The sequence below is a fragment of the Streptomyces sp. NPDC005195 genome, from assembly GCF_040608315.1.
Lineage (GTDB): Bacteria > Actinomycetota > Actinomycetes > Streptomycetales > Streptomycetaceae > Streptomyces > Streptomyces kaempferi.
Genome location: NZ_JBEXHZ010000013.1, coordinates 53,654 through 109,750 on the forward strand (window position 1 = coordinate 53,654; position 56,097 = coordinate 109,750).

The window sequence follows — 56,097 nt, forward strand, 5'->3', positions numbered from 1 at the left end:
GACCAGGGCCAGCATGTCGTTGGCGTAGTAGTCGGCGAAGACGTCGGGAGCGTGCAGGGCCGTCTTGTCCAGGGCGCTCCACACCCGGTCGTTGGCGCCGGGCCGCGCGAAGTGGTCGCCGCGGGCCGTACCGCTCGCCCGCTCCCGCTCGATCAGCGACCGGAACACGTCCGACGCCCGGTCCACCAGGTCCAGGTCCGCGAACGCGCCCCGGAGCACCACGATGCCGGGCCCGTCCAGCAGCGCGCGCACCCACTCGGTCCGCACGGCCGTCGGGTCGGCCGCCCGGACACGGTCGCTGTCGTAGAGCGGGACGTTCCGCTCGACTTCGGCGGCGTGCGGGTAGTCGCGCGGATCGGTGCGTTCGGCCACCAGTGCGCGGAAGGCGTCGAGGTCGCAGTCCGCGTCCCCGCTCAGCCACACCCGTGGTCCCGCGTCCTGGGAAGCCATGCAGGGTCCTTTCGCCGCGCGGCCGTTTCCGTCAGTCTTATGAACCCGAGCCCATCATTCAATGAGCAGAAACCCATCAAAAACCCATCAGCGACCACGGGGAACAGAGAACAGGGAACAGCCATGGGACACCCCTATACGATCCGTGAGATCGCCCGTCAGGCCGGTCTGAGCGAGGCGACGGTCGACCGGGTCCTCAACCACCGGGGCGGCGTCCGCGACAGCACGGCCCGGGAGGTGCGGCAGGCCATCGAGGACCTGGACCGCCAGCGCACCCAGGTCCGTATCGGCGGCCGCACCTTCATGATCGACATCGTGATGCAGACCCCGGAGCGGTTCTCCTCCGCGGTGCGCGACGCCCTGGAGGCCGAACTGCCGTCCCTGCACCCGGCGATCGTGCGCTCACGCTTCCACTTCCGGGAGACGGACCCCGCGGCGGAGCTGGTGAAGGACCTCGACAGGATCGCCGCGCGCGGCTCGCAGGGGGTGATCCTCAAGGCGCCCGACGTGCCCGAGGTCACCACCGCGGTCGGACGCCTGGTGGCGGCCGGCATCCCCGTGGTCACGCTCGTGACGGACCTGCCCAGCAGCCCGCGCAGGGCGTACGTCGGCATCGACAACCGGGCCGCCGGAGCGACCGCCGCCTACCTGATCCGGCAGTGGCTCGGCGACGGTCCCGGCCATGTGCTCGTCACCATCAGCCGGGGCTCCTTCCGCAACGAGGAGGAGCGCGAGATGGGCTTCCGCAGCGAGATGCGCGCCGCGCGGCCGGAACGCCGGCTGGTCGAGGTCACCGACAGCGACGGGCTCGACTCCACCCAGCGGGAGCTCGTCCGCGAGGCCCTGCAGCGGGATCCGGAGATCAACGCCGTCTACTCCATCGGCGGCGGGAACACCGCGACCATCGAGGCCTTCGACGCGCTCGGCAGGGACCTGCTGGCCTTCGTCGCCCACGACCTGGACCACGACAACACCAGGCTCCTGGGGGAGCGGCGGCTGTCCGCGGTGCTCCACCACGACCTGCGCCAGGACATGCGCCGCGCCTGCCAGACCATCATGCGGGCCCACCAGGCCCTCCCGGACGAGGGCCCGCCCCTCCCGTCGGCGATCCAGGTGGTCACGCCGTTCAACATGCCGCCGGGATGAGGTGCCCGCGGGGACCCGATGGCGTGCCCGCCCGGCGGCAGTCCGTCCCCGCCCGGTGATCCCCCGCCCGGCGGCAGTCCGTCGGCGCGGGCGGGCTGCTCGTACGGCGGGCTACTCGTACGGCGGGCTACTCGTTCGGTACGGCGGGCTGCTCGTTCGGTACGGCGGGCTGTTCGTTCGGTACCGGCGGTTCCCCCGCGGGACCCAGCGGCTGTCCCGTCGGCCCGCTCTCCCGGCCGGAAGTCGCGTCGCCCAGCGGTGTGCCGGCCCAGGACACGGCCGTCCAGCCGTCCGCCGGGGAACCCTCCAGGATCACCACGTCCGTGTTGTCCAGCCGGTGGCCGGTGGCGAAGGACACCTCGACGTTGTGCGCGCGTGCCGCCGTCCACACCCGGATCGCGGCGCCGTGACTGACCATCGCGACGGCACCGGCACCGGCCCCGCTTGCCGCGGCCTCCGCGACCACCGTGTCGAACCGGTCCAGCGCCTCCGCGCCGCTCTCCCCGCCCGGCATCCGCAGCGTGGTGTCCCCGGACGCCCAGGCGAACGCCGTCGTGAGGTACACCCGCGCCTCCTCGGTGTCCCCGCGCAGCATCTCCAGGTCCCCGGCGGACAGCTCGCGGATGCCCTCCCGGACACGTACCTCCAGCCCGCGCGCGGCCGCCAGCGGGGCGGCGGTCAGCCGGGCGCGGGTCAGCGTGGAGGCGTACAGCGCGTCGATCCGCTCGTCCGCCAGTGCCCGGGGCAGCGCGGCGGCCTGTTTCTCCCCGAGGGCCGTGAGCCCTGGTCCCGGCGCGGCGGTGTCCAGCAGGAACTCCACATTGGACGGTGTCTGTCCGTGGCGGACGAGAATCAGGCGCATGCGGTCACCCTCTCAGACGGCGGTACGGCGGTTCGGCGCCCCCTCCCTCGCGACATCTCCGGCTTCCGACGTGGACCGGGTCGCCCCGGAACTCCCCTGGCACCGGTGGCGGTTCACCCGGAGTCGCGGCCGGTACCGAGAGACCGGTCAGTGACGCCGGCCAGGTGGGCCGTGAACACCTCGCGGGCGTCCGGTGCCAGGGTGCGCAGAGCGACCATGCCGGTGATCACGACGTCGCAGAGCTCGGACCGTACGTCGTCCCAGGTGTGCGTGGTGCCCTTGCGCGGGTTCTGACCGGTCGCGCCGATCACCGCCCGGGCGACCTCGCCGACCTCCTCCGACAGCTTCAGGATGCGCAGGAGCAGCTCCTCACGGCCGTCGTGCGTCCGGCCGTCGTGCGTCCGGCCGTCGTGCGTCCGGTCGTCGTACGCCCGGTCGTCGTGCACCCGGCCCTCTCGCGTCCGGTCGGCGTCGAGCCAGTCGTGGAGGCGGTCGATCGAGTCCCAGACGTCTTCATCAGCCATGGGACCAGCCTCCCCAGGGGCGGCGCGCCCGACGCCTGTCCGTGGATCCGCGGACCGATGGACCCATGGACTCGCGGACCCGTAGACCCGTAGACCCGTGGATCTGCGGCCCGGTGGAGCAGTGGCCCCGCTCCTACTCGTCGAACAGGGTCGCCTGTTCACCCTCGGCGGACCGCCGCACCCGCTTGGTGCGCGCGCCCACCACGGCCAGCGCGGCCGCGGCCGTCACGCCCAGCGCGGCGGGGACCATCCAGCCCCGGTTCACGGTGTGGCCGAGCAGATGGTCCAGCGAGATCCGGCCGGGGCCCGTCACGGCGAGCCCCGCCGCCGTCAGGCCCAGCGACGCCGCGTGCTCGTAGCCGCCTTGACTGGCGAAGAACCCGTGCGGCAGGTGCACCGCGGTCGCGCCCGCCATCGCACCGGCCGCGGAGGCGCCGGCCGCGGGTGTCGCGAGGCCCAGCGCCAGCAGGGCACCGCCGCCCGCCTCGGCGAGGCCCGCCGCGAGCGCGCTCCGCTTCCCCGGCACGTATCCCATCGCCGCCATCGCGATTCCCGTCCCGGCGAGTCCGCCCCCGCCGAACCAGCCGAACAGCTTCTGCGTTCCGTGCGCGGCCAGCACCCCGCCCGTGCCCAGACGGAGCAGCAGCAGTCCGAGGTCTCTACGGTCGAAACAGGTCACGGTGGCTCCCAACCGGGCTCGCGAGATGACGGCATGCTTCCTCCGCCGGCCTTCCTCCACCGTCGCCCGCGCCGCCGTCCCGTACCCGGCGCGCGCGGCTGTTCGGGTGGCTGCCCGGGGGCTGTTCGTGTGGTCGGCCGGGGCCGGTCGCGGGGTGGGACGGGTGGCGGGCCGGTGGGAGCGGTGTGACGCTGACTGCCATGACGATTCAGGTAGCCAGACTCAGCGATCCCGCCGTGCGGGCCTTCGTCAGCGCTGTGAACGCCCACGACCGAGAGGCGTTCGAGTCCGTCCTCGCGCCCGGTGCCACCATGTCCGACGACGGCTCCGACCGGGACCTCGCCGACTGGACCGAGCAGGAGATCTTCTCCTCCCACGGCCACATGGACGTCGACAACGAGTCCCGGGGCGGCCACGCGCTCGTCGTCCGCTACAGCAACGACACCTGGGGCGAGATGAAGACGCGGTGGAGCTTCACTGTCGACGGCGGCAGGATCACCCGCTTCGAGACGGGCCAGGCGTAAGCCCCGTACGGAGACGGAGACGAAGACGGAGACGAAGACGGAGACGGAGACAGAGGCGCAGAACGGGGGAGGGGAAGGGAGCGGGGTTCCGGCCCCTCACCCTCCCCTCCCGACTCGCGTACCGAGCGCCGCTCACCGTCGCTCCCGTCGCTCCGTACCGCCATGTGCCGCCGTGTGCCGCTCCCTCAGCCGACGGCGTGCCGGGACTCGGTGTGCCGTGTGCCGCCGCCCCGCTCGGTGAGCGTGATCCGCCCCGCCGTGATGGTGGCGAGACGCGGTGCGCGGCGGGCGATCGACGAGTCGTGGGTGACCAGGACGAAGGTCAGCCCGTACTCGTGCCACAACCCCTCCAGCAGCCCCATGATGTCGTCGCGGGTGCCCTCGTCCAGATTGCCCGTCGGTTCGTCCGCGAGGAGCACCTTCGGCTTCTTGACCAGGGCACGCGCGATGGCGACACGCTGCTGCTGGCCGCCGGAGAGTTCGGACGGCGCGTGCGTCAGGCGCTCGCCCAGACCGACCGAGCGCAGCGCCTCGGCGGCACGGTCGCGTCGCTCCGCGGCCTTGACCCCGAGCGGTACGAGCGCGGTCTCGACGTTCTCCTGCGCGGTCAGCGTCGGGATGAGGTTGAACGACTGGAAGATGATGCCGATCTTCTCGGCGCGCAGCCGTGTCAGCCGGGCCTCGCCGACGGAGGCGAGGTCGACGCCGTCCAGCTCGACGCTGCCGGCGGACGGGCGGTCCAGGCCGCCGATCATCTGGAGCAGGGTCGACTTGCCGCCGCCGGTGGGGCCCTGGATGACGAGCTGGTCGCCGTCCTCGATGGCGAGGTCGACGCCGCGCAGCGCCTCGACGGTCTCCTTGCCCCGCGTGTAGCGCTTGGTGACGCCGGTGAGCTTGTACATGAGGTTCTCCGAAGATGAGGGGGTCGGGGCGCCGCGATCCGGGGCGGCGTGGGTGCGGCGCCCCGGATCGGGATGTGTTCGTCGCTCGGGGCAGGGGGTCACGCGACGCTGCGCAGCGCGTCCGCGGGGCGCATCCGGGAGGCGCGCCAGCCGCCCATCGCGCCGGCGACGAGACCGCCCGCGATGGCCAGGCCCGCCGCGAGCGCGATGGTGGTCACCGAGACCGGCGCGGAGAGCGCGATCTCCATGGTGTTCTTGACCGTCTGCCGGCCGGGGCCGCCGCCACCGGGGCCACCGCCCAGGCCGCCACCGCCGGTGGAGCCGAGCTCCGCGGTCAGCTTCGGGCTGATCGCCGTCACCGCGTACGCCGCGCCGAGGCCGAGGGCGATGCCGAGCGCGCCGCCGAGCAGACCGTTCACGACGGACTCGCCGACGACCTGGCGGGTGACCCGGCGGGACGGCCAGCCGAGCGCCTTGAGGGTGCCGAACTCGCGCACCCGGCGGGACACGGCGGACGAGGTGAGCAGCGCCGCCACCAGGAACGCGGCCACGAGCACCGCGACGGACAGCCACTTGCCGACGCTGGTCGCCAGGTTCGAGGCGGTCGACAGGGAGCCGGAGACGGTGGACGCGAGGTCCGCGGAGGTGGTGACCGTCGTCCCCGAGATGTTCTTCTGGATGGCCGCCTTGACGGTGTCGATCCGCTTCGAGTCGGTCGCCTTGACGTAGATCGTGGTGACCTTGTCCTTCGAGTCGCCCAGTGTCTGCGCCTGCTTCAGCGGCAGGTAGACGTCGGTCGTGGACTCGCTGCTGTCCGGTGTCGCGATCCCGATGACCGTGTACTTGGTGCCGGAGATCGTGAGGGTCCCCCCGACCGTCTTCTTGTTCTCCTTGGCGTACGACGCGCTGAGCACCGCGACCTTCGCGTCGGTCTGGGACGCGGCGAAGGTCCGGCCCGTGGTGATCTTCGAGGTGGCGAGCGGGCCGAGGTCCTGGTGGGTGACGTCGACGCCCGCGACGGCGTACGAGTTCACGTCGAAGGACGCGCCGCCGCCCTGCACCTGCGGCTGGCCCGAGCCGCCGCCCTGGCCGCCGCCGGGACCGCCCTGCTGCGACCCGGAGGACCCAGAGGACCCGGACCCCGAGGAGGTGGAGGACTTCGCCGTGCCCCGGGTGAACGAGCCGTCGACCTTGGTGACGTTCAGGCTGAGCGCGCCCACCGCGCTCGACACGCCCGTCTGCGCGGCGACCTCGGTGACGAGTGAGGACTTCAGGGACTGCCCGCCCTGCGTCATCACCCGGTCCGAGCTCTGGGTCGTGCCGCTGTCGGCCTTGGCGTCGAAGTCGAACTTCGGCCGCCCGGAGGAACTGCTGGTGGCCGCCGGACGGGCCTTCGTGACGGTCATGTCGGTGCCGAGCCCGTACAGCGACTGCAGGACCTTGCCCTGCGCCTGCTGCATGCCGGCCGACACCGAGTTGACGGTGATGACCAGCGCGATTCCGAGCGCCAGACCCATGGCGATCACCAGGGCCGCCTTCTTGCGCCGGCTCAGCTCACGCTTGAGATAGATGCCAAACATCCCGTTCCCCAAAGGTTCTCGGCGCCCGCTGTGGGCGCGGCCACAAGCTATGGAGAAACCTTTGAGCGGGGCTGAGTAAGAGGTGTGCGAGAGCTGAGAAAGCCGGGTCCGGAATCAATATCGCGTGAGACAGCTGATTCCCAGGGTCCGGAGGGGGCATTGCCAGGAAACACCTGTTGGGTGGGGTGCCGGTGGCACCCGACGGCCGGGTGCGGTGTGCGGCCCGCCGCTTTGCCGCGCCTTGGGGAGCGCTGTGCCTTTCTTTTGTGACCCCGCCGTACGGCGGCGCGGAGCGGCTTTGTACGGTCCCGAGATGCGCGATTCCTCTCCGCTTCCCCCGCGTGCCGGCGTGCTGTCCCGCCGTGCGGCGCTCGGCCTCGCAGCGGCCGTCCCGCTGGCCGCGGCGTCCCCGGCCGCCGCCACCCCCTCGGCCACCCCGTCCACCGCCCGCACCACCGCCGGAACCGCCGCGCGGACCGCCACGATCGGCGGTGACCTGCTGGGCCTCGGCGGCATCCAGGTGCGCGGGGCCTCGGGGCTGCCCAAGCGGCTCACCGCCCGCTCCTGGCTGGTCGCCGACCACGTCAGCGGTGAGGTGCTCGCCTCGTACAACGCGCACCGGCTGCTGGCGCCCGCCTCCACGCTGAAGATGCTCTTCGCGGACACCGTGCTGAAGAAGTTCGAACGCACCGAGCGCCACCGGGTCACCGACGCCGACCTCGCCGGGATCCCCGCCGGCTCCAGCCTCGTCGGCGTCAAGCCCGGAATCACCTACACCGTCGAGCAGTTGTGGCTCGGCGTCTTCCTGCGCTCGGGGAACGACGCGGTGCACGTGCTCAGCCACATGAACGGCGGCGTGGGCACCACGGTCGCGCAGATGCAGGCCAGGGCCGACGACCTGCAGGCCCTGGACACGCACGTGGTCAGCCCCGACGGGTTCGACCACAAGGGCCAGGTGTCCTCCGCGTACGACCTGACGCTCTTCGCCCGGCACGGCCTCGCCGACGCCGACTTCCGCGCCTACTGCTCGACGAGGACCGCGGACTTCCCGGCGGGCGGCAAGAAGACCTTCCAGATCCAGAACACCGACCGCCTGCTGACCGGCGCGTGGGGCGTACCGACGTACGACGGTCTGATCGGCGTCAAGAACGGCTACACCAGCAACGCCGGCAACACCTTCACCGGCGCCGCGACCCGCGGCGGCCGGACCCTCCTGGTCACGGTGATGCACCCGAAGAGCGGTGGCAGCGGCGTCTACGAGGAGACGGCCGCGCTGCTCGACTGGGGGTTCCGGCAGGGCGCGAACGCCCGGCCCGTGGGCACGCTGGTCGCGCCGCTCAGCGAGGGCGGCGCCAGGGCGACGCCCGCCGGCAAGGCCCCGAAGGCCGCCGCCGGCGCGCCCGCCCGTGCGGAGACGAGCAGTTCGTCGTGGGGGCTGGTCGGCGGGGCCGGGGGAGCGGTCGCGCTGCTCGCGGGCGGCGCGGTCGCGTGGCGCAGGCGGCGGCGTGCGGGGACGGCGGGCGGGGCTCCGGCCCCGGACCCGAGGGCTTCCGGCCCGGGAGCTTCGGACCTGGGGACTTCGGACCCTGGAGACTCGGACCGGGGGACTTCCGGACCCGGAGATTCCGGGGCCCGTCGCCGGCGGTGACGGTGCCGCTGCGGTCTGCGAATGTGCGGAGGCAGCCGTCCCATGGCCCACCTCGCGGTCCCGCGCGAGGTCGCCCCCCAGCCGGGCCGCGGAACGGCTGCCGCCTCCCCCCTCGGTGTGGACCGTGGTCGTACCGAAGTCCTCCACTCCGAGTGTGAAGCTCTCGTGGAGGCGACACGAGCATAAGCCCGCTATCGGGTCTTACAGTGCGGAGGTTCAGCTTCCGTTTGTGCAAGTTGAGACGTTGACGAAACGTGTGGCCGCGCCCTAACCGCGCCCCACATAGGGCATCGCGGTGGCCATCACCGTCGCGAACTGCACGTTCGCCTCCAGCGGCAGCTCCGCCATGTGCCGCACGGTGCGGGCCACGTCCGCCGCGTCCATCACCGGCTCGACCGCGAGTTCCCCGTTCGCCTGCGGCGTTCCCGTGCGCATGCCGGAGGTCATGTCGGTCGCCGCGTTGCCGATGTCGATCTGGCCGCACGCGATCCGGTACGCGCGCCCGTCCAGGGACAGCGACTTGGTCAGGCCCGTCACCGCGTGCTTGGTCGCCGTGTACGCGATCGACCGCGGACGCGGCGTGTGCGCCGAGATCGAGCCGTTGTTGATGATCCGGCCGCCCTGCGGGTCCTGCTCCTTCATCTGCCGGAACGCGGCCTGCGCGCACAGGAACGCGCCGTTGAGGTTGGTGTCCACGACGTGCCGCCACGCCTCGTACGGAAGCTCCTCGACCGGGACGCCGCCCGGCCCGAACGTTCCGGCGTTGTTGAAGAGCAGGTCGAGCCGTCCGAAGCGCTCGCGCACGGAGGCGAAGAGGGCGGTCACCTCCTCGGGCCTGGCGACGTCGGTCCGTACGGCCACGGAGGGGGCCCCGGGCACGAGGGCCGCCGTCTCCTCAAGGGGCTCGGTCCGGCGTCCGGCCAGCGCGACCGACCAGCCGGCGCGCAGCAGTTCGACGGCCACCGCGCGGCCGATGCCGGAGCCCGCCCCGGTCACCACCGCGATCTTCGTCTGCTTGGCATTCATGGGGCCGCAGCGTATCGACGGCACGGCGGGGCACGGCGGGGCCGCGGGCGTCTCGCATCCCGCGGCCCCTTTCCGGAGCCGTCAGCCGTCAGCCGTCTGCCGTCCCTTGGGTCGTCGGTCCGTTCGGTCGTCGGTCCGTTCGGCCGTAGGGCCGGTCAGCCGGTCTCGCCGGGGTAGCGGACGCCGATCTGCTCGCGTACCGCGTCGAGCGTCCGCATCACGGCGAGGCTGCCGTCGAGGGGGACGAGCGGGGACTCCTTCTCGCCGGCCCGCAGCGCCCGCATCACCTCGGCGGCCTCGTGCTTGAGGCTGTTGCGCGGACCGTGCGCCGGGTCGGCCGCGAACTCCTCCGCGTCGCGTCCGTCGCGGTGCAGTACGAGCCGCTCGGGGAAGAAGAAGCCGCCGGGGATGTCGATGCGGCCCTGCGAGCCGGTGACGGAGGCCGTGACGGGGGTGCTGCCGTTGATGGAGCAGTGCACCGAAGCGAGAGCACCGCTCTCCCAGGTGAGCACCGCTCCCGTCTGGAGATCGACGCCCTCCTCGGAGAGCACCGCTCGCGCCGTGACGCCCGAGGGCTCCCCGAGCAGCAGATGCGCGAACGACACCGGGTAGACACCGAGATCGAGCAGCGCCCCGCCGCCCTGCGCGGGGTCGCGCAGCCGGTGCGAGGGCGGGAACGGGCCGTTGATCCCGAAGTCGGCCTGCACGGTGCGGATCTCACCGATCACACCGTCGTCCACGAGCCCCTTGAGCCTGCGGATCAGCGGGTTGCAGTACATCCACATGGCCTCCATCAAGAAGCGGTCGTGGCGGCGGGCGAGCGCGACCAACTCCTCGGCCTCCCGCACGTTCAGCGTCAGCGCCTTCTCGCACAGCACATGACGCCCCGCCTCCAGACACATCCCGGCCGCCTGCCGGTGCGCCGAGTGCGGAGTGGCCACGTACACGACATCGACGTCCTCGTCGGCGGCGAGCGAGGCCCAGTCCCCGTACGCCCGGGGGATCCCGAACCGCTCGGCGAACGCCTTCGCCGAGGCGTCGGTCCGCGAGGCCACGGCCACCACCTCGGCGTCCGGCATGTCCACCAGATCCGCCGTGAACGCCGCGGCGATGCCACCGGTCGCCAGAATCCCCCACCGCACCCGCTCGTGCTCGCCCGTCATTCCCGGCCCTTCGCTCTGTCACCGTGGTGCTCTGTGACCCCGAACACTCCGTTCGAACTGAGAGCATAGGTGGCGGATCACTCGGAGAGGGAGGGGCACATGCCCGAGCGCGGGCGCACCACGAGGGACCAGGAAGGTCCGCGGGGGCACATACCGAACACCGCCGTCGCCGACAGCCCGGCGGTCGTCGCCGGCACCCCGGCGGCCTTCGCCGACCCGGCGCCCGCCGTCGTACACCCCAGGGCGACGCCCGCGGCGGAGGACTCCGGCCCACGGGAGGCGAGTTCGGGGGACGCCGCACCGCGCGACCTCGGAGCGCTGCGCCGTACCGGACTCCTCGTCACCCTGATCCTCGGTGGGCTCACCGCGACACCCCCGCTGGCCATGGACATGTACCTCCCGTCGCTGCCGGAGGTCACCCGCTCCCTGCACGCCCCGGCCGCGACCGTCCAGCTCACGCTCACCGCGTGCCTCGCGGGAATGGCGTTCGGCCAGCTCGTCGTCGGACCGATGAGCGACAAGTGGGGGCGGCGCAGACCGCTGCTCGCCGGACTGGTCGTGTACGTCCTCGCCACCGCCCTGTGCGCCGTCGCGCCCGACGTCGAACTCCTCGTCGCCTTCCGGCTGGTGCAGGGTCTCGCGGGAGCGGCCGGCATCGTGATCGCCCGAGCCGTCGTCCGCGACCTGTACGACGGCCTGGCGATGGCCCGCTTCTTCTCCACCCTCATGCTGATCTCCGGGGTCGCCCCGGTCGTCGCGCCCCTCATCGGCGGGCAGATCCTGCGCGCCACCGACTGGCGAGGCGTCTTCGTCGTCCTCACCGCCGTCGGCATCGGACTCACCGCGCTCGTCTGGACGAAACTCCCCGAGACCCTCGCGCCAGGCGACCGGCACGGCGGCGGTGTCGGCGAGGCCCTCCGCTCGATGCGCGCCCTGCTGGCCGACCGGGTCTTCACCGGCTACATGCTGACGGGCGGCTTCGCCTTCGCCGCGCTCTTCGCCTATATCTCGGCCTCACCTTTCGTGATCCAGGACATCTACGGCGCGTCCCCGCAGACCTTCAGCCTGCTCTTCGGTGTGAACTCGGTCGGCCTGGTGGCCGTCGGCCAGATCAACGGCAAGCTCCTGGTCGGCCGGGTCGGCCTCGACAAGGTCCTCGCCGTGGGCCTCGCCCTCGTCGCCCTCGGCGCGACCGCGCTGCTCCTGATGTCCTCAGGCGTCTTCGGCGAGGTCGGTCTGGCGCCGGTGGCAGTCGCCCTGTTCGTCCTGATGTCCGCGATGGGCCTCGCGCTGCCCAACACCCAGGCGCTCGCCCTGATGCGCGTACGGCACGCCGCCGGCTCCGCCTCCGCGCTGCTGGGCACCTCCTCCTTCCTCATCGGAGCGGTCGCCTCGCCGCTGGTCGGCATCGCCGGAGAGCACACCGCCGTCCCGATGGCCGTCGTCCAACTGGCGGCGGTAGTGGTGGCCGTCGCCTGCTTCATGGGACTGTGCCGTCCCTGGCGGACGGGACACCCCACGGACGGAACAGACGGAACAGACGGAACAGATGGAACAGATGGAACGGACGGAAACGAGGCAACGGACGCGATGGACGTAATGGACGGAAAGGCGGCGGACAGCTGAGCGCACCGAAACTGCGCGTCGACACACCGGAGCGGGCCGGGCTCGATCCGGCCGAACTGCGCCATCTCGTACGCGACGTCCGCGCCCTCACCCGCGGGCCGCACCCCTGGGCGGCCGGCGTCGTCGTGGTCGCCGGGCGCGGCCCGGTCATCGCCGTCGAGGAGGCGGTGGGCTGGGCGGTGCGCTACGCGTCGTACGACGAGAAGACCGACACCGGGGTCGAACTGCCGCCCGCGGAGCGGCTGCCGATGAGCGTGCGCACCCTCTTCGACCTGGCCTCCCTCACCAAGCTGTTCACGGCGGTCGCCGCGGTGCAGCAACTGGAGCGCGGCACGCTCGGCATCGACGCGCGCGTGGGTGCGTACCTGCCGGAGTTCCGCGCGGCCTCCGCGTACGACATCACCGTGCGGCAGCTGCTCACCCACACCTCCGGGCTGCGGCCCGAACTCCCGCTGTACGACTGCCCGGACGACGGGGCGCGCCTGGCGATGCTGCGGGCGGAGGGGCCCTCGTCCGAGCCGGGGGAGTACCGCTACTCGGATCTGAACCTGCTCCTCCTCCAGCAGGTCCTGGAACGCATCACCGGCCGTGCTCTCGACGTCCTCGTCAGGGACGGGATCACCCGGCCGCTGGGGATGACGGCCACCCGCTTCGGGCCGTGCCCGGACGCGGCCGCGACCGAGGACCAGCGGCGGCCCTGGGCCAAGGCGGACCGCGGGATGCTGCGGGGAGTGGTGCACGACGAGAACGCGTGGGCGCTCGGTGGGGTGGCGGGGCACGCGGGTCTCTTCTCCACCGCCCGTGACCTCGCGGTCTTCTGCCGTGCGCTGCTCGCGGGCGGTTCCTACGGACCCGCCCGCATCCTCGGTCCCGACTTCGTCGAGCTGATGCTCACCGCGCCGGGCCTCGGCTTCGCCATCGGCCAGTCCTGGTTCATGGGGGCCCTGGCGGAGGGCGGTGCGGCGGGACACACGGGTTTCACGGGGACGTCGCTGGTGCTGGATCCGGCGACGGGCACGTTTCTCGTGCTGTTGGCGAACACGGTGCACCCGCGGCGGCGGCCGGTGCGCAACGGGCCTCGGGTGGAGGCGGCGACGCGGATGGCTCGGGCGGTACGGGGCGCTTGACGCGGGAAGCCGGGCGGGGCCACCCATCCCCGTAGAATCGCGGCGTGAACGCCCCCGCACCCCCCGCCGACACCCTGCGCACCGCCCTCGCGGGCCTGCTCGACGGGCTGCCGCCGAAGACCGCCGCCCAGGCCGTCGAGCGGCTGATCGCGAACTACCGGGGAACCACCCCGACCAACGCACCGATCCTTCGCGACCGCTCGGACGTGGTCGCGTACGCCGCCTACCGGATGCCGGCGACGTTCGAGGCGGTGCGCGCCGCGCTGGAGGCGTTCGCGGACGCGGTGCCGGAGTGGGCACCGGCCGGCCACGTGGACATCGGCGGCGGCACGGGCGCCGCGACCTGGGCGGTGAACGCGACCTGGCCGGGCGCCCGCCCGGTGACCGTGCTCGACTGGGCCGAGCCCGCGCTCGCGCTGGGCCGCGAGATCGCCGCCACGAACCCGGAGCTGAAGCCCGCGGAGTGGCACCGCACCCGCATCGGAGCGGCGCTCACTCTCGAGAGCACTGATCTCGTAACGGTGTCGTACGTCCTCGGTGAGCTCACGGCCGCCGACCGCGCCTCCGTCGTGACGGCCGCGGCCGCCGCGGCGCGGGCCGTCGTGATCATCGAGCCGGGCACCCCCGACGGATACGCTCGGGTGATCGAGGCCCGCGACCGCCTGATCGAGGCCGGGTTCCGCGTCGCCGCCCCCTGTCCGCACAGCGCGGCCTGCCCCATCGTGCCCGGTGAGGACTGGTGCCACTTCTCCGCCAGGGTCAGCCGCTCCTCCCTGCACCGGCAGGTCAAGGGCGGCTCCCTGGCGTACGAGGACGAGAAGTTCAGCTACGTCGCGGCCACCCGCCTCCCGGCGGACCCGGCCTCCTCCCGCGTGGTGCGCAAGCCGCAGATCCGCAAGGGCCAGGTGCTGCTGGACCTGTGCGGCCCGGACGAGTCCCTGCACCGCGAGACGGTGACCAAGCGCCACGGACCGCTCTACCGTGCGGCCCGGGACGCGGACTGGGGCGACGCCTGGCCGCCCCCGGCCGACGAGGACTGACACCCCGGACGTTCACGGCCGACCGGTTCCTCGCCCCACGCCCGCGCCCCACGCCCGCGCCCCGTGCCCGCACCCCACCCCTCACCTCAGTTCCTGCGTGCAGCACTTCACGCTGCCGCCGCCCTTGAGGAGTTCGCTCAGATCGATGCCGACGGGCTCGAAACCCCGGTCGCGGAGAGGCTCGAAGAGGCCGGTCGCGGCCTGTGGCAGCAGCACGTGCAGGCCGTCCGAGACCCCGTTCAGACCGAACGCGGCGGCGTCCTCGTCGCCGGCGGTCAGCGCGTCGGGGAACAGCCGGCGCAGCACCTCGCGGCTGCCGGGGGAGAACGCGGGCGGGTAGTACATGATCTCGTCCGTCGTGTCGTCGAGGACGGTGAGGGCCGTGTCGAGGTGGTAGTAGCGGGGATCGACCAGGTCGAGCCCGAGCACCGGGCGGCCGAAGAACTCCTGGGCCTCGCCGTGCGAGAGCGGGCTCGCCCGGAAGCCGCGCCCGGCGAGCAGGTACGAGGCGGTGACCGCGAAGTCGCCCTCGCCCTCGTTGATGTGCACCGGCTCGCGCACGGACGGGAAACCGTGGGCGCGGAACCACTCCAGGTGCGCCGCCGCCTCCGCCTCCCGCTCCCGGTGCGCGAACCGCGCGCCGAGCACCCGGCCGTCCACGACCGTCGCCCCGTTCGCGGCGAACACCATGTCCGGCAGGCCGTGGCGCGGGACCAGCTCCTCGACCGTGTGGCCCAGTGAGCGGTAACGGTCCCGCAGGTCCTCCCACTGGGCGACGGCGAGCGCCACGTCGACCGGCTTGGCCGGGTCCATCCAGGGATTGATGGTGTAGGTGACGCCGAAGTGCTCGGGCGGGCACATCAGATAGCGCCGGGGTGTGGCGCTGCGCAGAGGGTGCAAGGAGGGCTCCTCACGTACCGCGGGGCAGATGATGCCCATGGTGCGCCGAGCGGCGCCGTCCGGCCCGGTGGCGAACGGGTGGTCCTCCCGCGGACCGTCCACGAGCCGCCTCCCCGGCGACGACAGCACAGTCCCGCACCCCGCCCGTCGGGCCGGACGGCGGCGAGACGCCCCGTCTTGCCGACCTGTTAGGTTCGCCCCATGGCCCCGACGTCTCCCCAGCCCGCCCCGCCCGCCGGCAGGTCCGCACCCGACTCCTCGCGCCGCAGCGAGAAGTCCCGTCGCGCGATCTTCGACGCGGCCCTCGCCCTCGTCGGCGAGGTCGGCTACCCCCGGACCACGATCGAGGGCGTCGCCGCCCGCGCCGGAGTCGGCAAGCAGACGATCTACCGGTGGTGGCCGTCGAAGGCCGCGGTGCTCCTGGACGCCTTCATGGACCTCGCGGAGCGGGCCGCCCGGGAGGCGGGACAGGAGTCGTACGAGATCCCGGACACCGGCGACCTCGCCGCCGACCTCAAACAGGTCCTGCGCGCCACCGTCGACGAGCTGCTGAACCCCGCCTTCGAGATCCCCTCGCGCGCCCTGGCCTCCGAAGGCGTGGTGAACGAGACGCTCGGGGCCGAGTTCGTCACCAAGCTCCTCGAACCCCAGCTCCAGCTCTACGTGAAGCGGCTCGGATCCGCCCAGGACGGGGGCGCGCTGCGGCCCGACCTCGACCTCCGGATCGCCCTGGAGCTCTTCGTCTCCCCGCTCGCCCAGCGCTGGCTCCAGCGCACCGGCCCGATCTCGTACGCGTACACGGACACCCTGGTCGACTACGCCCTGTACGGGCTCGCTCCCCGGAGATAAATCACACCAAAATGGTCCGCCTTGCCTGATTTCGGCGGGGGCAGCCCTGGTCCCACCCACCCCGGATGCGAGCTCTGTCCCCCCGGGGCGCAGGATGGTGGGACCATAGGGGTTGTCGGATGCCGGCCGCGAAGGTGTCCACCGGTACGACCGCATCGACACGACCCCTGTCGGCACCACTGCTAGGCGAGGAGATTGATGAGCGCAGAGTTCGGCCGCCGCTCCGGCGCGCAGGGCAGGATCTCCCAGTGGCTGCGTGGTCGCCGCCCCAAGGAGACCGCCGACGACGGCGGGCGCGAGAGCCTGCTGCTCGCCGCTGCCGCCGCTGGGCTGCCGCTCGCGCAGGCCGCGTACCCCTCCGGCTACCGATGTTCCTGTGACCGCGTCGGCTGCCCCACCCCCGCGCGCCACCCCGTGTCCTTCGCCTGGCAGACCCAGTCCACGACCGACCGCGCCCAGATCGAGCGATGGGTACGGCACCAGCCGGAGGCCAACTTCATCACGGCCACCGGCATGGTGCACGACGTGCTCGACGTGCCGTTCGACGCGGGCCGCGAGGCCCTGGATCGGCTGCTCACCTCCGGCGTCGAGGTCGGACCCGTCGCCGAGAGCGGTGACGGACGCATGTTCTTCTTCACGCTCACCCGCGGTACGCCCGAGGACGAGGACGAGTGGTGGCCCTGCGAGCTGGACTCGCACCCCGAGACGACGGACGAACACCCCGGCCTGCGCTGGCACTGCCGCGGTTCCTACGTCCTCGTCCCGCCGGCCCAGCTCCCCGGTGACCTGTCCGTCGACTGGCTGCGCGGCCCCGAGCACCCGCTGCCCGACCCGCTGAGCCTGCTCGAGGCCCTGACGGACGCCTGTGCCCGCTACGCGGGAGAGAACGAGTCCGACCAGCTGGCCGCCTGGCCCCACCGCGGCTAGGCACCGCGGCGACCGAACCCACCAGGGCAGGCCCCGCCGCGACCGAACCCGCCGGGGCGGCCCCGGCGGGTGTCGCGGGCCGAGTCGTCAGCCGCCCTTCGCCGCCGTCAGCCCCTCGACCCGGCCCAGCACCGTCACCCGCTGGTCCTGAGCACCCTTCGCCGGGTCCAGGGCCGCCTGGTTGGAGACGAACCCCAGGGTGAGGGACTGCTTGACGTCACCGGTCGTCAGCGCCTTGACGTCCGCGTTCGGCGCGGGGAGTTCGGTGCCCTGCGCGGCGGTCAGCTTCTCGTAGCGCTGCGTGACGAAGAAGACCAGCGCCCCGCCGTCCGAGGTGCGCAGCCCGACCGGGGCGTAGTCGTGCGACGTCAGCGGCTCGTCGATGTACTGCCGGGCGAGACCGGGCTTGCTGGCGTTGCTGCCGCGCAGCGCCCGCCACTGCGAGGTGTGGATGCCGGGGGCGAAGGTCTCGCCGCCGCTCCTCAGATACGTCGCGTAGGACTGGCTCAGCTTCCCCGGCCCCACGGCGAGGGCCGCGTCGTCCGCCCTGACCGGCTGCGCCCAACCGTCCTTGTCCTGCTGGAACTTCGGCACGTCGGTGCCGGCCAGCACGGTCAGGTACGAGGCCTGCCACACGTCGTTCGCGCTGCCGCGTGTGAAGACGAGAAGCCAACGGCTGCCCGCCAGGCCCTTGTTGGCCGCGGTGTCCGCCACGAACCAGCGCGGCCAGCCCGCCTTGGCGGGTATGGCGAACTTCGCGTCGCTCAGCTCCAGCGGCGAGTACCCCGGGTTGCCGCCCGGGTTGTTCCGCCGGCCGGCCCTCAGCTTCGCGCCGTCGATGGCCCCGAGGGCGCCCGTGACGCGGTCCGCGTCCAGGGAACGGTCGTTGGCCTTGTCCGCCTCGTTGTACGCGGTGGTGAAGCCCTCCAGGGCGCGGGCGGCCTCGCCCCGCGTGGCCGCCGGGACGACCTCCCGCTCCCCGTGCACCACCACGCAGCCGCTCGCCGTCACGGACAGTATGGTCACCGCGCCCGTCGCCAGGGCGAGACGGTGGTGACCGTGCTGTCCGTGACGGCGAAGAGCCGCCCGTGCGAGGCTAAGTAGTCTTCGAGGGCTGTGACCCGTGCGATCCCTGCTCATCAGGTACCTTCACCTTCCCCTTCCCGGAGGCGAACCCTACCGGGGCGAGGAAGATCGCGAGGGTCGGCACCAAGTAGAGCGCCCACACCGTGATCTGAAGGACGGTCGGATCGGGCTGGAAGTTGAAGACGCCCTTGAGGAGGGTGCCGTACCAGCTGTCCGGCGGGATCGTGCCGCTGATGTCGAAGGCCAGGTTCCGCAGCCCGGGGATCCAGTCGGCTTCCTGGAGGTCGTGCACGCCGTACGCGATCACACCCGCGGCGACCACGACCAGCATGCCGCCGGTCCAGGTGAAGAACTTCGCGAGGTTGATCCGCAGGGCGCCCCGGTAGAACAGCCAGCCGAGGAGCACCGCGGTCGCAAGGCCCAGCGCGACACCGATCAGCGGGCGCGGGGTGCCGTCGCTCGCCGCGTGCACCGACGCCCACACGAACAGCGCGGTCTCCAGGCCCTCCCGGCCGACCGCCAGGAACGCGGTGGCGACCAGCGCGCCGGTACCCATCGCCAGCGCGGCGTCCAGCTTGCCGTGCAGTTCGGACCTCAGATGCCGGGCGGTGCGCCGCATCCAGAAGACCATCCAGGTCACCAGGCCCACCGCGACGATCGACAGCGAACCGCCGAGCGCCTCCTGCGCCTCGAACGTCATCTCCTGGGAGCCGAACTCGAGCGCGCAGCCGAAGCCGAGCGCCAGCAGGACCGCGACGGCGATGCCGGTCCAGATGGGCCGCAGGGCGTCCCTGCGGTCCGTCTTCACCAGGTAGGCGATGAGGATGCAGACGACGAGGCTGGCTTCCAGTCCCTCGCGCAGGCCGATCAGATAGTTGCCGAACACGGGCTACGCCTCCTTGGCGAACAGCGTCCGTCCCCACCAGTCGTCCTTGTCGCGGACGCCGGGCGGGGCGGCGAAGACCGCCGAACTCACGTGCTGGATGTACTCGTTGAGGGCGTCGGAGCGCGAGAGGCTGCGCTGCACGGGGATGAACCCCTTGCGTACGTCCCGCTGGTACGCGAGGAAGAACAGTCCCGCCTCCAGCCGGCCCAGACCGTCGGTGCCGTCCGTGAAGGAGTAGCCGCGGCGCAGCAGGGTGATTCCGTCGTTCGACTCGGGGTGCGCGAGCCGGACGTGCGCGTCCGGCTTCATCGCCTTCAGGAACGGCTTGTCGCGCTCCTTGGCCTTGCCGGCTGGCGCGCCCTCGCCCTTGTCCCGGCCGAAGACGTCCTCCTGCTCCTGCAGCGAAGTGCGGTCCCAGGTCTCGATGTTCATCCGGATACGGCGCGCCACGAGGTACGAGCCACCGGTCATCCAGGCGGGACCGTCGCCCTCGTCCACCCACACGAACTTCTTCAGCCGCTCCGGCTCGGTGCCCGCGATGTTGCGGGTGCCGTCCTTGAAGCCCATCAGGTTGCGGGGGGTCTGCGCGTCCGGCGTCGTCGACGAGGTCTTGCCGAAGCCGAGCTGCGACCAGCGGATGGCGACCTTGCCGAAACCGATCCGGGCCAGGTTGCGGATGGCGTGCACCGCGACCTGCGGGTCGTCCGCGCACGCCTGGATGCACAGGTCGCCGTTGCTGCGCGCCGCCTCCAGGTTGTCGCCCGGGAACCTCGGCAGGTCGACGAGTGCCTGCGGGCGCTGCTCCGCCAGGCCGAACCTCTCGAAGAGCGACGGCCCGAAGCCGATGGTCAGTGTGAGCCGGGACGGCTTGAGGCCCAGTGCCTCCCCGGTGTCGTCCGGCGGAGCCTCGGCCAGGCCGCCGTAGGCGCCCTCGCCGACCGGGTGGCCGCCGGTCATACGGCGGGCGGCGGCCGTCCACTCCTTCAGCATCTGGACGAACTCGGCGCGGTCGTCGGTCTTCACGTCGAACGCGGCGAAGTGCAGCCGGTCCTGCACCGGCGTGGCGATGCCCGCCTGGTGCGTGCCGTGGAAGGCGACCGCGGCGCCGGTGTCGGCGCCCGCCGGGTCCACGTCGTTCCCGGTACGGGTCATCGCCACCGCGCCACCGGCCGCGGCGGCACCGAGCGCGAGCCCGGCACCGCCCCAGCCGATCAGCGAACGCCGTGACGGTGTGAGCCCGTCGGTGGATTCGGTCCTGTCGGTCGTCATGATCGCCTCGCTACTTGACCACGGCCGCGGCGAGCTTGGAGAGGGGCTCGGCGAGCGCGTTGACCGCGTCCGAGAGCTCCTTGCGCTGGTCCTTGGTGACCTTGTCGTACGACACGAAGCCGTTCTGCGCCTTGTCCTTCGGGTCGTTCGAGCGGTACTTGTCGAGCACCGTGTTCAGCGCCGTGAACTGCTTGTCGAGCTCGGTGGTCAGCGCCTTGTCGTTCTCCTGCGCGACCGGCTTGAGCAGCTCGTACGACTTCTGCGCACCGTCGACGTTGCCCTTGAAGTCACTGAGGTCGGTGTGCGAGTAGCGGTCCTCCTCGCCGGTGACCTTGCCGGTGGCGACCTCGTCGAGCAGTTCCTTGGCGCCGTTGGCCATGGAGGTCGGGGTGATCTCGGCCTTGCCGACCCGCTTCTGCCAGTCCTTCAGGTCGGTGACCAGCTGGTCGGCGAGCGTCTTCTGCTCGGCGCCGATCTTCTTGTCCTCCCAGAGGGACTTCTCCAGCGCGTGCCAGCCGGTCCACTTCTGGTCCTTCTCCAGGCCGTCGGCGCGGGTGTCGGTCTTGGGGTCGATGTCGCCGAAGGACTCGGCGATCGGCTCGGTGCTCTCCCAGCCCACACGCGAGGCGGCGAAGGCGTTCTCGGCGGCCTCGATGTCACCGGCCTTGACGGCGTCGGCGAACGTCTGCACCTTCGGGATCGTCGCGTCGGCCTGCTCCTGCGCGTACTCGCGGTAGGCGGCGACGGCCTTGTCCAGGCGCGGGTCGCGCTTGGCGACCTTGCCGCCGGTGACCGCGAGATTCTGGCGGACGCCGAGGCCCTTCATGCCGGGGCGGCAGGCGATCTGGTACGAACCGGCCTTGACCTCGGCGGTCAGCGTGTACTTGGTGCCCGGGCCGATGTTCTCCTTCTCGGAGACGATCCGGTCGTCCGGGAAGAGGATCTCGACCTCGGTGGCCTGCGAGCCCTTGTTCTCTATCTTCAGCGTGACCTGGCCCGCCGGGACCGACTTGGTCGACGTGGTGCACTTCGAGTCGGCGGCGGTCACCTGGATCGCGTCGCCGTTCCCGGCTTCGCTCTTCTCGGTGCAGCCCGTGACGGCGGCCAGAGCGGCCGCGGTGGCGGCGGCGGTGACAACTGAGAGTCGGACGGCTCGCATTCAGGCTCCAGGAGAACGAGGGACGATCGCGCGGAAGGGACCGCGCCATTTGGTGAGGCTGGCCTAACTTACCTGAGGCTTACCTCAGTGATACCCGCTCGTCCAGTGATTCAGCTCTCACGTTTGCCGCACTGGCACGGCCTGATCACGATGGCTCAAAGCAGACGCCACAGAGGGGTCAAGGGACGGTCAAGGGTCGCGGCGGGGGGTCACCAGGACGGCGCCGGTCCGCGGGTGCGCGAGCACTTCGACCGGCTGGCGGTAGACCTCACTCAGCAACTCGCCGGTGAACACCGCGGCCGGCGGACCGCCGGCCGCGACCCGGCCGGCGCTCAGTACGGTCACCCGGTGCGCGTACGCGGCGGCGAGTCCGAGATCGTGCAGGACCACGACCACCGCGTCCCCGGCGCGCGCCCTTTCCCGGCAGACCCGCAGCACCAACTCCTGGTGTCTGAGGTCGAGGGCGGCGGTCGGCTCGTCGAGCAGCAGCAGCGGAGCGTGCTGGGCGAGCACCCGGGCGAACGCCACCCGGGCCCGCTCACCGCCGCTGAGCGCGGAGAAGGGCCGGGCGGCGAACTCCGCGACCTCGGTGGCCGCCAGGGCACCGGCGACGGCCGCGTCGTCGTCCACCCCGCCGCCGCCCGCCCAGGGCGCGCGACCCATCCGGACGACCTCCTCGACCGTGAACGGGAAGGAGAGCGACGCGGACTGGGGGAGCACGGCCCGGCGCAGGGCGAGTTCGGGTGCCGTCCAGTCCGCCGCCGGACGTCCGTGGACCCGTACGACGCCCGCACTGGGGCGCAGGTCGGCGGCGAGGGCGGCGAGCAGCGTCGACTTTCCCGCCCCGTTGGGGCCGACCAGCGCGAGGACCTCGCCCGCGCGAGCCGTGACGTGCACCCCGCGCAGCACCTCCCGGGCGCCCAGGCGGACATGGAGCCCCTCGGCCTCGGCGAGCACGTCCCCGGCGGCGGCCGGGGCGGGGGGCGCGGGGCGCGTCGTACGCGGGAACCTCATGCCCATCCTCCTTGTCCGCGGCGGGTCCTGCGCAACAGCCAGAAGAAGAACGGACTGCCGAGCAGGGCGGTGAGCACACCGAGCGGAAGCTCGGCGGGCCGGGCGATCGTCCGGGCCGCGAGGTCGGCGCCCAGCAGCACCACCGCGCCGCCCAGGGCGCTGCCCGGGATCAGGAACCGGTGCCCCGGCCCCGCCGCCATCCGCAGCAGATGCGGCACGACGAGCCCGACGAAGGCGACGATCCCCGAGACGCTGACGGCCGCGGCGGTGAGCAGCGCGATCACCAGCACCAGGACGATCCGCAGCCGCTCCACGTCCACTCCCAGGTGCCGGGCCGGACGTTCACCCAGCGCCAGCAGGTCCAGCCGGCGCGCGTACAGCGGTGCGACGGCCAGTCCGGCCACCGCGCACGGCAGGACGGCCAGCACCTTCGGCCAGGTGGCCTGGGCGAGCGAGCCGAGTTGCCAGAAGGTGATCTGGCTGACGGCCGCGGAGTCCGCGAAGAAGAGGAAGAGGCCGATCAGCGCACCCGTGAACGCGTTCACGGCGATGCCGGTGAGGATCAGTGTGACGACCTCCGTCCGGCCGCCCGAGCGCGACATCGCGTAGACGAGGAGCGCGGTGGCGAGACCGGTGACGAAGGCGACGGCCGGAACGGTCCAGGTGCCGAGGAAGGACAGACCGAGCGCGATCGAGGCGACCGCGCCGACGGCCGCCCCCGAGGAGACACCGATGACCCCGGGCTCGGCCAGCGGATTGCCGAACACGCCCTGCATCAGGGCGCCCGCGCAGCCCAGCGAGGCGCCGATGAGCAGCGCGAGCACGATCCGCGGGAAGCGGACGTTCCACAGGACCGACTCGGGGACCCGGTCGAGCGCGGCGCCGCCGAGGCCGGTCCGGTGGGCGACGGAGGACAGGACGTCGCCGGTGGGGATCGGATAGGCGCCGAGCCCGGCGGCGACCGGCACCAGGACGAGCAGGGTGAGCAGCAGCCCGGCGGTCAGGAGCGTGGCGGCGGCGCGGGGCTTCGTGCGAACGGGCGTGCCGACCGCCTCCGCCCGCTCCGCGACGGTCACCTGGTGTCCCCGTACAACTGCGCGACCACGGACTTCAGCACCTGGTCGGTGCGCGGCCCGTAGTTGAGGAGCACCCCGTCCTCGACCGAGACGACCCGGCGTGCCATCCCGGCCGGGGTCTGCGCGACCCCGGGGATCTTCACGAGTCCGTCGATGCCGCCGACCGACTCCAGTCCCTTGGTCATGACCAGGATCGCGTCGGGTGCGGCCTTCGCCAGTGCCTCGGTGGTGAGGGCGGTGAAGTCCTTGCGCAGCCCCGAGTCGGCTCCGGCGTCGACCGCCCCCGCGGCCTCCAGCAGCGAGGTGGCACCGGAGTCCTCGCCGCCGATGAGATAGACGGAGGCGGAGCCGCGCAGGTAGAGGAACGCGACCCGGGGCCTGTCCGTGTGCGACCCAACCGCCCGGCGCACGGCCCCGATCCGCTGCTCCGAGCGCGCGGTCAGCCGCTCGCCCGCGGCCGGTACGCCGAGCGCGCCGGCCACCGCCTCGATCCGCGGGCCCACGTCGCCGAGGCCCTTGGCCGGGTCGACGACGAGGACGGGGACGCCCGCGTCGCGGATCTGTGCCACGGCCTCGGCGGGTCCGGTCGTCGTCTCGGCCAGCACGAGGTCCGGCCTGAGGGAGAGCACGCTCTCGGCGGAGACGTCGTGGCCCCGGGTGACCACCGGGAGCCGCTTCGCCTGGGCGAAGGTGGCGGTGATGTCACGGGCGGCGACCCGGTCGCCGAGACCGAGTGTGAAGACGATCTCGCTGAGGCTGCCGGAGAGCGGGACGATCCGGTCGGCGGCGCGGACCGTCACCCGCTTCCCGTCGGCGGAGCGGACGGTGACGGGCAGTCGGGGCGCGGGTACACCCGTGAGGGGCTCCACCCGGTTGGCGGCGGGAGCCCCCTTGGCCACGGCCGCGGCATGGTCGGCGGTGCCGGGGCCGCATCCGGTCGCCGCCAGGGTGAGGGCGAGCGCGGACAGCAGCGCGCCCGCGAGTCGTGTGCGCAGGCCCTGCGCCGTCCTGGTCATTCCACTGGATCCTCTCGCTTCTCTTCCGACCCCCGTTGCGCATAGCTTAGGTTAGCCTTACCTTCCTTAGCTACTGGTCGTCATCCCACGGCCACCGATTCCGGAGGACACATCCATGCCGGTGCGCCTGAGGGCCCTCGTCGCAGCGGTCTGCGTGACCCTGCTGGGAGCCCTGCTCGGGGCGCTGCTGCCCGCCACGGCGGCGCAGGCCGCGAGCCGCAGCGTGCGGGGCGGCCGGCTCGACTGGGGCATCAGGGCCTCGTTCCAGAGCTATGTCACCGGGCCCATCGCCAAGGGGAGTTACGCACTGACGGGCGGCGCCGCGACCATCGGTGACGGCCGGTTCCGCTTCCACTCGGCGACGGGCACCTACGACGGCGGCACGGGCGCCTTCCGCGCCGCCTTCTCCGGCGGCGTCCGCTTCGTCGGACACCGCGAGGCCGACGGGACCTACGAGCTCGATCTCACCCTCAGCCGCCCCACCGTCGGCATCTCCGGCACGAGCGGCACGCTCTACGCCGACATCACCAGCAGGGCGAAGGGCACCGGGACGGTCACGACGTCCTCACAGGTGCCCTTCGCCTCCCTCTCGCTCGCCGGCATCGACATGAAGGGCGGCGGCACCGCCGTCCGGCTCGACGACCTGCCCGCCACGCTGACCTCACAGGGCGCCCGGTCCTTCGCCGGGTACTACACCGCGGGCACGGCACTCGACCCGGTCAGCCTGTCGGCGGACGTACGGGCGGCCGTCGGCGCCACCCCGGCCGCCACCCCGAGGGCGACGAAACCCCCGGCGCCCCGGAAGACGGCGAAGGGCACGTCGGACGCGATCGCGGACGGCGCCGTCGACTGGGGCGTGCGCCGCACCTTCCGCGAGTACGTCACCGGGGACATCGCCGAGGGGAAGTGGACCCTCACCGGCGGCGCCCAGGACGGCGGCGCGCTCTTCCGCTTCCCGGCCGGCGAGGGAACGTACGCCAGGAAGGAACACTCGCTGCGCGCCACCTTCGCCGGAGCCGTCCGCTTCACCGGCGACCACGGGCTCGACCTCCGGCTCAGCGGCCTGCGGGCCACCGTCGAGGACGGGCGGGGCACGCTCTACGCCGATGTCACGAGCACCGGCTACTCCGGCAGGAGGGTCCCCCTCGTCACCTTCGCGGCGAAGGACCTCGCGCCGAAGAACGGACTCGTCGAACTGACCGAAGCCCCCGCCGAGTTGAGCGCACCGGGCGCCAAGGCCTTCGGCGGCATGTACCGGGCGGGCACCCCCATGGACCCCGTGACCCTCTCCGTCGCCGTCACCGACGACGCCCGGCTGCCCGCCCTGCCCGACCTGGGCAGCTCCGACCCGCCCACACCCGGGACCGAGAAGCGGAGCACCGCCGCCCCGCGCGCCGGGAGCACGGCGGCCGGCCACGCGGACTCCGCGCCCGCACTGCCCCTCGGTCTCGCCGCGGGCCTGCTGCTCGCGATCGGCCTCACCCTCGCGCTCGTCCGCAGGCGCCGTACGCGACAGGCGCCGGCCGCGCGGAACGCCACCGACGAGGACTGAACTCCCACGAACCCTCCGCCCGCGGGCGGAGCCGCACACACCGCCAGAGGAGACCCACCACCATGGCCGCCAATCGCCGCCGCCCCCTCGCCCTCGCCGCCGCAGTCGCGGTCGCCCTCGGGGCCACCGCCGTCGCCGTGACCACCGCGTCGGCCGCCGAAGTCCCCCTCAAGGGATACGAGGTGACCTGGGGCATCAAGCAGTCGTACCGCAGCTACGTGACCGGAGCGGCCGCGGGCAGCTTCACGCCCGCGGACGGCGCGACACAGGCGGACGGCAACGGCGCGTTCACCTTCACCGGCGGCACCGGTACGTACGACTCCGACAGCCACGCCGTGAAACTGGGCTTCGCCGGCAGCCTGAAGATCGCGTCCGCGCGACACGGCTTCGAACTCACCCTGAGCGACGTCAGGTTCGACAGCGGAGCGGCGGAGATCACCGCCGACGTGACGAGCAACGGCACGACGCAGAACGACGTGCCCCTCGCGGACGTCACCGTCACCCGTGACATGGCGTCCATGACGACCACGCTGACGCAGGAGGCGGCGACCGTCCTCGGCAGCCCGGGCTACGCCGGCGCGGAGGGCGATCCGCTGGGCGTGGTGCAGAAGACCACGCAGTCGCCGTCGCCGAGCCCGTCCGCCTCGGACCCGGCGTCGCCGTCGCCGAGTTCACCGTCGTCCCCGTCGCCGACCGCCTCCGCGTCCCCCTCCGGCCCCGCCTCCCCCTCCGCCTCGGCTTCGGCGTCCGCCTCGCAGCAACCGTCCGCCTCGCCCTCGGAGAGCGCCGCCACGAAGGGCGAGATCACCGACGGCACGCTCGGCTGGGGTGTGAAGCAGTCCTTCCGCACCTACGTCGTGGACGGCGCCGCCCAGGGCACGATCACCGCGTCCGGTGGCGCGACCCAGGCCGGTGGCAACGGCGTCTTCACCTTCCCGGACGCCACCGGCACCTACGACACCGACGCGGGGACCCTGACCGCCGGTTTCGAGGGCGCGGTGAACTTCAAGGGCCACGAGAGCGGCGGCACCTACGGTCTCGACCTCACCCTCAGCGACCTCACGGCGAGGCTGGACGGCGGCACGGGCGAACTGACCGCCGACGTCGACAGCCTCGGGGAGAAGTCCGACGACGTGGTCCTCGCGGACCTCGAGGCCGCGTCCGGCGTGCCGGCCGCGAAGGACGACGTGATCACGCTCGACGAGGTCACGGCCACCCTGACCAAGGCGGGGGCGGAGGCGTTCGGCGGGTTCTACCCGGTCGGCACCGAACTGGACCCGGTGGACCTGTCGGTCGCCGTGAGCGAGGACGCCCAACTGCCGGGCGGGAACGGCGGGTCGGGCACGGGCGGCTCGGCAGGCTCGGGCGGCTCGGGTTCCGCGGGCGGGTCGGGCACCACCGGCGGCGCGGGCACGACCGGCTCCACGACCGGCGGCGTCGGCGGGGCGCTGGCCTCCACCGGCTCCGACGCGCCTCTCGGCGCGCTCGGCGCGGCGGCCGCGGTGACGGCCGCGGCGGGCACGGGAGTCGTCGTCGCGGTGCGCAGGCGCCGCGCTCTGGGCTGACGCCCGCGGCAGGGTCTCGGGCAGGGGCAGGATCCGGGTCCGGGGTAGGAGTGCGCAGCCGACGCCGACGCCGACGCCGAGACCGACGCCGGCCGCGCGGCTGCCGTGACCGCCCGCCGGGTCCGGCCCGCGGGCGATCGTCGTTCCTGTGATGTTTCAATGCCCGCGTGACTGATTACGACGTGCTGCGGGTGTTCTGCGGACCCGACGGTGGATACGGCAACGAACTCGGTGTCGTGCGTGAGGGCTCGGTGCTGCCGGACCCCGACGACCGTCAGGCCCTCGCGGCCAAACTCGGTTTCAGCGAGACCGTCTTCGTCGACGACCCCGAGCGCGGGGTCGTCGACATCTACACCCCGACCCTGCGGCTGCCCTTCGCCGGACATCCGTGCGTCGGGGTGGGATGGCTGCTCGACGTGCCCGAACTGGTCACACCGGCCGGAGTGGTCGGGGTCCGGCTCGACGGCGAGTTCAGCTGGATCGAGGCGCGGCCCGAGTGGGCGCCGCCCCGCACCCTGCGCCGGTACGCGTCGGCGGCCGAGGTGGACGCTCTGCCCGCCCCGCCACGGGGCGAGTGGATCTACGCCTGGGCCTGGGAGGACGAATCGGCGGGACGGGTGCGCGCCCGCGCCTTCCCCGGCCGCGACGACGGCATCGAGGAGGACGAGGCGACCGGGGCGGCGGCCCTCCTGCTGACGGCCCGGCTCGGCCGCGCGCTCAACATCGTCCAGGGCAGGGGTTCCCAGATCCTCACGGCTCCGCAGCCGGAGGGATGGGTGGAGGTCGGCGGCCGGGTGTTCCTGGAACAGTGACCCGACCGGCCCGGCGACCCGGGTGACCGCACGGCGGACCCGCCCGGTGACCTGGTGGGCGGGCCCGTACGCGCGGTCAGGCGCTCAGCCGGAACTCCTCGCCCAGCGCCCCGAACACCGCCGTGTTCAGCGCGAACGCCCGCTTGCACTCCGCGATGATGCGCTGCCGCTCCAGGTCGTCCGCGGGGACCGCGTCCAGGAGTTCGCGGTAACCGCGCTTGAACGCGGCCGGGTTGGCGATGTCCTCGAAGACGTAGAAGCGGACTCCGTCGCCCTTCCGGGCGAAGCCCCAGGCGCGCTCGGCCCTGTCGCGGATGATCTGGCCGCCGGAGAGGTCGCCGAGGTAACGGGTGTAGTGGTGGGCGATGTAGCCGCCCGGCCACGCGCGGGCGCATTCCGCGACCCGCTCCGCGTACGCCTCCGTGGCCGGAAGCGCGGTGAGCGTCGAGCGCCAGCCGGCGCCCCGCAGATGCGCCAGGTCCCGCTCCAGCGCGGCGCGGCGCAGCAGGCCGGGCTGGATGAAGGGCCCGGCGACCGGGTCGGCGGCCAGGGTCCCGGCGTCCTCCTCCAGGGCCTCGTACACGAACCACAGCTGCTCGGTGTAGCGCGCGTACGCGTCGACGCCGAGCTTGCCGCCGAGGAGGTCACTCATGAACGTCGAGGTCTCCGCCTCCGTGTGCTGCTCGTGCGAGGCGGTGCGGATGAGCGTCGAGAAAGGGTCCATGGGACCTCCGGGGCCGAAGGAACGAGAGCCACTCGGATTTTGTATGGTTAGCCTTACCTAAGTCAACGGGGTTGTCGACTCCCTGTCGGTAAAGTTTCCGACATGCTGTCGGTAAAACCGTACACCGGATCCGCGCCGAACCCACAGGTGAGGGCTCGTGGGGCCCCTGACGGCACACACGAAAGCCCGCCCTGTCCGGCGGGACAGGGCGGGCTTGCGGGCTTCGACGGAGGAGATCCGACAGGGGAGACGGCGGGGCGGGCGGGGCTACGGCAGCGTCAGGATCTCCGCGCCGGTCTCGGTCACCACCAGGGTGTGCTCGAACTGGGCCGTCCGCCTGCGGTCCTTCGTCACGACCGTCCAGCCGTCGTCCCACAGGTCGTACTCGTGGGTGCCGAGCGTGAGCATCGGTTCGATCGTGAAGGTCATCCCGGGCTGGATGACGGTCGTGGCGTGCGGGCTGTCGTAGTGCGGAACGATCAGTCCGGAGTGGAACGAGGAGTTGATCCCGTGCCCCGTGAAGTCCCGCACGACCCCGTACCCGAAGCGCTTGGCGTACGACTCGATGACGCGGCCGATGATGTTGATCTGCCGGCCGGGCCTGACCGCCTTGATCGCACGGTCGAGGGACTCCCGGGTCCGCTCGACCAGCAGCCTCGACTCCTCGTCCACGTCACCGACCAGGTACGTCGCGTTGTTGTCGCCGTGCACCCCGCCGATGTACGCCGTCACGTCGAGGTTGATGATGTCGCCGTCCCGCAGCACCGTGGAGTCGGGGATGCCGTGGCAGATGACCTCGTTCAGGGAGGTGCACAGCGACTTGGGGAAACCGCGGTAGCCGAGGGTGGAGGGGTAGGCGCCGTGATCGCACATGTACGCGTGCGCGACGCGGTCCAGCTCGTCCGTGGTGACGCCGGGCGCGATCAGCTTCGCGGCCTCGGCCATCGCCTGCGCGGCGATCCGGCCGGCGATCCGCATCGCCTCGATCGTCTCGGCGTTCTGCACCTCCGGACCGGTGTACGGCGTCGGGGCGGGCTTGCCCACATACTCGGGACGCCTGATGTTTCCCGGGACGGGACGGGTGGGAGAGAGCTCTCCTGGTACGAGCAGCGACTGGCCAGACATGCCAGCGAGTCTAACCAGCGGGCATGGGGGCACTATGTCCGTGGCGAAAGGAGCAGGTCATGGCCCTCTTCAAGAAGCGGACCGTCGGGAAACCCGGCGAGTGGTACTACTGCCTCGTCCACCAGAAGGTCGAGGAGGGGCCGGACTGCCCCGCCAAGGACCGTTTCGGGCCCTACACCACCCGTGCGGAGGCCGAACACGCCATGGAGACCGCCCAGGAACGCAACCTGGAGTGGGAGACGGACCCCAAGTGGCACGACGCCCAGGCCCCGAATCCGGACGACGACTGACCCCGGCCCGGCCCCCTCGCCGGGCGCGGCCCCTCCGGCGGGGCGACCGTCGGGGCGTTGCCCGAGCGCACGGGGCCGGTGACCACCCGGGCGGGAGGCGGCGGCCCGGACGGTCCCGGGCCGCGGGGGCCGTCCGCCGGGGGTGACGGCCCCGGATCGGCGCCCACGCGGCAGGGCGGCGGCTACCACCGTGCCGCGGGCGGGGCCGTCAGCTGGTCCGCGAGCCGGGAGAGCCGGTCGCGCAGACGGCGGCGCCCCCGCTGCGAGGGCAGGGTGTTCTCCCCGGCCGCCGCGCTGACGAGGTGCTGGACGGTGTCCAGGTCGAGCTCGTGCTCGGGCGGCACGGTCAGGGCCTCGTGCGCCATCGCCCCCAGCTCACGGTCGCCCGCGTCGAGCGCGAGCACGGTCGCCCCGGCCCGCCGGGCGTCGTGGACCCGCTCCAGGAGCGGCGCCCCGGGAACGGACGGCGCCACCACGAGCAGGGTCTCCCCGCGCCGCGCGGCCTCGATACGGCCGAGGCCCACGGCGAGGTGGGCCGGGTCCGAGGCCCGCGCCCCGTGCCGCACCAGCGTCGGAGACAGCTCCGGCGTGCCCGACCAGGCGGCCTCGTCCACCAGGTGCGCCGCCAGGTGCCACGGCTCGTACTCCGCCGTGCCCACGAGCAGCAGCCCGCCCCCGTGCGACACCACGGACCCCCGCAGGGCCCCCGCGAAGCGCCGGGTGTCACCCGGCCACTCCGTCCCGGCCAGGACCTCGCGCAGCAACGCGACCCGTACGGCATCCATGCACACGCATCCTGCCGCAACCGACGACTCGTCAGGTGGAGTTCACCATGAATTCGCCCAAGTGGGGCAGAGCCCGCGCATGACCGAACCGAACACGGAGACCAGCGTCCCCTTCCGCGCGGGAGGCGAGGGCCGGGCGAGTTTCCGGATCCCCGCCCTCGTCGTCACCCGCGCGGGCACCCTGCTCGCCTTCTGCGAGGGCAGGACCGACTCCGCCCAGGACCACGGCCGTATCGCCATCGTCCTGAAACGGTCCACGGACGGCGGCCGCACCTGGAGCGCGCTGCAGACCGTGGCCGAGAACGGGGGCGACCTCGCGGGCAACCCCGCCCCCGTCGTCCTCGACACCGGCCGCGTCCTGCTCGTGCATGTCCGTGCCGCGGCCACCGCCACCGAGGACGCCATCCTGCGCGGCAGGGTGAGCGCCGCCGACGGCCGTCGCGTGTGGGTGCAGTACAGCGACGACGACGGCCTCACCTGGTCCGCGCCGCGGGAGATCACCTCGCAGGTGAAGAGAGCGGGATGGCGGTGGTACGCGACCACGCCGGGGCACGCGATCCAGCTCACCACCGGCCGCGTGGTCGTGCCCGGCAACCACACCCTGCCGCCCGCCGGCACCGACAACGGCACGGAGGCCAGATACAACAGCGGTCACTGCCTCCTCAGCGACGACCGCGGCGCGAACTGGTACCTCGGCTACCTCGACGAGAACACCGACGGATACGTCAACGCGAACGAGACCACGGCCGCCGAACTCCTCGACGGACGCGTCTACTTCAACACCCGCAACGACTCCCCGTCGCCGGGCTGCCGCGCCGACGCGCACTCCGCGGACGGCGGACGGACCCTGCTGAAACCCTTCCGTCCGCAGTCGGGGCTCGTCACCCCGGTGGTCCAGGGCAGCGTCCTCCAGCTCCGCGATCCCGACCTGCTCCTGTACGCGGGCCCCGCCGACCCCGCCGCCCGCGCCCTGATGACGGTCCGCGCCTCCACCGACGGCGGCACCACCTGGCGGCCCGTGCACACGGTCGACGGACTGCCCGCCGCGTACTGCGATCTGGTCCGCGTCGACCCGGAGACCGTGGGACTCCTCTACGAGACCGGCGACTTCGGCCCGTACGAGACGATCACCTTCCGGCGCGTTCCGGTGACCGCCCTCACCTGAGCCCCCGCGGCCCCCGGGGCGGGATCCGCGCACGTAAGGTCGCCCCATGACCTCTACTGACAGCGCACAGAAGGCCCCCGCCAAGGACCCTTGGGACCTGCCCGACGTGTCCGGGCTCGTCGTGGGCGTGCTCGGCGGCACCGGTCCCCAGGGCAAGGGCCTGGCGTACCGCCTCGCCAGGGCGGGCCAGAAGGTGATCATCGGTTCGCGTGCCGAGGAGCGGGCGCAGGCCGCCGCCGGGGAACTGGGGCACGGTGTCGAGGGCGCCGACAACGCCGAGTGCGCCCGGCGCAGCGACCTCGTGATCGTCGCCGTGCCGTGGGACGGGCACGGCAAGACCCTGGAGGCCCTGCGCGAGGAACTGGCGGGCAAGCTCGTCGTCGACTGCGTCAACCCGCTCGGCTTCGACAAGAAGGGCGCGTACGCGCTGAAGCCGGAGGAGGGCAGCGCCGCCGAGCAGGCCGCGGCCCTGCTGCCGGACTCGCGGGTCACGGCCGCCTTCCACCACCTCTCCGCGGTGCTCCTCCAGGACCCGGAGATCGAGGAGATCGACACCGACGTGATGGTCCTCGGCGAGGAGCGCGCGGACGTCGAGCTCGTACAGGCGCTCGCCGGGCGCATCCCCGGCATGCGCGGGGTCTTCGCGGGCCGGCTGCGCAACGCCCACCAGGTCGAGTCGCTGGTCGCGAACCTGATCTCGGTGAACCGGCGCTACAAGGCTCACGCGGGCCTGCGGGTGACGGACGTATAAGTGACGGACGTACAGGTGACGGACGCGTAGACGTACAGCGGCCGCACGGGCCCGGGGCGGGCAGGGGGCACGGAGGACATGAGGGACACGGACATGAGGGACACTGGACGCCGCAGCACCAGCGATCCGTCCGTCTGTCAGGAGCCGTCCCCCATGTCCGCCTCGCCCTCCTCCGACCCGACCCGGCGACTCGCGTTCTACGCCCTCGCGGTCTGCGTCCTCTCCGTCGCCGCGGCCGTGGTCTCCTTCGTCCAGGGCAGCTGGCTGGGGATCGTGTGGGTGCTGCTGGCGGGTCTGTCGTCCAACATGACCTGGTACTACGCGCGGCGCGGCAAGTCCGTCAGCTGACCGCGCAGAACTCGTTGGTGCCCTGCCAGAAGCGGTAGAACTCCTGGCCGCAGTAAGTCTGGACCTCGTCGATGCCCAGGCTGTTCAGGATCGAGTGGATCACGTCGAAGAACACCGTGTTCACCGACGGGATCCACAGCACCGCGAACACGGCGAGCAGGCCGAACGGCGCGAACGGCTCCACCTGGCGCTTGACGTTGTACGACAACCAGGGCTCGATGACGCCGTAGCCGTCCAGACCGGGCACCGGCAGGAAGTTCAGGATCGCGGCCGTCACCTGGAGCAGCGCGAGAAACGCCAGCGCGAACCGGAAGTCCCGCGGCACCCCGTCCAGCGCGTGCAGCCAGAACGGCGCCGTGCAGACCGCCGCGAACAGCACGTTGGTCAGCGGGCCCGCCGCCGAGATCAGGCTGTGCTTCCAGCGGCCCTGGATGCGGCCCCGCTCGATGAAGACCGCGCCGCCCGGCAGACCGATCCCGCCCATGATCACGAAGATCACCGGCAGCACGATGCTCAGCAGCGCGTGCGTGTACTTCAGCGGGTTGAGCGTCAGATAGCCCTTCTCGCCGATCGAGATGTCACCGCTGTGCAGCGCGGTGCGCGCGTGCGCGTACTCGTGCAGGCAGAGCGAGACGACCCACGCGGCCGTCACGAACAGGAACACGGCCACACCTGGCTGCTCGGCGAAGCCGGTCCAGGTGGCCCAGCCCGTCACCGCCGTCACGGCGAGGATCCCGACGAAGACGGGGCTGATCCTCCGGTCGCTGCGGCGGGACGCGGCGGTGGTCATGGGACTCCCTGAACTGGTACGCGTGTGCTGGGCCTGCCCGACCGTACCGGGCTCGGACGGAAAACGTCTCGCGATCGGTGGTTGGTTCCGGAGAGGGTGGGGCCATGGCCGTACGAAACGGCGGCGTCCTGCCCCCGGACCGGGCCGCAGTCAGGTCCCCGGCCGGTGTCCACCCCGGGCCGCACCCGGGGTCTGGGCCCGGCTCGCCGCACCCGGCGCCCGCACCTGATGTCACCGGAGACAATGGACCCCGTGCGCTACCGCATCCTCGGAACCACCCAGGCACTCCGCACCGACGGCACGGTCGTCCCGGTCGGCGGCGCGCGACTGCGTGCCCTGCTGACCGTGCTCGCGCTGCGGCCCGGCCGGACCGTGCCCGCCGCCGTCCTGGTCGACGAGGTGTGGGACGCCGACCCGCCCGCCGACGCGCCCGCGGCGCTGCAGGCGCTGGTCGGAAGGCTGCGCCGGGCGCTCGGCGCGGGCGTGGTGGACTCCGTGGACGGTGGCTACCGGCTCGTCGCGGCCGCCGACGACATCGACCTGCACCGTTTCGAGCGGCTCGCGGGGGAGGGCGCACGCGCGCTCGCCGACGGCGACCCGGCGAAGGCGGCCGTGATCCTCGACGACGCGCTCGCGCTGTGGCACGGGCCGGCCCTGGCCGACCTCCCGGACCGCACCGCCGAGTCGGCCCGCTGGGAGACCCGCCGCCTCGACGTGCGCCGCGCCCGCCTCGGCGCGGCCCTGGCACTCGGCCACGCCGAACGGTCCCTGCCCGAGCTCACCGCCCTGTGCGACCTCCACCCCCTGGACGAACCCCTGCACGTCCTGCGGCTGCGGGCCCTGCGCGACGCGGGCCGCCCCGCCGAGGCCCTGGCCGCCTACGAGTCGCTGCGCGCGCTGCTGGCCGGCCGGCTGGGCTCCGACCCCGGCCCGGAGCTCCGCGCGCTGCACGGAGAACTGCTCCGCCCGGCCGACCCGACAGCGTCCCCACGGCCGCCGGCGCACACGGCCGGCACCCGGGCCCGTACCGCGCCCGCACGACACATTCCGGCGCCGGCCCCGCACACCCCCGCGCCGCTCGTGCCCGCCGCCGGGGGAGGTCCCGGTGTCCCCGTCGCGTCCGCGCCCCCCGGCAACCTCCGCGCCCGGCTCACCTCGTTCGTCGGACGTCAGGCCGACATCGACACCATCCGGGGCGACCTCGCCTCGGCACGGCTGGTGACACTGCTCGGCCCCGGCGGCGCCGGGAAGACCCGGCTGTCGCAGGAGGCGGCGGAGGCCGTCGCGTCCGGGGCCCGGGACGGGGTGTGGCTGGCCGAACTCGCGCCCGTCGACGACCCGAAGGCCGTGCCCGACGCCGTACTCACCGCCGTCGGAGCCCGTGAGACGGTGCTGCGCGGCGCCGGCGCCGAGGAGATGCGGGCCGCCTCCGACCGGCACGACGATCCCCTCCACCGGCTCGCCGAGTACTGCTCCAAGCGCAGCATGCTGCTCATCCTCGACAACTGCGAGCATGTCGTGGACGCCGCGGCGCAGCTGGCCGAGGAGCTTCTGGAGCGGTGCCCGGGACTGACCGTACTGGCCACCAGCCGTGAACCCCTCGGCGTACCGGGGGAGTTGCTGCGGCCCGTGGAGCCGCTGCCGGAGCCGTTCGCGCTGCGGCTGTTCGCCGACCGCGGGGCCTCCGCCCGGCCGGGCTTCCGGATCGACGCCGACGCCGGGACCGCCGAGGCCGCGGCGGAGATCTGCCGCCGTCTCGACGGCCTGCCGCTCGCCATCGAACTCGCCGCGGCCCGGCTGCGGATGCTCACCCCGCGGCAGATCGCCGACCGGCTCGACGACCGGTTCCGGCTGCTTACCTCGGGCAGCCGTACGGTGCTGCCGCGCCAGCAGACCCTGCGGGCCGTCGTCGACTGGTCCTGGGACCTTCTCGACGGGGACGAGCGGGACGTCCTGCGGCGGCTGTCGGTGTTCGCGGGAGGCTGCGACCTCGTCGCCGCCGAGGCCGTCTGCGGCCCGGCGGCCCTGGAGGCGCTCGGCTCGCTCGTCGACAAGTCCCTCGTCGTCGCGGCCCACTCCGGCGACGGCGCGATGCGCTACCGGCTCCTGGAGACCGTCGCCGAGTACGCGGGGGAACGGCTCGACGAGTCCGGGCGGCGCTCCGCCGCCGAGCGCGACCACCTGACGTACTACCGGGAACTCGCCCGCACCACCGACCCCCAGCTGCGCGGCGCCGGCCAGCGCGCCGCGATCGAGCGGATGGAACGGGAGTCGGAGAACCTCAGGGCCGCCCTGCAGCGTGCCGTCGCCACCGGCGACGAACAGGAGGCGCTCTGTCTCGTCCTCTCACTGGGCTGGTACTGGCAGATGCGCGACCTGCGGCTGATGGCCCGCCACTGGTCCGGTGAGGTCATGGCCCTCGGCCCGGACCCCTTCGCCGAGCCCGTGCGGCCGGTTCCCCCGCTGACCGAAAGCTGCACGGACGCCCCGCCGCCGATGCGCCCCGAGATCCTCGACGAGGCCCGCCGCTGCCTGCATCTCGTCCACCTCGCCTGTATGGACATGGACATGGGGGCCTGGGAGACGCCCGAGGCCCAGGAGAAACTGCGCGCCATCAGCCGGGCCTACAGCCCGGGGCTGCCGCAGACCTGCCGCAGCCCCGGCAACCTCTGGTTCTACGCCGTGATCATGACGGGTGACATGGACCGGATGCGCGCCGTCATCGACGAGACCGTCCGCACCTGCCGCGAGCTCGGCTACGCGTGGGAGCTCGGCGTCGCCCTCCAGATGCGCGCCAACGTCCTCGCCAACCGGGCCACCTGGGCGGGCGACGCGGTCCGGGACGCGGACGAGGCGCTGGAGATCTTCACCCGGATCGGAGACGCCTGGGGCGTCGCCGAGGCGCTCTCGGCGCGCGGCGAGGCCCATGAACGCCGGGGCGCCTACCAGCTCGCGGCCGACGACTACGCGCAGGCGATGACGTACGCCGAAGGGCTCGGCGCGCACGCGCAGACGGCGGTGCTCAGCACCCGGCTCGGCGGCGTCCTCATCGAGTCCGGCGAGAGCGAGCGCGGTGAACGGATGCTCAGGGAGGTGCTGGAACGGGGCGAGGGCACACTGAACGAGGCCATGCCCGCCTCCCGGCTGTTCCTGTCGATGTGGCTGGCCCGCAGCGGCCGGGTTGACGAGGCGCGCGAGCAGATGCGGCTGCTGCGCGCGGACTTCGAGGCCGTCACCTTCGTGGTCTTCGACGGCTTCGTGCTGGGCGTCGAGGCCTGGCTGGACGCGCTGGAGGGACTGTACGAGGCCGCCCTGGTGAAGGTGCGCAAGGCGCTGGAGCGGGCGGGCGATCCGCTGTCGCAGGTCATCGCGCCGCACATGACCTCCGCGCATCTGACCACCGCCGCCGTCGCCCTCACCGGCCTGGAGGGCGGCCGTCGGGTGCGGGACGCGGCCATGCTGCTCGGCGCGGCCGACCGGCTGCTGCCGCCGGGCCACTTCGTGGGCCCGATGGAGGACGAGGTGCGGGTGCGGGCCGAGGCCGGCGTACGGGCCCTGCTGGACGAGGGGGCGTACGAGAGGGCGTACGCCGAGGGCGGCGCGCTCTCCGTGGAGGAGGCCGCCGCCCTCGTGTGACGCGGACCGGGGGTTTCGAGGTCCTCTCGCCGAACGTCAGCTCTTGGTACGGAACTTGTGGATCGCGATCGGCGCCATGACCACGGTGAGCCCTGCCGTCCAGGCGAGGGTCACCCACAGGCTGTGCGTGACCGGGCCGCCCACCATCAGGCCGCGTGTGGTGTCCGCGAGCGAGGACAGCGGGTTGTAGTCGGTGAAGACGCGCAGCCAGCCCGGCATGGTCCCGGTCGGCGAGAAGATCGACGAACCGAACTGCAGGGGCATCAGGACCAGGAAGCCCATCGCCTGCACCGACTGCGCGTTCTTCATCGTCACACCGAGGACCAGGAAGATCCACATCAGGGCCGAGCCGAAGAGGACGGAGAGCCCCACGGAGGCGAACAGGCCCGGCCAGTTGGTGATGTCGAAGCCGACCAGCACGCCGACGACCAGGAGGATCGTCGTGGCGACGAGCATCCGCATCAGCTCCACCACGATCTTGGCGAAGAGCACCGAGCCCTGGCCGATCGGGAGGGTGCGGAAGCGGTCCATCACACCGGTCTGGAAGTCCTGGTTGAAGCCGGTGCCGACGGCCGTCGCGATGTTCATGGCCGTCATCGCCATCAGACCGGGCACGACGTACTGCACGTACGCGTCCTGTCCGCCGCCCAGGGACTGCCCGATGGAGCCCCCGAAGACGTACACGAACAGCAGGGTGAAGACGACCGGCATCAGGACGGCGTCGAACATCGACTCCGGGTCCTGGCGGATCCACAGCAGGTTGCGGCGGACGAGGGCGCCGATGTGGCGCGCGTGCGCCCGGGGCGAGATGCGCGGGTCGCCCTGGGCGGCGAGGGGGACTTCGGCGACAGCGGTGGTCATGCGGGGACCTCCTCGTAGGCGGGGGCGGCGGCGGGGACCTGGTCCTGCGGGGCACTGGCCTTGTGGCCGGTGAGGGACAGGAAGACCTCGTCCAGACTGGGCAGTTCGGTGGAGATGGAGGCGATCGTGATGCCGCGCGCGCTGACCGCGCCGACCACGGCGGTGAGCTGTTCGTCACTGAGGATCGGCACCACCACGGTGCCGGTCTCGATGTCCACGGCCGTCGTCGCGAGACCGGTGAGGCCCAGCTCGTCGAAGAGGGCGGCCAGCGGACGCAGCTCCAGCGGGTCCAGCGGGCGGATGCGCAGCGTACGGCCGCCGACCCGTGCCTTCAGGTCGTCGATCCGGCCGTTCGCGATGACCTTGCCGCGGTCGATGACCGTCAGCTCGGAGGCAAGCTGCTCCGCCTCCTCCATGTACTGGGTGGTGAGCAGTACGGTCGCGCCGTCCGCCACCATCCGCTTGACCTCCTTCCACACCTCGTTGCGGGTGCGCGGGTCGAGCCCGGTGGTCGGCTCGTCCAGATAGAGGACGGACGGGTTGCCGATCATGGAGGCGGCGAGGTCGAGACGGCGGCGCATACCGCCGGAGTACGTCGACGCGGGACGCTTGGCGGCGTCGGTGAGGGAGAAGCGCTCCAGGAGCTCGTCGGCGCGCCGGCGGGCCTCCTTGCGGGGCAGGTCGAGCAGCCGCCCGATCATGTACAGGTTCTCCCAGCCGGGGAGCTTCTCGTCGACCGAGGCGTACTGGCCGGTGAGGCCTATCACCCGGCGCAGCTGGCGGGGCTGGGTGAGCACGTCGTAGCCGGCCACCGTGGCCCGGCCGGCGTCGGGGGTCACCAGGGTGGACAGGATGCGGACGAGGGTGGTCTTGCCGGCGCCGTTGGGACCGAGCACGCCGAGGACGGTGCCTTCGTGGACGTCCAGGTCCACGCCGTCCAGTGCCTTGGTCTCGCCGTAGTGCTTGACCAGTCCCCGCACGGTGACGGCGCTGCGGGCGCCGCTGCCGGGGTTCTTGTCGATTCGCGTCATGCCCACAAGATGTCAGCCCCCACCGACAAACCGCCTACAGGGTGCCTACAGCCTCCCGCGAGCACCGACAGCCCGCCGACAGCGGCCGTCGGCGGTCCCGCGCACGGCACCGGCCGGGAACGGCGACAGCCCGCCGACGGGGGAAGTTCGGCGGGCTGTCTTCGTGCCGCGATGGTTCGGTGGGGCCTGGTGACGCTAGTGGACGGAGTGCTCGTCGAGGGGGAAGGTGCCGCCGACCACGTCGTCGGCGAACGCGCGGGCCGCGTCGCCCATGACCGTGCGCAGGTCGGCGTACTGCTTCACGAACTTCGGCACCTTGCCACCGGTGAGGCCGAGCATGTCGGTCCACACCAGGACCTGCGCGTCGGTCTCCGGGCCGGCGCCGATACCGACGGTCGGGATGTGCAGGGTGCGGGTCACCTCGGCGGCGAGTTCCGCCGGGACCAGCTCCAGGACGACGGCGAACGCGCCCGCGTCCTGGACCGCCTTGGCGTCACGCAGCAGCTGCTGGGCGGCTTCCTCGCCGCGGCCCTGGACGCGGTAGCCCATGGAGTTCACGGACTGGGGGGTCAGGCCGATGTGCGCCATGACGGGGATGCCGGACTCCACGAGCAGCTCGATCTGGCGGTGGGAGCGCTCGCCGCCCTCCAGCTTCACCGCGCCGACCCCGGCCTCCTTGACCAGCCGGGTGGCGGAGCGCAGGGCCTGGACCGGACCCTCCTGGTACGAGCCGAAGGGGAGGTCGCCGACGATCAGGGCGCGGCTGGTGCCGCGGACGACCGCGGCGGACAGCATCGCCATCTCGTCGAGGGTGACGGGCACGGTCGTCTCGTAGCCGAGGTGGCAGTTGCCGGCCGAGTCGCCGACGAGCATCACCGGGATACCGGCCTCGTCGAAGACCGACGCGGTCATCGCGTCGTAGGCGGTGAGCATGGGCCACTTCTCGCCGCGCTCCTTGGCCGCGCCGATGTCGCGGACCGTGATGCGGCGGGTGCTCTTGCCTCCGTACAGCGCCTTGCCGCTGTCGGTGGTGGCCCGCGCACCGTCCGCGGGCTGCTTCGGGGCAGCCGAGAGCTGCGTCATCGCAACGGCTCCTTCTGTCATCTCGAGGCGCCCTGACGGCGTCCCCGGATCCCCTCCATGGTGGCACCTCGTGCCAACGGGGGCCAGACCGGGTCGAGCGACACGCGTCTCATCCTCCGCCCCAGGGGTCCGCCTTTCCGTGGGTTCGTCCCTCGCGGCCCAGGGCTTCCGGGCCGGTTCCCTGGGGCTCGGGGCCGGTTCCCGGGGGTTCGGCTCTCCGGGGTGTACGCGCGCCGGCCGCCCGCCCGTTCGTCCCCGGTTCATCCGCCGGGCGGTCCTTACGTCCCATTTATCTGGTTGGTCCGGGCGGCTTCGTAAGGTCTCCGCAAAGGATTTACGATACGATACGGTTCCGTATCGAATCTCGTTAGGCTCCCGCACATGACAACTCCCGCTGCCCCCGCCGAACGGCGTGTGCCCGAAGCGGTGCACCGGCGCCGCTGGGCCATTCTCGGCGTGCTCATGCTCAGCCTGTTGATCGTGGTGCTGGACAACTCGATCCTCAACGTCGCGATCAAGACGATCTCCACTCCGGCACCCACCGGACTCGGCGCCACGCAGAGCGAGCTGGAGTGGGCCATCAACGCCTACACACTCGTCTTCGCCGGGCTGCTCTTCACCGCGGGCCTCCTCGGCGACCGGCTCGGCCGCAAGAAGGTCCTGCTCGCCGGTCTGGCCGTCTTCGGAGTGGGCTCGGCACTGGCGGCGGAGTCGGGCTCGCCCGTACAGCTCATCGTCTTCCGCGCCGTCATGGGCTTCGGCGCGGCCTTCGTGATGCCTGCCACCCTCGCCGTCCTCATGAACGTCTTCGAGCGTGAGGAGCAGCCCAAGGCCATCGGCATCTGGGCCGGCGGCGTCGGTCTCGCCATCGCCATCGGCCCGATCACCGGCGGTGTGCTGCTCGCCCACTTCTGGTGGGGCTCGGTCTTCCTGATCAACGTGCCGATCGTGATTCTCGCGCTCGTCCTGATGTTCTGGCTGGTCCCCGACTCCCGCGACCCGAACCCCGGCCGCGTCGACCTGGTCGGTGTCGTCCTGTCCGTCATCGGGCTCGTGCTGCTCGTCTACGGCATCATCAAGGGAGGCCAGCTGGCCTCCTTCACCGACGCGACGGTCCTCGCCACCATCGGGGCCGGAGTCGCCGTCCTGGTCGCCTTCGTCGTCTACGAGAAGCGCAGCGACCATCCGTCCATCGACGTCACGTACTTCAAGAACAAGGTCTTCTCGGCCGCCATCGCCGCCATCGCGCTCGTCTTCTTCGCGCTGATGGGCGTGACCTTCTTCTCCGTCTTCTACACGCAGAGCGTGCGCGGCTACTCGCCGCTGAAGACCGGTGTGCTGATGCTGCCGCTCGCCGCGGCCCAGCTCATCTTCGCGCCGCGCGCCCGCCTCGTCGTCGACCGCATCGGCAACCGGGCCACCTGCACGGGAGGCCTGCTGCTGCTCGCCGCGATGCTCGGCGCGTTCGCGACACTGGAGGCGGACACCCCGATCTGGCTCCTCGAGGTCATCTTCTTCCTGATGGGCACCGGTATGGCGCACATCATGACCCCGACGAGCGTCGTCATAATGCAGGCCCTGCCGCGCGAGAAGGCCGGCTCCGCCTCCGCCCTCAGCAACGTCTTCCGCCAGGTCGGCGGCGCCCTCGGTATCGCGGTCCTCGGTTCGGTCCTTTCCTCGGCCTACCGCAACGGCATCGAGGGCAAGCTCTCCCTCCTCCCGCCCGGCCTGCGCCACACCGCGGGAGAGTCCATCGAGGCCACCCTCGGGGTCGCCGCCAAACTCGGTCCCCGGGGCGACGCCCTCGTCACTCCGGCCAACGACGCCTTCCTGCACGCCATGCACGTGACCGCCCTGTGCGGCGCGGGAGTCGCGATCGTGGGCGCCGTCATCGTGGCCCTCTTCCTGCCGGGCCGTCCGCCCACCCCGCAACAGGACGAGGACCGGACGGAGTTGGTGACCGCGGAGCACTGACGGAGGGACGCGGCGGGGCACCCCTCGCATCGGCAGCGGGTGCCCCACACGCCGTACGTGCCGTACACGCCGTACACCAGGAAGAACCGCCAGGGCAGGACGAAGGAACGGAGCGACACGTGAACCTCGCTGACAGCCGGGAAAGGCACGAGGGTTCCCCCCCGGGGGCGCCCCCGCAGCGAGGCCGTGGAACGCTCCATCATCGAGGGCGCGGTGCAGCTCCTGGAGGACGGTGTCCCGCTCGCGGACATCTCCATCGAGCGTCTGGCGCGCACCGCGGGCGTCGGCAAGGCGACCATCTACCGCCGCTGGAGCGGCAAGGAGGAACTCTTCGTCGACGTCATGCGCGCCACCGAGCCCCCGGACGCCGAACTCCCGGGCACCTCCATGCGCGACGATCTGATCGCCCTTCTGGAACCGCTGCGCCAGCGGGGTCTGGCCAGCCGCTCGTCGGCGCTCCTGCACAACGTCTACGCCCAGATAAAGACCAGCCCGAAGATCTGGGCGGCCTACCAGGCCACCGTCATCGAACCGCGGCGCCGGACCACCTTCGAAGTCCTGCGCCGCGGACAGCGCGACGGCGAACTCCGCGACGACGTGGACATAGAGGTCATCAACGACCTCTTCGTCGGACCCATGTTGGTGCGCGCCGTGATGCGCCCGGAGGCCGAACTCCCCGAGGACCTCGCGGAGCAGATCGTCGACGCGGTGCTCACGGGGCTCCGCCCGCCCGGACGTTAGTCCATCTGTTCGGCATTGGTTCACCCGGCCGACCGGTGGGCCGAATGTGCGCGTTTCGTCACAGAGGGCGCGCTTCGCTCCCGATGCGGAACTCCGGCGCCCGAGTTGTTCGTCCTCATGCCCGTACGGCCGTCATGGGACGGCAGGAACGGCACCGATCATCCCCTAGGGTCGTAACCGCGGGGCTGACGGTGTGCACGGCAGGTTGTGAGGCGACGGTATGGCGCAGGCGTATATGACGGAGACGGGCAGTGGCGACTCGGGGCCCGAGCGCCGAGGACCCCGTTTCCGGCGCCTGCTGGACAGATGGCGCGGCGACCGCGGCGTCTGGCGTCGCGGCCTGATCCTCGCCGCGCTCGCGCTGCTGCTCGCGCTGGTGATGCTGCTGCACGCCCAGATCCCCAACCGCATCGGCAACCTCGGCAGTCTCACCGAGACGTTCCTGCCGTGGCTGGGCCTGTTCGTCCCGGTCCTGATCGCCCTCGCGCTGGTACGGAAGTCCGCGAGCGCCCTGATCGCCGTGCTGCTCCCCGCGATCGTCTGGCTGAACCTCTTCGGCGGACTGCTCGTCGACAGGACCGGCGGCGGCGGCGACCTCACCGTCGCCACGCACAACGTCAACGCGGAGAACCCCGACCCGGCCGGCACCGCACGTGACGTGGCCGCCTCGGGCGCCGACGTGGTGGCCCTGGAGGAGCTGACGGCCGCGGCGGTCCCGACGTACGAGAAGGCGCTGGCGGCCACGTACAGGTACCACTCCGTGCAGGGCACCGTCGGGCTGTGGAGCAAGTACCCGCTGGCCCGGGCCAGGCCCGTGGACATCAAGCTGGGCTGGACGCGGGCGATGCGGGCGACGGTGGCGACGCCGGACGGCAGCGTCGCCGTGTACGTCGCCCATCTGCCCTCGGTACGGGTGAAGCTGGAGGCCGGGTTCACCGCCCGCCAGCGCGACCGCAGCGCCGACGCGCTGGGCGAGGCGATCGCCGACGAGCCGCTCAAGCGGATCGTTCTGCTCGGCGACCTCAACGGCACGATGAACGACCGCGCGCTGAACGGCGTCACCGCGCAGATGCGCTCCACGCAGGGCGCGGCGGGCAGCGGCTTCGGGTTCAGCTGGCCGGCGTCGTTCCCGATGGCCCGGATCGACCAGATCATGGTCAAGGGCGTCGAACCGGTGACCTCCTGGACGCTGCCGGGGACCACCAGCGACCATCTCCCGATCGCCGCCCGCGTGAAGCTCGCGGCAACCGGGTCTTAATCTGCTGGAATACTGGGCCTGAGAGAGTTTGTTCCATAGCTGAACTTATGCAGCCCGTGCACACCGGTGTGCACGGGCGCCTCCGTGCGTCCCGGACGGCACCCGGCTTCGGCCGGCCCGGTGCCGCCCGCCCCGCGCGCCGTCCCGTCCCAGCCCCCCGCCTCCTCAGCCCCCCGGCTTCCTCGACGTCTTTGAAAGGCCCCTTCATGCCCCTGGCCCTGCTCGCCCTCGCCGTGGGCGCCTTCGGCATCGGCACCACCGAGTTCGTGATGATGGGCCTGCTGCCCGACGTCGCCGACGACCTTCACATATCCATCCCCGCCGCGGGACACCTGGTCTCGGCGTACGCGCTCGGCGTGGTGATCGGCGCCCCGCTGCTCGCGGCGGCCACCGCCCGTATGTCCCGCCGCAAGGTCCTCATCGGCCTCATGGTCCTCTTCGTCGCGGGCAACACGCTCTCCGCCCTCGCCCCCGACCAGCAGTGGCTGCTCGCCGCCCGCTTCCTCAGCGGTCTGCCGCACGGCGCCTTCTTCGGCGTCGGCGCCGTCGTCGCCACCGGCCTCGTCGCGCCCGAGCGCAAGGCGCGCTCCGTCTCGCTGATGTTCCTCGGTCTGACCGTCGCGAACATCGCGGGAGTGCCGGTGGCCACGTTCATCGGCCAGCACTTCGGCTGGCGGGCCACCTTCCTCGGGGTCGGCGTGATCGGTCTCGCGGCGATCGCCTCGCTGGCGCTGCTCATCCCGCACGACCACACCCACGCCGCCACCGGCGGCCTGCGCGGCGAGCTGGCCGCCCTGAGGTCCCTCCCCGTCTGGCTGGCCCTGGGGACGACGGTGGCCGGATTCGGCGCGCTGTTCTCCGCGTACAGCTACGTCACGCCGATGCTCACCGAGTCCGCCGGGTACACCGAGTCCAGCGTCACGCTGCTGCTCGCGCTGTTCGGCGTCGGCGCGACGGTGGGCAACCTGGTGGGCGGACGGCTGGCGGACCACTCCCTGCGCGGCACGCTCTTCGGCGGTCTCGCGTCCCTGGTCGCGGTGCTCGCCCTCTTTCCCCTCCTGATGACGGCGCAGTGGAGTGCCGCTCTCGCCGTCACCCTGCTCGGCACGGCCGCCTTCGTCACCGGCTCGCCGCTCCAGCTGATGGTCATGGAGAAGGCCTCCGCGGCCCCGTCGCTGGCCTCGTCCGCGAACCAGGCCGCGTTCAACCTGGCGAACGCGGGGGGTGCGTGGATCGGGGGGCTCGCGCTGGCCGGGGGGTTCGGGGCCACCTCCCCGGCGCTCGCCGGGGCCGCGCTCGCCGTGCTCGGCCTGGCCGTCGCCGGGACGGCGTACACGGTGGACCGCCGCCGCGCGACCGCTCAGGCGGTCACCCCCGGCCGTCTGGTAGCCGCTCACGTCCCCGACCGGCCGGAGGCCCTGCGCCGCTGAACGGTCAGCCCTCCGTCTCCGGCAGGTCGAAGCGGGCCAGGTCACGCAGCCAGGTGCGGGCCGAACTGTCGGACGGAGCGCGCCAGTCGCCGCGCGGCGAGAGCGAACCCCCGGCCGAGACCTTCGGCCCGTTCGGCATGGCCGAGCGCTTGAACTGCGCGAACCCGAAGAAGCGGCGGCAGAACACCTCCAGCCAGCGCCGGATCTCCGGCAGGTCGTACGCGACCCGCTCGGCCTCGGGGAAACCGGGCGGCCAGGCGCCCGCGTCCGGGTCGTGCCACGCGTGCCAGGCGAGGAAGGCGATCTTCGACGGCCTGAACCCGTAGCGCAGCACGTGGAAGAGCGTGAAGTCGTGCAGCGCGTACGGGCCGATCTTCGACTCGGTCGACTGCATCTCCTCACCCGGGACCAGCTCCGGGCTGATCTCCGTGTCGAGGATCGCGGCGAGCGTCCGGTCGGTGTCCTCGCCGAACTGACGGCTTGCGATGACCCACCGGATCAGATGCTGGATCAGGGTCTTCGGCACACCCGAGTTGACGTTGTAGTGACTCATCTGGTCGCCCACGCCGTACGTGGACCAGCCGAGCGCCAGCTCCGACAGGTCGCCGGTCCCGAGCACGATGCCGCCGCGCTGGTTGGCGAGCCGGAACAGGTAGTCGGTGCGCAGTCCGGCCTGCACGTTCTCGAAGGTGACGTCGTACACGGGCTCGCCGGACGCGAAGGGATGCTCCATCTCCTTCAGCATCAGCCGGGCGGTCGGTGTGATGTCCAGCTCGGCCGCGGTGACGCCGAGGGAGCGCATCAGCTCGTGCGCGTTGCCCTTGGTGTGGTCGCTCGTGGCGAAGCCGGGCAGGGTGAAGGCGAGGATGTCGCCGCGCGGGCGGCCCGCCCGGTCCATCGCGCGGGCCGCGACGATCAGCGCGTGCGTGGAGTCGAGCCCTCCGGACACCCCGATGACGATCTTCGGGCCACCGATCGCCGCGAGCCGCTGCTGGAGCCCCGCGACCTGGATGTTGTACGCCTCGTAGCAGTCCTGGGCGAGCCGGTCGGGGTCCGCGGGCACGAACGGGAAGCGCTCGACACGGCGCCGCAGACCGAGGTCGCCGGCCGGCGGGTCGAGCCGGAACGACACCGTCCGGAAATCGGCGGTGCGGGTGTCGTGGGTGCGCCGGTTGTCGTCGAAGCTGCCGGTCCGCAGCCGCTCCTGCCGCAGCAGGTCGAGGTCGACGTCCGCCACGGCGAACTGGTCGTCGAGCGGGAAGCGGTCGGACTCGGCCAGCAGCGTCCCGTTCTCGTAGATCATGGTCTGTCCGTCCCAGGACAGGTCGGTGGTCGACTCGCCCAGGCCGGCCGCCGCGTAGACGTACGCGGCGATGCAGCGTGAGGACGCCGAGCGGCACATCAGTTTGCGGTCCTCGGCCCGGCCGACGGTGATCGGGCTGCCGGAGAGGTTGGCGAGGACGGTGGCGCCCGCCAGGGCCGCCTCGGCGCTCGGCGGCACCGGCACCCACATGTCCTCGCAGATCTCCGTGTGCAGCACCAGACCCGGGACGTCGTCCGCGGCGAACAGCAGGTCCACACCGAACGGCACGGACTCCCCGTCGACCCGGATCGTGCCGCCGCGTTCGTCGTCGCCCGCGGCGATCTGCCGACGCTCGTAGAACTCCCGGTAGTTCGGCGGGTACGACTTGGGTACGACACCGAGGACCCGGCCGCGGTGCATGATCACCGAGCAGTTGTAGACCCGGTTGCGATGACGCAGCGGGGCGCCCACGACCAGGACCGGCAGGAGTTCCGCCGACCCCGCCACCACGGTCCGGAGCGCCTCCTCGACCTGGTCGAGCAGCGCGTCCTGGAGCAGCAGGTCCTCGATCGAGTAGCCGCACAGCCCCATCTCCGGGAAGACGGCGACGGCGACACCCTCCCCGGCGCACCCGCGCGCCTGGCGCAGGACCGCCTCGGCGTTGGCGAGCGGGTCCGCGATGACGGTGTGGCCCGTACAGGCGGCGACGCGTGCGAAGCCGTGCTGATAGAGCGACCGGAAGTTCAGAGAAGGCACCCGCCCAGTGTAATCGTCAGAGCGACGCGATGGGGGGTGGGACGCCCCATGTGCGCCCCGCACGTGCGGACCCCATGGGGACGGCGAAGGGCCGGGCCCACCCCGCGCGAGGCGGAGTGGGCCCGGCCCCTCGGGCCACAGCCTTGATCAGGCTCAGTGGCGACGGTACGACTCGACGTAGCCCGGGGCGGGGGAACCCACACCGGTCACGTCGTCGTAGCCCTTCACGGCCGACAGCGAGCTGTCCTTGCCGAGGCTGCGGACGGAGGTCAGCAGCCCCTGCGACGCGTCGAACGCGTTGGCGAAGTCCACACGCGCCACGGCGAGTCCGGAACCCGTGGGGTTGTCCGTGACGTCGTGGTACGCCTTGGAGCCGTACTTCGCGTAGATCGACGGGTTGGCGAAACCGATCGCCTTGCCGCCGCGCGCCTCCTGGGCCAGGGCCTGGACGGCCGCGATCACCGGCGCGGCGAGCGAGGTGCCGCCGATCCGGTACTCGCTGTACTGCTGCGACCCGTCCGGGAAGGTCTGCGTCTGGCCGACGCGGAAACCGGTGTTCGGGTCGGCGATCGCCGCGATGTCCGGCACGGTACGCATGGCCGTGGTGCCGTTGGCCGTCGCGAGCGCGCCCGGTACGACGCCCTTCTGGTAGAAGGGCTGCGCCACCGTCCTGCTGGTGCCGCCGCCCGCGCCCGAGGTGAACGCGCCCGGGAAGCCGGTCCAGCTCTTGCCGTCGGCCGACAGCGAGGCCTTCTCGGTTCCCCAGCCGGTCTCGAACTGGTACTTGTCGCCCTTGCCGACCGCCAGCGAGGTACCGCCGACCGCCGTCACCCACGCCGAGTTGGCCGGGGTGTCGACCTGCTTCGTACCGGTGTTGGCGACCTCGTCGCCGTTGTCACCGGAGGAGAAGTAGAAGCCGATGCCCTCGACCGCGCCGAACTGGAAGACCTGGTCGTAGGCGGCGGCCAGGTCCGGGGTCTGGTTGGCCTCGATGTCGCCCCACGAGTTGGAGACGATGTCGGCCAGGTGCCCGTCGACGATCTTGCTGAGCGAGTCGAGCAGGTCGTCGTCGTAGCAGGAGGCGGCACCCACGTACGTGATGTTCGCCCCGGGCGCCACCGCGTGCACGGCCTCGACGTCGAGGGTCTCCTCGCCGTACCAGCCGGCCGCGCCGCACTCCTCGGTCTTCGTGTAGGTGCCGGGCAGCACCTGACGCAGCTGACTGGTGGAGTACTTCGCGTCACCGTGCTTCTTGGCGTACGAAGCCGCGTCGAACGCGATGGTCGGCGAGGCGTACGCGTCGGTGATGGCGACGCGGACACCCTTGCCGGTGCGCTTGCCCGCGCCGTAGGCGGCGCGCAGCTGCTTGCCGGTGTAACCCTGCACCGCGTACGGGATCTTCTTGCCGTACGCGCCCGGCAGCGTGCTCGCGGTGTTCGAGCCGTAGTACGAGGAGAACGGCCCGGCGTTGCGGAACACCGCGTCCGGAGGCGGCAGGGTGTCGTTGTGCGTCGCCTTGTGCGGGGCGTTGTCCAGGCCGGTGACGGTCAGGACGGCGCCGTTCAGGGCGGCCGGGACGGAGGCCGATCCGGCCGGTGCCCGGTAGGTCTTCCCGCCCTTGGCGTAGTTGTGCAGCTGGGTGCCGAACGCCTTCTCGGCGGCGGCGACGTCACCGGTGACGGTGACGTAGTGCTGCGTGCTGCCGGTGACCTTCAGGCCGGCCGACTTCAGCCACGAGGTCACCGCGGTGACCTGTGCCTTGGTGGCGCCGAAGCGGGCCTGCGTCTGCTCGGCGGAGAGGTACTTCCCGTACGAGGCGGACGCCGGGTCGGCGACAGCCTTGGCATACGCGGCAAGGCCGGCGGCGTCGCGGCCCGCGAAGTAGACCCGGGCGGAGACCTGGGAGCTGTCGGACGCGGCCCCCTTGTCCGCCTTGGCCGTGGCCCACGCGGGCTTGGTGCCCGCGAGGGTGTGCCGGCTCGGGCCGGTCGCGGCGTGGGCCGCGGGTATGCCGAGCGCCAGTGCGCCGGCGAGCAGCGGCAATGCCGCTGCCATGCTCACGCCGGCGCGTACTGCAGCGCGATTGGATCTCATAAAACCCCCTGCGATGCGGTTCGTCGCATGTGCGGTCGTCCGTGATGTGCGAGACCGTGCGCCGAACGGAGGGCGCACGGAATGGATCACGCTGGGGTCACTCTGGCGATGAACCGTTCATGCCAGGGGAATGAGAAGGCCAAGGAAACGCCAAGTGGACGTGATTCAAGGTCGTTTGGGCCGGTTTGGAGAGAGCCCTTCCGCGGTCGTAGGGATATCCCTCGACTTCGCGCGAAGGGGTTCCCCGCCCCGGGTACAGCCCTGGGACGTGTTACGAACGCCCCGCCTCGCCTGCCTCGGGGCGGACGTCGCCTGTCGCGGCTCTAGTCGCGTGCCTTCGCGCCGCGCGCCTTCAACAGGTCGGCCATCAACTTGATTTCGGACTGCTGCGCGTCGACCATGCCCTGCGCGAGCCTCTTCTCCACGCCGACCGTGCACTTCTGGACGCAGCCCTCGGCCATGTGGATGCCGCCCTTGTGATGGTCGGTCATCAGCTGCAGGTAGAGGATCTCGGCCTGCTTGCCCTTCAGCGTGTTCAGCTTCTTCAGCTCGGTGTTGGTCGCCATGCCCGGCATCAGCGCGCCGTCCTTGCCGGACGCCATGTCGCCCATGCCCATCCACGTCACGGGCGGGTCCGCGGACACCTTCGGCAGCTCCCACAGGTCGAGCCAGCCGAGCAGCATGCCGCGCTGGTTGGCCTGCGTCTGCGCGATGTCGTAGGCGAGCCGCCGTACCTCCTCGTCGCCCGTGCGGTCGCGCACGAGGTAGGACATCTCGACGGCCTGCTGGTGGTGGACCGCCATGTCCCGCGCGAAGCCCGCGTCCGCGGAGTCCGCGGCGGGCGCCCCGTTCCCCGGGTCGTCGCTCTCGGCGACCGCGTACGTGATGGCCCCGGCGGCGACCAGTGCCGCCGCCGTGGCGCCCGCGATCCAGCCCGCCTGCCTCGTCCGGCTCACTGCGACAGACCGTTGGTGCAGGCGGCGCCCGGCTCGGGCGTCTGCTTGCCCTGCACGAACGCGGAGAAGAACGTGTCGACGGCCGGGTCGCTCGCGCTCGTCACCGTGCGCTGCTTGCCCCAGGCGCTGAGCATGATCGGGTCCTTCTGGTCCTCGACGGGGCTCATCAGGGTGTACGGGGTCTTCTTGACCTTCGCCGAGAGCGCCTTCACGTCGGCGTCCGAGGCCTTGCCGTTGTACGTCACCCAGACCGCGCCGTGCTCCAGCGAGTGCACGGCGTTCATGTTGTTGACCTGCTTGGCGTAGACGTCGCCGTTGCAGTTCATCCACACCTGGTTGTGGTCACCGCCGACCGGGGGCTCCATCGGGTACTTCACGGTCTTGGTGACGTGATTGCGGGAGAGCTTCCCCGACCACGTCCGCACGCCGTCCTTGCCCGCGACGAAGTGCCCGGAGCCGCCGCCCTTGGAGTCGCTCGCCGAGGTGTCGCTCTTGTCGGACTGCGACCTGACCAGGACGACACCGCCGACCACGAGACCGACGACGACGACCGTGGCGGCCGTGATCGTGAGGATCCGGTTGCGACGCTCCCGGGAACGTTCGGTCTTGCGCATCTCTTCTATGCGCGCCTTGCGCTGCGCGGAGGTGGTGTTCTTGGCGGAACCCATGGCGAGTCCTTATGGGGATGGGGCGGTCGGGTCCGCTGATCGTAATGGGGAGGGGGCGCCCCACAGGCGGTCAGGGCGCAGAATGTCCGAAGGTGCGCGCTCCGCGACAAGGGCGCCCGCGGTTCCGTACGCCCCGCGCGGATAATTTGAACCTTGGATGCACATTATTTACGCTGGGCGCCATGAGGCTGCTCCGCTCCACCGACCTGGCCCTGCGGGTGCTGATGCGACTCGCCGTCGCGGGCGACTCGACGCCCACGACCCGCGAGGTCGCGGCGGACATGGACGTCCCCTACACGCATGCCGCGAAGGTCGTCGCCGAGCTCCAGCATCTCGGGCTGCTCGCGGCCCGCCGGGGCCGGGGCGGCGGCCTCACGCTCACCGAGGCGGGCCGTACGGCCTCGGTCGGCGCCCTCGTCCGGACCTTCGAGGGGGACGGCGACGTCGTCGACTGCGAGGGCGCCGCGCCCTGTCCGCTGCACTCCGCGTGCCGGCTGCGCGGGGCGCTGCGGCGGGCCCAGGAGGCCTTCTTCGCCTCGCTGGACCCGCTGACGGTGGCAGACATGGTCGCGGCCCCGACCGGCCCGCTGCTGCTGGGAATCTCCAGCCGGCCCTGAGGGTCGCTCTCCTGGCCGGTGCTGGCCGGTCCTTCCGGAACGGGACCGGCGGTCCCGTTCCGCGCTCCGTTCAGTCCTGGGCGAGCCAGAGGTCGGGCCCGAACACCTCGTAATGGATGTCGGCGGCGGCCACGCCCTTGCCGAGGAGCTGGGCGCGTACCGCCCGCATGAAGGGCAGCGGGCCGCACAGGTACGCCTGGGTGCCCGAGGCCACCGGCACCGAGGAGAGGTCCGCGCGGCCGGGCAGGCCGGCTCCTGCCTCCTCGGAGTCCCGCTCGTACCAGAAGTGGACCGACGCGTCGGCGAGCTTCGCCGCGTACGCCTCGTGGTCGGCGCGCAGCGCGTGGTCGGCGGGGGAGCGGTCGGCGTGCACGACCGTGACGGGGGCGCGGTGTCCGGAGAGCGCGAGCTGTTCCAGCATGGCGATCATCGGGGTGACGCCGATGCCGGCGGAGGCCAGCAGCACGGGGGCGTCCGTGTCGTCGAGCACCAGATCGCCGTACGGGGCGGAGACCTCCAGGGTGTCGCCGACTCCCACGCGGGTGTGCAGGTGGTTCGAGACCTCGCCGTCGGGGCTTCCGGCGTCGCGCACCCTCTTGACGCCGATCCGGCGGTCCGGCGAGCCCGGGGCGGCGGCGAGGCTGTACTGGCGGATCTGGCGGGCGCCGTCCGGCAGCGTCACGCGGACCGAGACGTACTGGCCCGCCCGGAACTCCGGCAGCGGCCCGCCGTCGGCCGGGCGCATCCGGAAGGTGGCGACGTCCGCGGTCTCCTCGTCGCGGCCCACGACCTCCCACGTCCGCCAGCCGGAGGAACCGTCCGCGTGCTGGGCGTACAGCCGCTTCTCCAGGGCGATCAGGGCGTTCGCCATCAGCCAGTAGACCTCGTCCCAGGCGGCCGCGACCTCGGGGGTGACCGCGTCGCCGAGGACCTCGGCGATGGCCGCGAAGAGGTGTTCGTGCACGAGCGCGTACTGCTCGGGAGCGATCCCCAGTGAGGCGTGCTTGTGCGCGATGCGGCTCAGCATGACGTCGGGGCGCTCGTCCGGCCGCTCGACGAGGTGGCCGGCGAAGGCGGCGATGGATCCCGCCAGTGCCCGGCGCTGGATGCCCGAGGCCTGGTTGCCACGGTTGAAGAGGTCGCGCAGCAGCTCCGGGCGGGCGGCGAACAGCCCGTCGTAGAAGCGGTCGGCGATCTCGCCGATGGCCGCGCCGACCGCGGGGAGGGTGGCGCGCACGGTGACGGTGGACTGCTCGGACAGCATCGGGACTCCTCAAGGTCATGACGGAAGCGGAGGGCCGCGGTCGCGGCTCCCTGGTCCGTAAGGCACGGTAGTTAAACTTGCATCTGAGATGCAAATTAAAGTGCGGAGGGAGTGTGGAGACCGGGCATTACAAGGAGGCGGTTGAGCAGGCAGTATGGGCAACGGAGCGGGACACCTTCCGTAGGCGAGGCGTTCACGCCGTGGTCGGCGGGCCGATCATGGTCGGCAACGCGCACGAAATGGTGTTGTGGTGGGATGCTCAGGTGCCCCGACCGTCTTCGAGGCGTGGGAGCAGGCGGCCTGACCAGCAAGGATGGGTGGAAGCGGAAGATGGACAAGCAGCAGGAGTTCGTGCTCCGGACACTGGAGGAGCGGGACATCCGGTTCGTACGGCTGTGGTTCACGGACGTGCTGGGCTTCCTCAAGTCGGTGGCCGTCGCCCCGGCCGAACTCGAGCAGGCCTTCGACGAGGGCATCGGCTTCGACGGCTCGGCGATCGAGGGCTTCGCACGCGTCTACGAGTCCGACATGATCGCCAAACCCGACCCGTCGACGTTCCAGGTGCTGCCGTGGCGCGCGGAGGCCCCCGGCACGGCGCGCATGTTCTGCGACATCCTGATGCCGGACGGCTCCCCGTCCTTCGCCGACCCGCGCTACGTCCTCAAGCGCGCCCTCGCGAAGACCTCCGACCTGGGCTTCACCTTCTACACCCACCCGGAGATCGAGTTCTTCCTGCTGAAGGACCGCCCGCTGGACGGCTCCCGCCCCACCCCCGCCGACAACTCGGGCTACTTCGACCACACCCCCCAGAACGTCGGCATGGACTTCCGCCGCCAGGCGATCACCATGCTGGAGTCGATGGGCATCTCCGTCGAGTTCTCCCACCACGAGGGCGCGCCCGGCCAGCAGGAGATCGACCTCCGCTACGCCGACGCCCTCTCCACGGCGGACAACATCATGACGTTCCGCCTGGTCATGAAGCAGGTGGCGCTGGAGCAGGGCGTGCACGCGACCTTCATGCCCAAGCCCTTCTCCGAGCACCCCGGCTCCGGCATGCACACCCACCTCTCGCTCTTCGAGGGCGACCGCAACGCCTTCTACGAGTCCGGCTCGGAGTACCAGCTCTCCAAGGTCGGCCGCTCCTTCATCGCGGGCCTGCTCAAGCACGCCGCGGAGATCTCGGCGGTCACCAACCAGTGGGTCAACTCCTACAAGCGCATCTGGGGCGGCTCGGAGCGCACCGCGGGCGCCGGCGGCGAGGCCCCCTCGTACATCTGCTGGGGCCACAACAACCGCTCCGCGCTCGTCCGCGTCCCGATGTACAAGCCCGGCAAGACCGGTTCCGCGCGGGTCGAGGTCCGCTCCATCGACTCGGGCGCGAACCCGTACCTGGCGTACGCGCTGCTCCTGGCCGCGGGTCTGAAGGGCATCGAGGAGGGCTACGAACTCCCGCCGGGCGCCGACGACGACGTCTGGGCCCTCACCGACGCCGAGCGCCGCGCGATGGGCATCGAGCCCCTGCCCCAGAACCTCGGCGAGGCCCTCGCCCTCATGCAGCGCAGCGAACTGGTCGCCGAGACCCTCGGCGAACACGTCTTCGACTTCTTCCTCCGCAACAAGAAGGCGGAGTGGGAGGAGTACCGCTCCGAGGTCACGGCGTTCGAGCTGCGGAAGAGCTTGCCGGTGCTGTAGGCGCTGGTCAGGGCAGGTTTCTGCTGTCTTTTCCGAGAGGGCCCACGGTCGACGACCGTGGGCCCTCTCGGCTGTGCGGCTACGACTGGGCCGTCTGTGGGCCGTCAAGCGCGCTGAACCGCGGTGTTGGAACACGGAATCCACCGCCTTTGTCATACGACGACCCGCCTGAGCCTCTCGACCCGTCGACGACGTCCGGCTGATCTTCTGGGCTTGATTCGGGCCGAAGTCTTGCTCTACGTTCGCATGCCAGATCCCACCAGCGGCTCTTGCCCGCGACGGCGCCGTCGCGGGCCTCCACGGATCAGCGGGCGGTCTCGTCGTCCTCGCGTAGAGCAGCACGTCGC

At 72.0% G+C, this 56,097-nt stretch carries 50 protein-coding genes (1 of these 50 running past the window's edge); 22 read left to right on the forward strand and 28 right to left on the reverse strand.

The window, feature by feature from the left end; translation table 11 throughout:
- Positions 1-450 carry the start of a phytanoyl-CoA dioxygenase family protein gene (locus ABZV34_RS16780; protein ID WP_356276324.1) on the reverse strand. It extends 717 nt beyond the left edge of the window, so the window shows 450 of its 1,167 coding nt (coding positions 1-450); it begins with the start codon at positions 448-450; the stop codon falls past the left edge of the window.
- Positions 451-573: 123 nt separating this feature from the next.
- Here ABZV34_RS16780 and ABZV34_RS16785 point away from each other — a divergent pair, with 123 nt between their 5' ends.
- Positions 574-1,596, forward strand: coding sequence for a LacI family DNA-binding transcriptional regulator (locus ABZV34_RS16785; protein ID WP_356276327.1), 1,023 nt, complete (start codon positions 574-576; stop codon positions 1,594-1,596).
- Positions 1,597-1,723: 127 nt separating this feature from the next.
- Here ABZV34_RS16785 and ABZV34_RS16790 read toward each other — a convergent pair whose 3' ends face one another.
- The 3 genes from ABZV34_RS16790 to ABZV34_RS16800 form a co-directional block, all read right to left on the reverse strand.
- Positions 1,724-2,458, reverse strand: coding sequence for a histidine phosphatase family protein (locus tag ABZV34_RS16790; RefSeq protein WP_356276330.1), 735 nt, complete (start codon positions 2,456-2,458; stop codon positions 1,724-1,726).
- A 113-nt stretch (positions 2,459-2,571) separates the two neighbouring features.
- The gene (locus tag ABZV34_RS16795) at positions 2,572-2,982 is read right to left on the reverse strand and encodes a MazG-like family protein (protein ID WP_356276333.1); all 411 of its coding nucleotides are present in this window, start codon (positions 2,980-2,982) and stop codon (positions 2,572-2,574) included.
- A 133-nt stretch (positions 2,983-3,115) separates the two neighbouring features.
- Positions 3,116-3,661, reverse strand: coding sequence for a DoxX family membrane protein (locus tag ABZV34_RS16800; protein ID WP_356276336.1), 546 nt, complete (start codon positions 3,659-3,661; stop codon positions 3,116-3,118).
- Positions 3,662-3,861: 200 nt separating this feature from the next.
- Between ABZV34_RS16800 and ABZV34_RS16805 the strand changes: the two genes are divergently transcribed.
- Positions 3,862-4,185: a nuclear transport factor 2 family protein gene (locus ABZV34_RS16805; RefSeq protein ID WP_356276339.1), complete on the forward strand. Its 324-nt coding sequence runs from the start codon at positions 3,862-3,864 to the stop codon at positions 4,183-4,185.
- A gap of 185 nt (positions 4,186-4,370) precedes the next feature.
- Here the strand turns inward: ABZV34_RS16805 and ABZV34_RS16810 are convergent, their stop codons facing one another.
- The gene (locus ABZV34_RS16810; protein WP_356276342.1) at positions 4,371-5,087 is read right to left on the reverse strand and encodes an ABC transporter ATP-binding protein; all 717 of its coding nucleotides are present in this window, start codon (positions 5,085-5,087) and stop codon (positions 4,371-4,373) included.
- Positions 5,088-5,185: 98 nt separating this feature from the next.
- Positions 5,186-6,667, reverse strand: a complete 1,482-nt coding sequence (locus ABZV34_RS16815; protein WP_356276345.1) for an ABC transporter permease — start codon at positions 6,665-6,667, stop codon at positions 5,186-5,188.
- A gap of 313 nt (positions 6,668-6,980) precedes the next feature.
- Between ABZV34_RS16815 and ABZV34_RS16820 the strand changes: the two genes are divergently transcribed.
- On the forward strand, positions 6,981-8,315 hold the full coding sequence (locus ABZV34_RS16820; protein ID WP_356276347.1) for a D-alanyl-D-alanine carboxypeptidase: 1,335 nt from the start codon (positions 6,981-6,983) through the stop codon (positions 8,313-8,315).
- A 267-nt stretch (positions 8,316-8,582) separates the two neighbouring features.
- On the opposite strand, the gene ABZV34_RS16825 is transcribed toward ABZV34_RS16820, so the two are convergent.
- Together ABZV34_RS16825 and ABZV34_RS16830 are read right to left on the reverse strand one after the other, a co-directional pair.
- A complete protein-coding gene (locus tag ABZV34_RS16825; protein WP_356276350.1) occupies positions 8,583-9,341 on the reverse strand; it encodes an SDR family oxidoreductase in 759 nt (252 codons plus the stop codon).
- 155 nt (positions 9,342-9,496) lie between these two features.
- The gene (locus tag ABZV34_RS16830; RefSeq protein ID WP_356276353.1) at positions 9,497-10,504 is read right to left on the reverse strand and encodes a Gfo/Idh/MocA family oxidoreductase; all 1,008 of its coding nucleotides are present in this window, start codon (positions 10,502-10,504) and stop codon (positions 9,497-9,499) included.
- A gap of 99 nt (positions 10,505-10,603) precedes the next feature.
- On the opposite strand from ABZV34_RS16830, the gene ABZV34_RS16835 reads away from it, so the two are divergent.
- The 3 genes from ABZV34_RS16835 to ABZV34_RS16845 are packed head-to-tail and all read left to right on the forward strand — an operon-like array spanning position 10,604 to position 14,297.
- Positions 10,604-12,130, forward strand: a complete 1,527-nt coding sequence (locus ABZV34_RS16835; protein ID WP_356276356.1) for a multidrug effflux MFS transporter — start codon at positions 10,604-10,606, stop codon at positions 12,128-12,130.
- Complete coding sequence (locus tag ABZV34_RS16840) at positions 12,127-13,257, forward strand: serine hydrolase domain-containing protein (RefSeq protein WP_356276600.1); 1,131 nt, start codon at positions 12,127-12,129, stop codon at positions 13,255-13,257. Before ABZV34_RS16835 ends, ABZV34_RS16840 begins: the two co-directional genes overlap by 4 nt.
- Before the next feature lie 44 nt (positions 13,258-13,301).
- Entirely contained in the window at positions 13,302-14,297 is a 996-nt protein-coding gene (locus tag ABZV34_RS16845) for a small ribosomal subunit Rsm22 family protein (protein ID WP_356276359.1), read from the forward strand.
- A gap of 81 nt (positions 14,298-14,378) precedes the next feature.
- Here ABZV34_RS16845 and ddaH read toward each other — a convergent pair whose 3' ends face one another.
- Positions 14,379-15,236, reverse strand: coding sequence for a dimethylargininase (gene ddaH / locus ABZV34_RS16850; RefSeq protein ID WP_356276603.1), 858 nt, complete (start codon positions 15,234-15,236; stop codon positions 14,379-14,381).
- Positions 15,237-15,398: 162 nt separating this feature from the next.
- Between ddaH and ABZV34_RS16855 the strand changes: the two genes are divergently transcribed.
- Entirely contained in the window at positions 15,399-16,046 is a 648-nt protein-coding gene (locus tag ABZV34_RS16855; protein ID WP_356276362.1) for a TetR/AcrR family transcriptional regulator, read from the forward strand.
- Positions 16,047-16,244: 198 nt separating this feature from the next.
- Positions 16,245-16,973 carry a bifunctional DNA primase/polymerase gene (locus tag ABZV34_RS16860; protein ID WP_356276365.1) on the forward strand — a complete coding sequence of 243 codons (729 nt, stop codon included), beginning with the start codon at positions 16,245-16,247 and terminating at the stop codon, positions 16,971-16,973.
- A gap of 87 nt (positions 16,974-17,060) precedes the next feature.
- Here ABZV34_RS16860 and ABZV34_RS16865 read toward each other — a convergent pair whose 3' ends face one another.
- From ABZV34_RS16865 to ABZV34_RS16895, 7 genes are all read right to left on the reverse strand, one after another.
- The gene (locus ABZV34_RS16865; protein WP_356276368.1) at positions 17,061-18,113 is read right to left on the reverse strand and encodes a hypothetical protein; all 1,053 of its coding nucleotides are present in this window, start codon (positions 18,111-18,113) and stop codon (positions 17,061-17,063) included.
- Positions 18,070-18,945 carry an iron uptake transporter permease EfeU gene (efeU, locus tag ABZV34_RS16870; RefSeq protein WP_356276371.1) on the reverse strand — a complete coding sequence of 292 codons (876 nt, stop codon included), beginning with the start codon at positions 18,943-18,945 and terminating at the stop codon, positions 18,070-18,072. Before efeU ends, ABZV34_RS16865 begins: the two co-directional genes overlap by 44 nt.
- Positions 18,946-18,948: 3 nt before the next feature.
- Entirely contained in the window at positions 18,949-20,214 is a 1,266-nt protein-coding gene (gene efeB, locus ABZV34_RS16875; protein ID WP_356276374.1) for an iron uptake transporter deferrochelatase/peroxidase subunit, read from the reverse strand.
- A gap of 10 nt (positions 20,215-20,224) precedes the next feature.
- The gene (efeO, locus tag ABZV34_RS16880) at positions 20,225-21,373 is read right to left on the reverse strand and encodes an iron uptake system protein EfeO (RefSeq protein ID WP_356276376.1); all 1,149 of its coding nucleotides are present in this window, start codon (positions 21,371-21,373) and stop codon (positions 20,225-20,227) included.
- 189 nt (positions 21,374-21,562) lie between these two features.
- On the reverse strand, positions 21,563-22,387 hold the full coding sequence (locus ABZV34_RS16885; RefSeq protein ID WP_356276379.1) for a heme ABC transporter ATP-binding protein: 825 nt from the start codon (positions 22,385-22,387) through the stop codon (positions 21,563-21,565).
- Positions 22,384-23,391: an iron ABC transporter permease gene (locus tag ABZV34_RS16890; protein ID WP_356276606.1), complete on the reverse strand. Its 1,008-nt coding sequence runs from the start codon at positions 23,389-23,391 to the stop codon at positions 22,384-22,386. The genes ABZV34_RS16885 and ABZV34_RS16890 overlap by 4 nt, the downstream gene beginning before the upstream one ends.
- Positions 23,392-23,459: 68 nt before the next feature.
- Positions 23,460-24,479, reverse strand: a complete 1,020-nt coding sequence (locus ABZV34_RS16895) for an ABC transporter substrate-binding protein (RefSeq protein WP_356276382.1) — start codon at positions 24,477-24,479, stop codon at positions 23,460-23,462.
- 115 nt (positions 24,480-24,594) lie between these two features.
- On the opposite strand from ABZV34_RS16895, the gene ABZV34_RS16900 reads away from it, so the two are divergent.
- From ABZV34_RS16900 to ABZV34_RS16910, 3 genes are all read left to right on the forward strand, one after another.
- Positions 24,595-26,031, forward strand: coding sequence for an HtaA domain-containing protein (locus ABZV34_RS16900; RefSeq protein WP_356276384.1), 1,437 nt, complete (start codon positions 24,595-24,597; stop codon positions 26,029-26,031).
- A gap of 62 nt (positions 26,032-26,093) precedes the next feature.
- Entirely contained in the window at positions 26,094-27,596 is a 1,503-nt protein-coding gene (locus tag ABZV34_RS16905; RefSeq protein ID WP_356276387.1) for an HtaA domain-containing protein, read from the forward strand.
- A gap of 167 nt (positions 27,597-27,763) precedes the next feature.
- Positions 27,764-28,408, forward strand: coding sequence for a PhzF family phenazine biosynthesis protein (locus ABZV34_RS16910; RefSeq protein WP_356276390.1), 645 nt, complete (start codon positions 27,764-27,766; stop codon positions 28,406-28,408).
- A gap of 76 nt (positions 28,409-28,484) precedes the next feature.
- On the opposite strand, the gene ABZV34_RS16915 is transcribed toward ABZV34_RS16910, so the two are convergent.
- Positions 28,485-29,132 carry a biliverdin-producing heme oxygenase gene (locus tag ABZV34_RS16915; protein ID WP_356276393.1) on the reverse strand — a complete coding sequence of 216 codons (648 nt, stop codon included), beginning with the start codon at positions 29,130-29,132 and terminating at the stop codon, positions 28,485-28,487.
- Positions 29,133-29,399: 267 nt separating this feature from the next.
- A complete protein-coding gene (map, locus tag ABZV34_RS16920; protein WP_356276396.1) occupies positions 29,400-30,257 on the reverse strand; it encodes a type I methionyl aminopeptidase in 858 nt (285 codons plus the stop codon).
- A 59-nt stretch (positions 30,258-30,316) separates the two neighbouring features.
- Between map and ABZV34_RS16925 the strand changes: the two genes are divergently transcribed.
- Complete coding sequence (locus tag ABZV34_RS16925) at positions 30,317-30,547, forward strand: hypothetical protein (RefSeq protein ID WP_356276399.1); 231 nt, start codon at positions 30,317-30,319, stop codon at positions 30,545-30,547.
- Positions 30,548-30,729: 182 nt separating this feature from the next.
- Here ABZV34_RS16925 and ABZV34_RS16930 read toward each other — a convergent pair whose 3' ends face one another.
- The gene (locus tag ABZV34_RS16930) at positions 30,730-31,332 is read right to left on the reverse strand and encodes a hypothetical protein (protein ID WP_356276400.1); all 603 of its coding nucleotides are present in this window, start codon (positions 31,330-31,332) and stop codon (positions 30,730-30,732) included.
- A gap of 79 nt (positions 31,333-31,411) precedes the next feature.
- Between ABZV34_RS16930 and ABZV34_RS16935 the strand changes: the two genes are divergently transcribed.
- The 3 genes from ABZV34_RS16935 to ABZV34_RS16945 all read left to right on the forward strand — a co-directional run bounded on the left by ABZV34_RS16935 (position 31,412) and on the right by ABZV34_RS16945 (position 33,596).
- Positions 31,412-32,497: a sialidase family protein gene (locus tag ABZV34_RS16935; RefSeq protein ID WP_356276403.1), complete on the forward strand. Its 1,086-nt coding sequence runs from the start codon at positions 31,412-31,414 to the stop codon at positions 32,495-32,497.
- A 46-nt stretch (positions 32,498-32,543) separates the two neighbouring features.
- The gene (gene npdG, locus ABZV34_RS16940) at positions 32,544-33,248 is read left to right on the forward strand and encodes an NADPH-dependent F420 reductase (protein WP_356276406.1); all 705 of its coding nucleotides are present in this window, start codon (positions 32,544-32,546) and stop codon (positions 33,246-33,248) included.
- A gap of 153 nt (positions 33,249-33,401) precedes the next feature.
- Entirely contained in the window at positions 33,402-33,596 is a 195-nt protein-coding gene (locus tag ABZV34_RS16945; protein ID WP_356276609.1) for a hypothetical protein, read from the forward strand.
- On the opposite strand, the gene ABZV34_RS16950 is transcribed toward ABZV34_RS16945, so the two are convergent.
- Complete coding sequence (locus ABZV34_RS16950; protein ID WP_356276408.1) at positions 33,589-34,386, reverse strand: site-2 protease family protein; 798 nt, start codon at positions 34,384-34,386, stop codon at positions 33,589-33,591. The two genes, ABZV34_RS16945 and ABZV34_RS16950, sit on opposite strands and share 8 nt — an antisense overlap.
- A 243-nt stretch (positions 34,387-34,629) precedes the next feature.
- Here ABZV34_RS16950 and ABZV34_RS16955 point away from each other — a divergent pair, with 243 nt between their 5' ends.
- On the forward strand, positions 34,630-38,022 hold the full coding sequence (locus ABZV34_RS16955) for a BTAD domain-containing putative transcriptional regulator (protein ID WP_356276612.1): 3,393 nt from the start codon (positions 34,630-34,632) through the stop codon (positions 38,020-38,022).
- A gap of 36 nt (positions 38,023-38,058) precedes the next feature.
- On the opposite strand, the gene ABZV34_RS16960 is transcribed toward ABZV34_RS16955, so the two are convergent.
- The 3 genes from ABZV34_RS16960 to panB form a co-directional block, all read right to left on the reverse strand.
- Entirely contained in the window at positions 38,059-38,883 is an 825-nt protein-coding gene (locus tag ABZV34_RS16960; protein WP_356276411.1) for an ABC transporter permease, read from the reverse strand.
- Positions 38,880-39,914, reverse strand: a complete 1,035-nt coding sequence (locus ABZV34_RS16965) for an ATP-binding cassette domain-containing protein (protein WP_356276414.1) — start codon at positions 39,912-39,914, stop codon at positions 38,880-38,882. The genes ABZV34_RS16960 and ABZV34_RS16965 overlap by 4 nt, the downstream gene beginning before the upstream one ends.
- 195 nt (positions 39,915-40,109) lie before the next feature.
- Positions 40,110-40,997 (reverse strand): 3-methyl-2-oxobutanoate hydroxymethyltransferase, encoded by an 888-nt coding sequence (gene panB, locus ABZV34_RS16970; RefSeq protein WP_356276417.1) that lies wholly within the window; start codon positions 40,995-40,997, stop codon positions 40,110-40,112.
- 381 nt (positions 40,998-41,378) lie between these two features.
- On the opposite strand from panB, the gene ABZV34_RS16975 reads away from it, so the two are divergent.
- From ABZV34_RS16975 to ABZV34_RS16990, 4 genes are all read left to right on the forward strand, one after another.
- Positions 41,379-42,971, forward strand: a complete 1,593-nt coding sequence (locus tag ABZV34_RS16975) for an MFS transporter (RefSeq protein WP_356276420.1) — start codon at positions 41,379-41,381, stop codon at positions 42,969-42,971.
- A gap of 186 nt (positions 42,972-43,157) precedes the next feature.
- Positions 43,158-43,712, forward strand: coding sequence for a TetR/AcrR family transcriptional regulator (locus ABZV34_RS16980; RefSeq protein ID WP_356276423.1), 555 nt, complete (start codon positions 43,158-43,160; stop codon positions 43,710-43,712).
- Between the two features lie 220 nt (positions 43,713-43,932).
- The gene (locus ABZV34_RS16985) at positions 43,933-44,970 is read left to right on the forward strand and encodes an endonuclease/exonuclease/phosphatase family protein (protein WP_356276426.1); all 1,038 of its coding nucleotides are present in this window, start codon (positions 43,933-43,935) and stop codon (positions 44,968-44,970) included.
- Between the two features lie 206 nt (positions 44,971-45,176).
- Positions 45,177-46,400: an MFS transporter gene (locus ABZV34_RS16990; protein ID WP_356276429.1), complete on the forward strand. Its 1,224-nt coding sequence runs from the start codon at positions 45,177-45,179 to the stop codon at positions 46,398-46,400.
- A 4-nt stretch (positions 46,401-46,404) separates the two neighbouring features.
- Here ABZV34_RS16990 and ABZV34_RS16995 read toward each other — a convergent pair whose 3' ends face one another.
- The 4 genes from ABZV34_RS16995 to ABZV34_RS17010 form a co-directional block, all read right to left on the reverse strand.
- On the reverse strand, positions 46,405-48,459 hold the full coding sequence (locus ABZV34_RS16995; protein ID WP_356276432.1) for an NAD(+) synthase: 2,055 nt from the start codon (positions 48,457-48,459) through the stop codon (positions 46,405-46,407).
- Positions 48,460-48,612: 153 nt separating this feature from the next.
- Positions 48,613-50,514, reverse strand: a complete 1,902-nt coding sequence (locus ABZV34_RS17000; RefSeq protein WP_356276434.1) for a S53 family peptidase — start codon at positions 50,512-50,514, stop codon at positions 48,613-48,615.
- 362 nt (positions 50,515-50,876) lie between these two features.
- On the reverse strand, positions 50,877-51,509 hold the full coding sequence (locus tag ABZV34_RS17005) for a DUF305 domain-containing protein (protein WP_356276437.1): 633 nt from the start codon (positions 51,507-51,509) through the stop codon (positions 50,877-50,879).
- Positions 51,506-52,177 carry a DUF3105 domain-containing protein gene (locus tag ABZV34_RS17010; protein ID WP_356276440.1) on the reverse strand — a complete coding sequence of 224 codons (672 nt, stop codon included), beginning with the start codon at positions 52,175-52,177 and terminating at the stop codon, positions 51,506-51,508. The genes ABZV34_RS17005 and ABZV34_RS17010 overlap by 4 nt, the downstream gene beginning before the upstream one ends.
- 182 nt (positions 52,178-52,359) lie before the next feature.
- Here ABZV34_RS17010 and ABZV34_RS17015 point away from each other — a divergent pair, with 182 nt between their 5' ends.
- Positions 52,360-52,794: an Rrf2 family transcriptional regulator gene (locus ABZV34_RS17015; RefSeq protein ID WP_356276443.1), complete on the forward strand. Its 435-nt coding sequence runs from the start codon at positions 52,360-52,362 to the stop codon at positions 52,792-52,794.
- Positions 52,795-52,864: 70 nt separating this feature from the next.
- On the opposite strand, the gene ABZV34_RS17020 is transcribed toward ABZV34_RS17015, so the two are convergent.
- Positions 52,865-54,058: a globin domain-containing protein gene (locus ABZV34_RS17020; protein WP_356276446.1), complete on the reverse strand. Its 1,194-nt coding sequence runs from the start codon at positions 54,056-54,058 to the stop codon at positions 52,865-52,867.
- A 330-nt stretch (positions 54,059-54,388) separates the two neighbouring features.
- Here ABZV34_RS17020 and glnA point away from each other — a divergent pair, with 330 nt between their 5' ends.
- On the forward strand, positions 54,389-55,750 hold the full coding sequence (gene glnA / locus ABZV34_RS17025; protein WP_356276449.1) for a type I glutamate--ammonia ligase: 1,362 nt from the start codon (positions 54,389-54,391) through the stop codon (positions 55,748-55,750).
- Positions 55,751-56,097 lie beyond the last annotated feature (347 nt).

What these genes read in the sequence shown, in the direction of transcription:
- ABZV34_RS16785 (WP_356276327.1), top strand. Translation starts at nt 574, where the DNA reads ATGGGACACCCCTATACGATCCGTGAGATCGCCCGTCAGGCCGGTCTG.
- ABZV34_RS16790 (WP_356276330.1), bottom strand. Translation starts at nt 2,458, where the DNA reads ATGCGCCTGATTCTCGTCCGCCACGGACAGACACCGTCCAATGTGGAG.
- ABZV34_RS16795 (WP_356276333.1), bottom strand. Translation starts at nt 2,982, where the DNA reads ATGGCTGATGAAGACGTCTGGGACTCGATCGACCGCCTCCACGACTGG.
- ABZV34_RS16805 (WP_356276339.1), top strand. Translation starts at nt 3,862, where the DNA reads ATGACGATTCAGGTAGCCAGACTCAGCGATCCCGCCGTGCGGGCCTTC.
- ABZV34_RS16810 (WP_356276342.1), bottom strand. Translation starts at nt 5,087, where the DNA reads ATGTACAAGCTCACCGGCGTCACCAAGCGCTACACGCGGGGCAAGGAG.
- ABZV34_RS16815 (WP_356276345.1), bottom strand. Translation starts at nt 6,667, where the DNA reads ATGTTTGGCATCTATCTCAAGCGTGAGCTGAGCCGGCGCAAGAAGGCG.
- ABZV34_RS16820 (WP_356276347.1), top strand. Translation starts at nt 6,981, where the DNA reads ATGCGCGATTCCTCTCCGCTTCCCCCGCGTGCCGGCGTGCTGTCCCGC.
- ABZV34_RS16825 (WP_356276350.1), bottom strand. Translation starts at nt 9,341, where the DNA reads ATGAATGCCAAGCAGACGAAGATCGCGGTGGTGACCGGGGCGGGCTCC.
- ABZV34_RS16830 (WP_356276353.1), bottom strand. Translation starts at nt 10,504, where the DNA reads ATGACGGGCGAGCACGAGCGGGTGCGGTGGGGGATTCTGGCGACCGGT.
- ABZV34_RS16835 (WP_356276356.1), top strand. Translation starts at nt 10,604, where the DNA reads ATGCCCGAGCGCGGGCGCACCACGAGGGACCAGGAAGGTCCGCGGGGG.
- ddaH (WP_356276603.1), bottom strand. Translation starts at nt 15,236, where the DNA reads ATGGGCATCATCTGCCCCGCGGTACGTGAGGAGCCCTCCTTGCACCCT.
- ABZV34_RS16855 (WP_356276362.1), top strand. Translation starts at nt 15,399, where the DNA reads ATGGCCCCGACGTCTCCCCAGCCCGCCCCGCCCGCCGGCAGGTCCGCA.
- ABZV34_RS16860 (WP_356276365.1), top strand. Translation starts at nt 16,245, where the DNA reads ATGAGCGCAGAGTTCGGCCGCCGCTCCGGCGCGCAGGGCAGGATCTCC.
- ABZV34_RS16865 (WP_356276368.1), bottom strand. Translation starts at nt 18,113, where the DNA reads ATGAGCAGGGATCGCACGGGTCACAGCCCTCGAAGACTACTTAGCCTC.
- efeB (WP_356276374.1), bottom strand. Translation starts at nt 20,214, where the DNA reads ATGACGACCGACAGGACCGAATCCACCGACGGGCTCACACCGTCACGG.
- efeO (WP_356276376.1), bottom strand. Translation starts at nt 21,373, where the DNA reads ATGCGAGCCGTCCGACTCTCAGTTGTCACCGCCGCCGCCACCGCGGCC.
- ABZV34_RS16885 (WP_356276379.1), bottom strand. Translation starts at nt 22,387, where the DNA reads ATGAGGTTCCCGCGTACGACGCGCCCCGCGCCCCCCGCCCCGGCCGCC.
- ABZV34_RS16895 (WP_356276382.1), bottom strand. Translation starts at nt 24,479, where the DNA reads ATGACCAGGACGGCGCAGGGCCTGCGCACACGACTCGCGGGCGCGCTG.
- ABZV34_RS16900 (WP_356276384.1), top strand. Translation starts at nt 24,595, where the DNA reads ATGCCGGTGCGCCTGAGGGCCCTCGTCGCAGCGGTCTGCGTGACCCTG.
- ABZV34_RS16905 (WP_356276387.1), top strand. Translation starts at nt 26,094, where the DNA reads ATGGCCGCCAATCGCCGCCGCCCCCTCGCCCTCGCCGCCGCAGTCGCG.
- ABZV34_RS16915 (WP_356276393.1), bottom strand. Translation starts at nt 29,132, where the DNA reads ATGGACCCTTTCTCGACGCTCATCCGCACCGCCTCGCACGAGCAGCAC.
- map (WP_356276396.1), bottom strand. Translation starts at nt 30,257, where the DNA reads ATGTCTGGCCAGTCGCTGCTCGTACCAGGAGAGCTCTCTCCCACCCGT.
- ABZV34_RS16925 (WP_356276399.1), top strand. Translation starts at nt 30,317, where the DNA reads ATGGCCCTCTTCAAGAAGCGGACCGTCGGGAAACCCGGCGAGTGGTAC.
- ABZV34_RS16930 (WP_356276400.1), bottom strand. Translation starts at nt 31,332, where the DNA reads ATGGATGCCGTACGGGTCGCGTTGCTGCGCGAGGTCCTGGCCGGGACG.
- ABZV34_RS16935 (WP_356276403.1), top strand. Translation starts at nt 31,412, where the DNA reads ATGACCGAACCGAACACGGAGACCAGCGTCCCCTTCCGCGCGGGAGGC.
- npdG (WP_356276406.1), top strand. Translation starts at nt 32,544, where the DNA reads ATGACCTCTACTGACAGCGCACAGAAGGCCCCCGCCAAGGACCCTTGG.
- ABZV34_RS16945 (WP_356276609.1), top strand. Translation starts at nt 33,402, where the DNA reads ATGTCCGCCTCGCCCTCCTCCGACCCGACCCGGCGACTCGCGTTCTAC.
- ABZV34_RS16950 (WP_356276408.1), bottom strand. Translation starts at nt 34,386, where the DNA reads ATGACCACCGCCGCGTCCCGCCGCAGCGACCGGAGGATCAGCCCCGTC.
- ABZV34_RS16955 (WP_356276612.1), top strand. Translation starts at nt 34,630, where the DNA reads ATGGACCCCGTGCGCTACCGCATCCTCGGAACCACCCAGGCACTCCGC.
- ABZV34_RS16960 (WP_356276411.1), bottom strand. Translation starts at nt 38,883, where the DNA reads ATGACCACCGCTGTCGCCGAAGTCCCCCTCGCCGCCCAGGGCGACCCG.
- ABZV34_RS16965 (WP_356276414.1), bottom strand. Translation starts at nt 39,914, where the DNA reads ATGACGCGAATCGACAAGAACCCCGGCAGCGGCGCCCGCAGCGCCGTC.
- panB (WP_356276417.1), bottom strand. Translation starts at nt 40,997, where the DNA reads ATGACGCAGCTCTCGGCTGCCCCGAAGCAGCCCGCGGACGGTGCGCGG.
- ABZV34_RS16975 (WP_356276420.1), top strand. Translation starts at nt 41,379, where the DNA reads ATGACAACTCCCGCTGCCCCCGCCGAACGGCGTGTGCCCGAAGCGGTG.
- ABZV34_RS16985 (WP_356276426.1), top strand. Translation starts at nt 43,933, where the DNA reads ATGGCGCAGGCGTATATGACGGAGACGGGCAGTGGCGACTCGGGGCCC.
- ABZV34_RS16990 (WP_356276429.1), top strand. Translation starts at nt 45,177, where the DNA reads ATGCCCCTGGCCCTGCTCGCCCTCGCCGTGGGCGCCTTCGGCATCGGC.
- ABZV34_RS17000 (WP_356276434.1), bottom strand. Translation starts at nt 50,514, where the DNA reads ATGGCAGCGGCATTGCCGCTGCTCGCCGGCGCACTGGCGCTCGGCATA.
- ABZV34_RS17010 (WP_356276440.1), bottom strand. Translation starts at nt 52,177, where the DNA reads ATGGGTTCCGCCAAGAACACCACCTCCGCGCAGCGCAAGGCGCGCATA.
- ABZV34_RS17015 (WP_356276443.1), top strand. Translation starts at nt 52,360, where the DNA reads ATGAGGCTGCTCCGCTCCACCGACCTGGCCCTGCGGGTGCTGATGCGA.
- ABZV34_RS17020 (WP_356276446.1), bottom strand. Translation starts at nt 54,058, where the DNA reads ATGCTGTCCGAGCAGTCCACCGTCACCGTGCGCGCCACCCTCCCCGCG.
- glnA (WP_356276449.1), top strand. Translation starts at nt 54,389, where the DNA reads ATGGACAAGCAGCAGGAGTTCGTGCTCCGGACACTGGAGGAGCGGGAC.